Source organism: Streptomyces sp. NPDC031554 (assembly GCF_055580685.1).
Genome location: NZ_JBVIKX010000010.1, coordinates 212,782 through 270,452, shown reverse-complemented (window position 1 = coordinate 270,452; position 57,671 = coordinate 212,782). Strand labels below are relative to the sequence as shown.

The 57,671-nt window shown below is 74.8% G+C and carries 42 protein-coding genes (1 of these 42 running past the window's edge); 20 read left to right on the top strand and 22 right to left on the bottom strand.

The genetic code is table 11. The features are described from left to right. The 10 genes from ACZ5FU_RS25470 to ACZ5FU_RS25425 form a co-directional block, all read right to left on the bottom strand. Positions 1-5,787, bottom strand: the 5' portion of a protein-coding gene (locus ACZ5FU_RS25470; protein ID WP_469046695.1) for an amino acid adenylation domain-containing protein. It extends 3,561 nt beyond the left edge of the window; the window shows 5,787 of its 9,348 coding nt (coding positions 1-5,787); the start codon lies at positions 5,785-5,787; its stop codon lies off the left edge, out of view. Further along, positions 5,787-9,692 carry a non-ribosomal peptide synthetase gene (locus tag ACZ5FU_RS25465; RefSeq protein WP_469046724.1) on the bottom strand — a complete coding sequence of 1,302 codons (3,906 nt, stop codon included), beginning with the start codon at positions 9,690-9,692 and terminating at the stop codon, positions 5,787-5,789. Before ACZ5FU_RS25465 ends, ACZ5FU_RS25470 begins: the two co-directional genes overlap by 1 nt. Positions 9,693-10,523: 831 nt before the next feature. Beyond that, positions 10,524-11,129 (bottom strand): Clp protease N-terminal domain-containing protein, encoded by a 606-nt coding sequence (locus ACZ5FU_RS25460; protein ID WP_468839035.1) that lies wholly within the window; start codon positions 11,127-11,129, stop codon positions 10,524-10,526. 394 nt (positions 11,130-11,523) lie between these two features. Next, positions 11,524-12,450 (bottom strand): SGNH/GDSL hydrolase family protein, encoded by a 927-nt coding sequence (locus tag ACZ5FU_RS25455; RefSeq protein ID WP_468646708.1) that lies wholly within the window; start codon positions 12,448-12,450, stop codon positions 11,524-11,526. A gap of 506 nt (positions 12,451-12,956) precedes the next feature. After that, positions 12,957-13,928, bottom strand: coding sequence for a fumarylacetoacetate hydrolase family protein (locus ACZ5FU_RS25450; RefSeq protein WP_451781834.1), 972 nt, complete (start codon positions 13,926-13,928; stop codon positions 12,957-12,959). Positions 13,929-13,958: 30 nt separating this feature from the next. Then, positions 13,959-14,891, bottom strand: a complete 933-nt coding sequence (locus ACZ5FU_RS25445; RefSeq protein ID WP_469046694.1) for a VOC family protein — start codon at positions 14,889-14,891, stop codon at positions 13,959-13,961. A gap of 4 nt (positions 14,892-14,895) precedes the next feature. Further along, positions 14,896-15,927 (bottom strand): amidohydrolase family protein, encoded by a 1,032-nt coding sequence (locus ACZ5FU_RS25440; protein WP_469046722.1) that lies wholly within the window; start codon positions 15,925-15,927, stop codon positions 14,896-14,898. Between the two features lie 23 nt (positions 15,928-15,950). Beyond that, on the bottom strand, positions 15,951-17,081 hold the full coding sequence (locus tag ACZ5FU_RS25435; RefSeq protein ID WP_469046692.1) for an FAD-dependent oxidoreductase: 1,131 nt from the start codon (positions 17,079-17,081) through the stop codon (positions 15,951-15,953). Between the two features lie 23 nt (positions 17,082-17,104). Next, positions 17,105-18,061 (bottom strand): cyclase family protein, encoded by a 957-nt coding sequence (locus ACZ5FU_RS25430; protein ID WP_451530623.1) that lies wholly within the window; start codon positions 18,059-18,061, stop codon positions 17,105-17,107. Beyond that, entirely contained in the window at positions 18,058-19,059 is a 1,002-nt protein-coding gene (locus ACZ5FU_RS25425; protein WP_469046690.1) for a fumarylacetoacetate hydrolase family protein, read from the bottom strand. Before ACZ5FU_RS25425 ends, ACZ5FU_RS25430 begins: the two co-directional genes overlap by 4 nt. 138 nt (positions 19,060-19,197) lie before the next feature. On the opposite strand from ACZ5FU_RS25425, the gene ACZ5FU_RS25420 reads away from it, so the two are divergent. Both ACZ5FU_RS25420 and ACZ5FU_RS25415 read left to right on the top strand, forming a co-directional pair. Continuing rightward, the gene (locus ACZ5FU_RS25420; protein ID WP_451530625.1) at positions 19,198-20,127 is read left to right on the top strand and encodes a LysR family transcriptional regulator; all 930 of its coding nucleotides are present in this window, start codon (positions 19,198-19,200) and stop codon (positions 20,125-20,127) included. Between the two features lie 488 nt (positions 20,128-20,615). Next, a complete protein-coding gene (locus ACZ5FU_RS25415) occupies positions 20,616-20,852 on the top strand; it encodes a hypothetical protein (protein ID WP_469046688.1) in 237 nt (78 codons plus the stop codon). An 87-nt stretch (positions 20,853-20,939) separates the two neighbouring features. Here ACZ5FU_RS25415 and ACZ5FU_RS25410 read toward each other — a convergent pair whose 3' ends face one another. Beyond that, positions 20,940-21,986 (bottom strand): LacI family DNA-binding transcriptional regulator, encoded by a 1,047-nt coding sequence (locus ACZ5FU_RS25410; RefSeq protein ID WP_469046687.1) that lies wholly within the window; start codon positions 21,984-21,986, stop codon positions 20,940-20,942. Positions 21,987-22,244: 258 nt separating this feature from the next. Here ACZ5FU_RS25410 and ACZ5FU_RS25405 point away from each other — a divergent pair, with 258 nt between their 5' ends. The 7 genes from ACZ5FU_RS25405 (at position 22,245) to ACZ5FU_RS25375 (ending at position 31,151) form a co-directional block, all read left to right on the top strand. Beyond that, a complete protein-coding gene (locus ACZ5FU_RS25405; RefSeq protein ID WP_469046686.1) occupies positions 22,245-23,576 on the top strand; it encodes an ABC transporter substrate-binding protein in 1,332 nt (443 codons plus the stop codon). Positions 23,577-23,677: 101 nt separating this feature from the next. Further along, positions 23,678-24,562 (top strand): carbohydrate ABC transporter permease, encoded by an 885-nt coding sequence (locus ACZ5FU_RS25400; RefSeq protein WP_469046685.1) that lies wholly within the window; start codon positions 23,678-23,680, stop codon positions 24,560-24,562. Positions 24,563-24,567: 5 nt separating this feature from the next. Beyond that, positions 24,568-25,464, top strand: a complete 897-nt coding sequence (locus ACZ5FU_RS25395) for a carbohydrate ABC transporter permease (protein WP_451530629.1) — start codon at positions 24,568-24,570, stop codon at positions 25,462-25,464. Between the two features lie 71 nt (positions 25,465-25,535). Beyond that, positions 25,536-28,100 (top strand): family 78 glycoside hydrolase catalytic domain, encoded by a 2,565-nt coding sequence (locus tag ACZ5FU_RS25390; RefSeq protein WP_451781840.1) that lies wholly within the window; start codon positions 25,536-25,538, stop codon positions 28,098-28,100. A 947-nt stretch (positions 28,101-29,047) separates the two neighbouring features. Next, positions 29,048-29,611, top strand: coding sequence for a hemerythrin domain-containing protein (locus ACZ5FU_RS25385; RefSeq protein ID WP_451530631.1), 564 nt, complete (start codon positions 29,048-29,050; stop codon positions 29,609-29,611). 454 nt (positions 29,612-30,065) lie between these two features. After that, on the top strand, positions 30,066-30,269 hold the full coding sequence (locus tag ACZ5FU_RS25380; RefSeq protein WP_073491490.1) for a cold-shock protein: 204 nt from the start codon (positions 30,066-30,068) through the stop codon (positions 30,267-30,269). A 138-nt stretch (positions 30,270-30,407) separates the two neighbouring features. After that, the gene (locus ACZ5FU_RS25375; RefSeq protein WP_451530632.1) at positions 30,408-31,151 is read left to right on the top strand and encodes an SOS response-associated peptidase; all 744 of its coding nucleotides are present in this window, start codon (positions 30,408-30,410) and stop codon (positions 31,149-31,151) included. Positions 31,152-31,208: 57 nt separating this feature from the next. On the opposite strand, the gene ACZ5FU_RS25370 is transcribed toward ACZ5FU_RS25375, so the two are convergent. Continuing rightward, the gene (locus ACZ5FU_RS25370; protein ID WP_451530633.1) at positions 31,209-31,613 is read right to left on the bottom strand and encodes a PPOX class F420-dependent oxidoreductase; all 405 of its coding nucleotides are present in this window, start codon (positions 31,611-31,613) and stop codon (positions 31,209-31,211) included. Positions 31,614-32,297: 684 nt separating this feature from the next. Here ACZ5FU_RS25370 and ACZ5FU_RS25365 point away from each other — a divergent pair. Beyond that, a complete protein-coding gene (locus tag ACZ5FU_RS25365; protein ID WP_468646719.1) occupies positions 32,298-32,648 on the top strand; it encodes a hypothetical protein in 351 nt (116 codons plus the stop codon). Positions 32,649-32,922: 274 nt separating this feature from the next. On the opposite strand, the gene ACZ5FU_RS25360 is transcribed toward ACZ5FU_RS25365, so the two are convergent. Together ACZ5FU_RS25360 and ACZ5FU_RS25355 are read right to left on the bottom strand one after the other, a co-directional pair. Continuing rightward, entirely contained in the window at positions 32,923-33,945 is a 1,023-nt protein-coding gene (locus ACZ5FU_RS25360) for a zinc-dependent alcohol dehydrogenase (RefSeq protein ID WP_451531372.1), read from the bottom strand. An 89-nt stretch (positions 33,946-34,034) separates the two neighbouring features. Further along, positions 34,035-34,940: a universal stress protein gene (locus ACZ5FU_RS25355; RefSeq protein WP_468839018.1), complete on the bottom strand. Its 906-nt coding sequence runs from the start codon at positions 34,938-34,940 to the stop codon at positions 34,035-34,037. A gap of 271 nt (positions 34,941-35,211) precedes the next feature. Between ACZ5FU_RS25355 and gap the strand changes: the two genes are divergently transcribed. Together gap and ACZ5FU_RS25345 are read left to right on the top strand one after the other, a co-directional pair. Beyond that, positions 35,212-36,240, top strand: a complete 1,029-nt coding sequence (gap, locus tag ACZ5FU_RS25350; protein ID WP_451531370.1) for a type I glyceraldehyde-3-phosphate dehydrogenase — start codon at positions 35,212-35,214, stop codon at positions 36,238-36,240. A 159-nt stretch (positions 36,241-36,399) separates the two neighbouring features. Continuing rightward, complete coding sequence (locus tag ACZ5FU_RS25345; RefSeq protein WP_451531373.1) at positions 36,400-38,109, top strand: sensor histidine kinase; 1,710 nt, start codon at positions 36,400-36,402, stop codon at positions 38,107-38,109. Between the two features lie 240 nt (positions 38,110-38,349). Here ACZ5FU_RS25345 and ACZ5FU_RS25340 read toward each other — a convergent pair whose 3' ends face one another. Further along, positions 38,350-39,342 carry an Acg family FMN-binding oxidoreductase gene (locus ACZ5FU_RS25340; RefSeq protein WP_468839015.1) on the bottom strand — a complete coding sequence of 331 codons (993 nt, stop codon included), beginning with the start codon at positions 39,340-39,342 and terminating at the stop codon, positions 38,350-38,352. A gap of 317 nt (positions 39,343-39,659) precedes the next feature. On the opposite strand from ACZ5FU_RS25340, the gene ACZ5FU_RS25335 reads away from it, so the two are divergent. The 4 genes from ACZ5FU_RS25335 (at position 39,660) to ACZ5FU_RS25320 (ending at position 44,820) form a co-directional block, all read left to right on the top strand. Beyond that, a complete protein-coding gene (locus tag ACZ5FU_RS25335; RefSeq protein WP_468647013.1) occupies positions 39,660-40,583 on the top strand; it encodes a universal stress protein in 924 nt (307 codons plus the stop codon). A 227-nt stretch (positions 40,584-40,810) separates the two neighbouring features. Further along, positions 40,811-43,501, top strand: a complete 2,691-nt coding sequence (locus ACZ5FU_RS25330; RefSeq protein WP_469046683.1) for a bifunctional acetate--CoA ligase family protein/GNAT family N-acetyltransferase — start codon at positions 40,811-40,813, stop codon at positions 43,499-43,501. A 12-nt stretch (positions 43,502-43,513) separates the two neighbouring features. Next, complete coding sequence (locus ACZ5FU_RS25325; RefSeq protein WP_468839008.1) at positions 43,514-44,245, top strand: CBS domain-containing protein; 732 nt, start codon at positions 43,514-43,516, stop codon at positions 44,243-44,245. A 68-nt stretch (positions 44,246-44,313) separates the two neighbouring features. Then, the gene (locus ACZ5FU_RS25320) at positions 44,314-44,820 is read left to right on the top strand and encodes a flavodoxin domain-containing protein (protein ID WP_468839005.1); all 507 of its coding nucleotides are present in this window, start codon (positions 44,314-44,316) and stop codon (positions 44,818-44,820) included. 120 nt (positions 44,821-44,940) lie between these two features. Here the strand turns inward: ACZ5FU_RS25320 and ACZ5FU_RS25315 are convergent, their stop codons facing one another. Both ACZ5FU_RS25315 and ACZ5FU_RS25310 read right to left on the bottom strand, forming a co-directional pair. Further along, entirely contained in the window at positions 44,941-45,666 is a 726-nt protein-coding gene (locus tag ACZ5FU_RS25315; protein ID WP_451531112.1) for a dienelactone hydrolase family protein, read from the bottom strand. A 158-nt stretch (positions 45,667-45,824) separates the two neighbouring features. After that, positions 45,825-46,430, bottom strand: coding sequence for an Rv1733c family protein (locus ACZ5FU_RS25310; RefSeq protein ID WP_469046681.1), 606 nt, complete (start codon positions 46,428-46,430; stop codon positions 45,825-45,827). A gap of 317 nt (positions 46,431-46,747) precedes the next feature. Between ACZ5FU_RS25310 and ACZ5FU_RS25305 the strand changes: the two genes are divergently transcribed. Continuing rightward, positions 46,748-47,815 (top strand): zinc-dependent alcohol dehydrogenase family protein, encoded by a 1,068-nt coding sequence (locus ACZ5FU_RS25305; RefSeq protein ID WP_469046679.1) that lies wholly within the window; start codon positions 46,748-46,750, stop codon positions 47,813-47,815. 412 nt (positions 47,816-48,227) lie between these two features. Here the strand turns inward: ACZ5FU_RS25305 and ACZ5FU_RS25300 are convergent, their stop codons facing one another. The 5 genes from ACZ5FU_RS25300 to ACZ5FU_RS25280 all read right to left on the bottom strand — a co-directional run bounded on the left by ACZ5FU_RS25300 (position 48,228) and on the right by ACZ5FU_RS25280 (position 52,325). Next, on the bottom strand, positions 48,228-48,893 hold the full coding sequence (locus ACZ5FU_RS25300) for a CBS domain-containing protein (protein WP_451531109.1): 666 nt from the start codon (positions 48,891-48,893) through the stop codon (positions 48,228-48,230). Between the two features lie 144 nt (positions 48,894-49,037). After that, positions 49,038-49,493, bottom strand: coding sequence for a cyclic nucleotide-binding domain-containing protein (locus ACZ5FU_RS25295; protein ID WP_468647002.1), 456 nt, complete (start codon positions 49,491-49,493; stop codon positions 49,038-49,040). A gap of 772 nt (positions 49,494-50,265) precedes the next feature. Continuing rightward, entirely contained in the window at positions 50,266-50,796 is a 531-nt protein-coding gene (locus ACZ5FU_RS25290; protein WP_451531107.1) for a flavodoxin domain-containing protein, read from the bottom strand. Between the two features lie 5 nt (positions 50,797-50,801). Beyond that, positions 50,802-51,338, bottom strand: coding sequence for a universal stress protein (locus ACZ5FU_RS25285; RefSeq protein ID WP_451531106.1), 537 nt, complete (start codon positions 51,336-51,338; stop codon positions 50,802-50,804). Positions 51,339-51,587: 249 nt separating this feature from the next. Next, a complete protein-coding gene (locus ACZ5FU_RS25280; RefSeq protein WP_469046677.1) occupies positions 51,588-52,325 on the bottom strand; it encodes a CBS domain-containing protein in 738 nt (245 codons plus the stop codon). Between the two features lie 425 nt (positions 52,326-52,750). Here ACZ5FU_RS25280 and ACZ5FU_RS25275 point away from each other — a divergent pair, with 425 nt between their 5' ends. The 3 genes from ACZ5FU_RS25275 (at position 52,751) to ACZ5FU_RS25265 (ending at position 57,418) form a co-directional block, all read left to right on the top strand. Next, complete coding sequence (locus ACZ5FU_RS25275) at positions 52,751-53,629, top strand: universal stress protein (RefSeq protein ID WP_451531104.1); 879 nt, start codon at positions 52,751-52,753, stop codon at positions 53,627-53,629. 169 nt (positions 53,630-53,798) lie between these two features. Continuing rightward, a complete protein-coding gene (locus tag ACZ5FU_RS25270) occupies positions 53,799-56,189 on the top strand; it encodes a glycoside hydrolase family 65 protein (protein ID WP_469046720.1) in 2,391 nt (796 codons plus the stop codon). A 248-nt stretch (positions 56,190-56,437) separates the two neighbouring features. Then, positions 56,438-57,418, top strand: a complete 981-nt coding sequence (locus tag ACZ5FU_RS25265) for an Acg family FMN-binding oxidoreductase (protein ID WP_451531103.1) — start codon at positions 56,438-56,440, stop codon at positions 57,416-57,418. Positions 57,419-57,671: the final 253 nt, after the last annotated feature.

Below are 57,671 nucleotides of genomic sequence, written 5' to 3'. Positions count from 1 at the left end.
GGCGTAACTCATCTTCGCCGCACCGTCGTTGTTGATCGCGGAGCCGGTGACGACGGCGTAGACGGTGTCACCGTCGCGGCGTGCGTGACGCAGTGGTTTGAGGACCACCACGCCGACGCCGCTCGCGCCGACCGTGCCGGTCGCGTCGTCGCTGAAGGGCCGGCAGTCGCCGTCCGCGGAGAAGATGTGCTGCGGCCGGTAGCGGTAACCGCCGGTCAGGCCGGGGTCGACGAGCACCCCGCCGGCGAGCATCACCTCCGCGTCCCCCTGCCGCAGCAGGCCGGCCGCGAGGTGCACGGCGACCAGGGAGCTGGAGCACGCCGTCTGCGCGCTGAGGACGGGTCCGGTCAGCCCGAGGTGGTAGGCGACCTTGGTGGCCAGGAAGTCCTTCTCGTGGTGCAGGGCGAGCTGGAAGTCGTCGGGCAGGCGGGCGGGGTCCGCCTCGCGCAGCAGGGACCGGAGGTAGGTGTTCTCGCCGGCACCGGCCACCAGGCCCACGCGTGCGGCGGACGTGTCCGCGACGCCCGCGTGGGCCAGGGCCTGGACGCAGGCCATCAGCAGGTGACGCTGCTGGGGGTCCATCAGGCGGGCCTCTTGAGGACTGATGCCGAAGTGGCCCGGATCGAAGGCGAGCATGCCGTCGAGCACGCTGCGCGCGCCGATGACGCCCTCGGGGGCGTCGAAGCGGCGGATGCCGGTGCCGCCGGAGACCACCAGGTCCCAGAAGGAGGCCAGGTCCGAGGCGCCGGGCACGCGCACCGCCATGCCGACGACCGCGATCGGCTCGCCGGGATCCGGTGCCCCGCCTTCTTCCGCGAGGACCACGGCCGATGTCGTGCCGGCGGGCCGCTCCGCGTCCAGATGCCGGGCCAGGGCGCGGACGGTGACGTGTTCGAACAGTTCCGCGACGCTGAAGCGCAGGCCCAGTTCCGTGGTGCAGCGCAGGTGGAAGCGCATGAGGGTGAGGCTGGTGGCACCCGCCTCGAAGAAGGTCCGGTCCGGTGCGATGCCCGTCCCGGTGACCGCCTCGAACGCGGCGGTGAGCCGTGCCTCCTGGGCCGACAGACCGGCGCGGGAGGCGGCCGGGCGCCGTATCTCCTCGCCCGGCGCCCGCAGGGCCGCGTTGCGGTCGAGCTTTCCGCTGGGGGTGCGCGGCAGCGCCTCCAGCCGGCGGAAGCGGTCCACGCGGACGTGGGACGGCAGCAGCGCGGACAGGTGGGCGGTCAGTTCGCCGGCGTCCGGGGCCTCGTCGCGGAACTCCAGGCAGGCCGTCAGCCGGCCGCCGTCCAGGGCGACCACGGCGTTGACGACCGCGGGATGGCGCAGCAGAGCGGCTTCCACGGAGCCGAGTTCCAGCCGGTGACCGCTCAGCTTGACCTGCTGGTCGTCGCGGCCCGCACAGTGCAGCAGCCCGTCGTGGTCGAACCAGGCCCGGTCACCGCTGCGGTAGAAGAGACCCCGGCCGGGCAGCTCGACGAAGCGGGTGCTGTCGAGCTCGGCGTCGTCGAGGTAGCAGCGACTGGTCATGGTGCCGCCGAGCAGCAACTCGCCCGTGCAGCCGGGCGGCACCGGGTCGCCCAGGGCGTCCACGATCCGCAGGTCGGCGCCGGCCACCGGCCGTCCGACGGCGGGCCGCTCGGGCCACCGCCGCGGGTCGCCCTCCAGGCACAGCGCGCTGACCACATGCGTCTCGGTCGGCCCGTAATGGTTGAACAGGCGGGCGCCGGACAGTCCGGCGAACCAGCGGCGGATGGCGTCGGTGCACACCAACTGCTCGCCCGCGGTGACCACTTCGCGCAGCCGAGAGGGATACCGGCCGGTGCGGGCGCCGTACTCGGCGAGCAGCTGCAGCGCCACGTACGGCATGAAGATCCGCTCGGTGCCCGCGGACTCCAGCCGTTCCAGGAGGGCGGTGGCGTCCTGACGCCAGCCGGGCCGTACGAGCTGCAGGCTGCCGCCCGTGCACAGCGTCCCGAAGATCTCCTGGAAGGAGACGTCGAACGACAGCATCGAGAACTGCTGGGTGGCCGCCGGCGCGGTGAGGCCGCCCGGCCCGGACTGCCACCGGATCAGGTCGCACAGGGTGCGGTCGGAGATCTGCACGCCCTTGGGGACACCGGTGGATCCGGAGGTGAACAGCGTGTACAGGGGCCGGGCGCCGTCGTGTCGGGGACCGTCGTGCGGGAGCGTCGCGTCGCCGCCCGGTGGCGGTGCGGGATCCGCGAGGACGACGTGATGGCGTACGGCGTCGTCCGGGAGCAGGGCGTCGAGTGCCGGTTCCGCTCCGGGCGCCGTCAGGACGCACAGCGGGTCGACCCGTTCCAGGACGTGGCGCAGCGCCTCGGCCGGATAGGAGGGGTCGAGGGGGACGGCGGTGACGTTCAGCCGTGCCAGCGCCAACAGCGCCACCACGTGCTCGACCGACGGCTCCAGGTACAGGGCAGCCCGGCAGGGGGCGCCGTCCTCGGGGATCGGGTGACGGCCGGCCAGATCCGCGGCGAGGGACGCGGCATGGGCGTCGAGCCGTGCGTAGCTCAGGGCGTGCCCGTCCGCGGTGACGAGGGCGGTCGCGTGCGGGGTGCGGGCGACCTGCCGTGCGAAGCCCTCGGCGACGGTGGTGAAGCCGGGCTCGTGGGCGGGCCCGCGCCCGTGCTCGGGCAGGGAGTGCCGGTAGGGGGCGACCAGTTCCCGCAGGGTGCGGCGGTCGCCCGCGGCGAGCGTGTCGACGCCCCGCCGCAGCAGGTCGGCCATCGCCCGGACGGCCTCGGCGGTGAAACGGTCCTCCGCGTACTCCCACACCAGGTCCAGGCCGTCGGCGTGCTCCAGGACGGACACCGTCATGGGGCACTTGGCCTCCGGCGCGGCCCACCACAGGGGGCGCTGGGCGCAGCCGGGCAGGCGCAGCGCGTCGAAGTCGGTGTTCTCCAGCACGAACAGCACGTCGAACGGAGTGCCGTCGCCGACGGCCTCCCAGCCGGTCAGTACGTCCCCGAGGGCCACGTCCTGGCGCTGCAGCACCTGGCCGGTGACGGTCCCGACGCGGGCGAGCTGGGTGCGCAGGTCCTCACCGGGGGCGGCCGTCACCGGCAGCAGCACGGTGTTGGCCATCATGCCGACGCTGTCCTGGAACTCGCGCAGCGGGCGGTTGGCGACCGGGGCCGCGATGCGCGGCCGCAGCAGGCCGCTCACACCGTACAGACTCCAGGAGAACACCCCCAGCAGGACCTGGAAGCGGGTCAGGCCGAGCTCGGCGCACAGCCGGTCCACCTCGGCGCGGCGCACGACGTCGAGGGAGGTGTGCAGCAGCCGCGCCCGCGGTGCCGGGCCGGCGCCCCGGTCGGGCAGTGGTTCCTGGGGCTGCTCCAGGCCCCGGTAGTGGGCCAGGAGTTCGTCGCGCTGCTCCTGGTAGGCGGCGGTCGCGAACCAGTCGGACTGCCAGGCGGCGAAGTCCAGCGGAGTGGGTGCCGTCGCGGGGCCGGTGCCGTCGTCCGCGTAGGCGGCGGACAGGTCCCGCAGCAGCACGCTCAGCGACCAGCCGTCGACGGCGATGTGGTGCAGGTGCAGCAGCAGCGTTCCACCGCCGTCCCGCGGCAGCCAGCAGCCGCGCAGCATGCGCGGGACGCCGAGGTCGAAGGGCTCGCCGAAGAAGGAGTCGGCGAAGGCGTGCGCCTCCTCCTCGGTCCACGACCGCTGCGTGCCGGGGTCGTGCCAGGGGTCGTAGGCCTCGCCGACCGTCTGCCGCAGTCCCCGCGGCCCCAGGTCGAACGCCGTGCGCAGGGCCGCGTGACGGGCCACCAGCGTCCTCAGCGCCCGCCGCAGCGCGGCGGCGTCGACGGGACCGTCCACCCGGAAGGCCTGGTGGACGGAGTAGGCCCGGGAACCCGGTGCGCGGCGCTGCAGCAGCCACAGCCGCTCCTGCTCGCTCGTGGCGGGCGCCGAGGACAGGGGGGTGAGGACCGGCGGGGGATAGACGCGGGCCCGGTCCGGGCGAGCCGCGGCCACCGTCCCGGCGATCGAGGCCAGATCCGCGTGCAGGACGTCCGACTGCGCCACGTCGCAGCCCCAGCGCTGCCGGACGGCGAAGCAGAACCGCAGCGCCTTCAGCGAGTCGCCGCCGACGGCGATCCACCGGTCACCGAGTCCGAGGCCGGTCGTGGCCAGGATCTCCTCGGCCAGGTCCAGGACCTCGCGCTCCGTCGCCGTCACGGCCGACGGACCGGAGCCGGCGGGCCGCCACGGTGTGCCGGCCCGCCGCAGCAGGCCGGCCTGGTCGATCTTGCCGTTGGCGTTGAGCGGCAGGTCGTCGACGAGGTGGACGTGGTGCGGGCGCATGTAGACGGGCAGGTGGGCCGTCAGGTGACGGTCGAAGTCCTCGTAGGACGTCTCCCGGCGCAGGACGACGAACGCCAGCAGCTCGTTCGGGCCGTCCTGGCCGGCGCGGCGGGTGCACACGTGGGCACGGCGGACCGCCGGGTGGCTGAGGACGTGCCGCTCCACTTCGCCGGGCTCGATGCGGAAGCCGCGGACCTTCACCTGGCGGTCGGTGCGGCCGACGAACTCGATCCGTCCCTCGGCGTCGGCCCGTACCAGGTCACCGGTGCGGTAGTACCGCTCGGTGCCGTCGCCGAGCCAGGCCGGCCGCACAAAGCGGCGTTCGGTCTCCTCGGGAAGATTGCGGTAGCCGACGGCGAGGCCCTCGCCGCTGAGCAGCAGTTCGGCCACCTCGCCGGGCGCGGCGGGGTGCTGCCGGCCCGGTACGACCAGGACGGCGCCGGTCTGCGGCAGGGGAAGGCCGATGGGCACCACGTCGCCCGTGAAGTCCCGCGGGATCGGGTGGCACAGGGCGAAGGTGGCCGACTCCGTCGGGCCGTAGACGTTGAACAGGCGGGTGGCGCTGCCGGCGTTGTCCTCGTACCAGCGGCGCATCACCCGGGGATCGAGCTGTTCGCCGCCCACCAGCACCTCACCGGCTCCGGCGAAGCAGTCCGGCACGGCCGTCACCACGGCGTTGAACAGGGCGGTGGTGACGAAGACGGTGTCCACCCGCTCACGGAGCAGTGCCGCGGCCAGGCGCTCGGGCGTCCGGGCGTCGTGGTCGCGCAGGACCACGCAGCAGCCGCCGGTCAGCAGGGGGACCCAGACCTCGAAGCTCAGGGCGTCGAACGCCGGGTTCGCCAGGCACGAGTAGCGCAGGCCGGGCGCGATGCGGACGTAACCGGGCCGGGCCAGGCGCATGATGCCGGCGTCGCGGACCTCGACGCCCTTGGGCCGTCCGGTCGTTCCGGAGGTGTAGAAGAGGAAGGACACCGCGGGCGCGGCGGCCGGCGCGGGTGCCGCGGCCGCCGGTCGCGGCTCTCCGGGCAGCAGCGCGTCGAGGGGGAGGGCCTTGAGGCCGGGCGCGAGGTCCGTCGCCGCCGGTGCGGTGGGGTGCACCAGGGCGGCCGCCGCGGAGTCCTCCAGGACGAAGCGGAGGCGTTCGGCGGGGCTCTGCGTGTCCAGGGGGACCACCTGGGCGCCCAGCCGGAGGACGCCCAGCATCACGCAGATCAGCTGCCACGAGCGCGGCAGTGCCACGGCGACCGCCTGGCCGGCGCGCACGCCCTCGCGGCGCAGGCTCTCGGCCACGGCGGCGGCCGTGGCGTCGAGGGTCGCGTAGTCCAGTCGTACGTCGCCGTCGGCGACGGCCTCGGCCCGCGGGGTGCGCAGGGCCTGGCGGTGCACCTCCAGGGCGAGCCCGGTGGGTGCGCCGGGGGTGCCGGCCGGGTGGGCGGTGGCGCGCGGTTCCATCACGCCTCCCGGGTGCCGAGGTGGTGCGGACGTCCGGCCCCGGCCGTGGCGGGGCCGGACGCCAGCCGGTCCAGTTCGGCGGTGAGGACGGCGGCGACGCGCGGGAGTTCGTCGCTCTCCAGCATGTCCCAGTGCCCACAGGCCACCGGCTCGACGACGAAGTCGCCGCTGACGCGGTGCCGCCAGAAGGCGCGCAGGCGGTCCGCGGCCTCCCGCGGGTCCTCGTCGTCCACGGCTGTCGCCTGCATCAGCACCACGCGCGCCGGCGAGTCGGGCACGACGTAGTCGCGGGCCGTCCGACGGTGGTGGTTGTAGACGTTCAGGTAGCGGACCACCTGGTCGTCGTCGATGCCGGGGTACATGCCGTTGAAACGGACCAGTTTCTCGCGGAACTCCTCCATGCCCACGGGGGCGAGCGCGGCCCGCCGCTGCGCGTCGTCGGCGCCGTGGGTGTCGAGCAGGACCACGCTGACCTTCTCGTGTCCGGCCGCCGTCAGCCGGCGGCCCATCTCGTAGGCGACGAGGCCGCCGTAGGACAGTCCGCTCAGGACGAGTTCCTCGTCCGGGCGGGCGTCGACGAGCCGCAGGTACTCCCGGGCCATCGCCTCGACGTCGGGCAGGACGGACTCACCGGGGTCGATGCCCGGCGCCTGCAGGCCGACCACGCCGACGTGGTCGGGAAGGGCGGCGGACAGCGGCAGGTAGCAGAACGCGGTGCCGCCGGCCGGGTGCACGCACACCACGCGCTGCCGGCCCGTGCCGGCCCGGAACTCCACGAGGCTGCCGGACCGGACGGATCCCGGGGTCCCCGGGCCGCCGCCGCGCACCCGTTCGGCGAGCGCCTCGATGGTGGGGTGCACCAGGACGTCCCGCACGGGCAGGGCGACGCCGAGTTCCTCCTGGACGGCGGACGCCATCTTGATCGCGGAGATCGACGTGCCGCCGAGCTCGAAGAAGTTGTCGGCGACGCCGACGTCGGGGTGGACCAGTACCCGCCGCCAGATCCGGTGGAGCGCCATCTCGACGTGGTCGCGGGGCGCGGCGGTGTTGACCCGTCCGGCGCGGGCCTCCGCGACCGCGCGCAGGACGGCGGCGCGGTCCACCTTGCCGCTGCGGTTCAGGGGCAGGGCGGGGAACTCGGCGACCACGACGGGGATCATGTAGTCCGGCAGCCGGTCCTTCAGGGCGGTGCGCCACTCGTACGGCGTCCGTGTCGTCCCGCCGTCGCACCCCACCCCGGCGACCAGGTGCGGGCCGCCCGGGGTGTCGCGGTCGGCGAGGACCACGGCCTGCCGCACGCCGGGCACCGCCAGCAGGGCCGCTTCGACCTCGCCGGGTTCGATACGGAAGCCGCGCAGCTTCAGCTGGTCGTCCAGGCGGCCGACGTACTCGGCGTTGCCGTCCGGCAGCCAGCGGGCCACGTCACCGGTGCGGTAGACGCGTTCGCCGGGCACGAACGGGTCCGGTACGAAGCGCTCGTCGGTGAGGTCGGGCCGGTTCAGGTAGCCGCGGGCCAGGCTCGCCCCGCCGAGCCAGACCTCGCCGGGCACCCCGACGGGCACCGGGCGCATGCGGTCGTCGAGCAGGTACAGGCGGGTGCCGCGCAGCGGCCGGCCGATGGGGCAGGAGCGCTGGTACGGCTGGGGATCGGTGTAGGCGGTGGAGTAGAGAGTGGCTTCGGCCGGGCCGTAGCCGAAGCAGACGCGCAGGCCGGGCAGCAGCTCGCTCATGCGGTGCAGCGCGGCCTCCGGCAGCGACTCCACTCCGGTGAGGAGCCGGCGCAGGCCGAGTCCGGCGAGGCGGGCGGCCGGGTCCTCGTCGATCCACAGGACGTAGGACGGGGGCAGGAAGGCCTGGGTGACCTCGTGCTCGCGCAGCCAGTCCATGAGGGCCGCGGGGTCGCCGCGGAGCTCGTCGGGGACGACGTGGAGCACGGCCCCGGTGGTCAGCGGCATCAACAGCTCGTGCACGGAGGCGTCGAAGCCGATGCTCGACCAGGCCGACGCGGCCTCCCCGGGGGCGTCGCCCATGAGCTCGCGCCAATGGTCGAGGAGGTTGACGACGCTGCCGTGGGTGACCGCGACCCCCTTGGGCCGCCCGGTCGACCCCGAGGTGTGGATGACGTACGCGAGTCGGCCCGGGTCCTCCCCGACCTCCGGCGCGTCGTCACGGCTCCCCTCGGCCTCGACGTCCGTCAGGGCCCGCCACGGGTCCCGTTCGCCGAGGGCGCCCGCCCGGTCGGTGAGGACCAGTGCCGACCCGGCGTCGGCCGCCATGGCGGTCAGCCGTTCGGCGGGCTGCCCGGGATCCAGCGGCAGGTAGGCGGCACCGGCCTTCAGGACGCCGAGCACGCCGACGACGAGCTCGGCCGTCCGTCCGGTGTGCACGCCCACGACGTCGTCGGGCCGGACCCCGCGGGCGATCAGCGCGTGGGCGAGCCGGTTGGCCCGGCGGTCCAGGGCGGCGTAGTCGAGCCGCGCGTCCCCCGCCACCACGGCGGTCTGGTGGGGCCGCTCGCGCACCTGTGCCGCGAACCGCTCCAGCAGGCCCTTCGGCGCGGCCGCATCCGGCGGGTCCGCGACGGGGCCGGTGCTGAAGGCGGCGAGGAGTTCCCGCTGCTCGTCCTCGTCCAGCAGCGTCAGGTCGCGGACCGGGGCGTCGGGGTTCTCGGTCATCTGGCGCAGCACGCGCAGGAACTGGTGCACGAAGCGTTCGACGGTGGCGCGGTCGAAGAGGGCCACCGCGTAGTCGATCTCGCCGGTGAGGCGGTGCTCCTCGTCGGCCAGGGCCAGGACCATGTCGAACTTGGCCGGGACGTGCGCCGCGTCCTCCCGCAGCGCGACCTCCAGGCCGGGCAGTTCGAGCTCGTTCCGCATGGAGGGGACCCAGGCGAACATGGTCTGGAAGAGGGCCGTGCAGGCGGGGCTGCGCGGCGGGTTGACCAGTTCCACGACCCGTTCGAAGGGGAGGTCGACGTGCTCGAGGGCGCCGCGGACGCGCTGGTTGACCTGCTCCAGGGCCTCGGTGACGCTGGGACGGCCCGAGAGGTCGGCGCGCAGGGCCAGGGTGTTGACGAAGAAGCCGATGAGGCCCTCGACGTCCCCGCGCCGGCGGTTCGACGTCGGGGCGCCGACGACGACGTCGTCCTGTCCGGAGAGCAGCGACAGCAGCACCGACCAGCCGGTCAGCACCGTCGCGTACAGGGAGACCCCGGTGCGCGCGGCGAGGTCGCGCAGGGCCCGGGTGAGTTCCTCGCCGACGGTCACGGGCACCCGGTCGCCGCGGAAGTCCTGCTGGGGCGGGCGGGGCCGGTCGGTGGGCAGCGTGATGACGGCCGGGACCCCGGCCAGCGTGTCGGACCAGTACGCGGCGTGCGCGGCGGGTTCCTCCCCCGACATCCACTCCCACTGCCAGCGGGTGTAATCGCTGTACTGCCAGGTCAGTTCGGGCAGTTCCGGCTCCTCGCCCTGCCGGAGCGCGGAGTACACCAGGCCCAGCTCGCGCAGCAGCGTCGAGCGGGACCAGCCGTCGAAGACGATGTGGTGGGCCGTCAGCAACAGGACGTGGTGGTCCGGTGCGAGTGCCACGAGGCGGCCTCGGACCATGGGTTCCTCACCGAGCCGGAACGGGGTGCTCTCCACGGCCCGCCGCGCCTGCTCCGACCGCCGTCCGGCGTCCGGCAGCCCGGTCAGGTCCTCGACGACCACCGGGAAGCCGGTCTCCGGGGGATCGACGACCTGCAGTGCGGTGCCGCCGGAGGGGACCAGACGCGTGCGCAGGGCCTCGTGCCGCGCGGCGAGCCGGTGCAGTGCGCGGACGAGCAGGTCCCGGTCCAAGGGGCCCCGGATGTCGAAGGGCATCGGCTCGTTGTAGGCGGCGCTGGCGTCTCCGTCCATGCGCGCCATGACCCACAGCCGCTCCTGTCCCAGGGACAAGGGCGCGGGGGACGATCCTTTGTCGGAGTTCCGGGTGACTGCGATGTGGGGGGAAGGCACGGAAAACCCTTCACGAGAAAGAGGCGGTGTCACGAGAAAAGGGACGCGGTGTCACGAGAAAAGAGACAGGGGGGCGTATCCGGCGGACCGGGGCGCGGTGATTCGGCGCTCGATGTGCGGGCGCGCCGGGTTCGGGATGGGGGCGGTTTTCGGGAGACGCCGGACGTGTGAGTCGGAATTGTTCGTGTCGTGCGGACTCACTCTGCGGGCCGCAACTGTGGCGAGATCGGCGTTCTGGTGCGACGAGGGTCCTCGTCGGCCGGGGCCTGAGGTGTGTTCACAGGTCGATGCCGGCTTATGGGTGTGGAGTCGGGCGGGGCGGATCCGTCCGGTGCGGGTTTCCGGGTGCGGCCATCGCTCGCCGAAACTCCAAAAGATTGCGTCAGGACGGGGCGGACGGGGGAGTGAGGGGGATTTCCGTGCCGGGCGCCGTTTCGGTGTCCGGTCTCGCCGATATTAATTCTCTCCTCGTTTAAGGGTCAACGGTGACCCACGCCACACCGTTTTGTGTCGCACTGTCGCACTGTCGCGCTATTGCGCATGTGCGGCGGCTGATTTTGGCCAGGTGGCGAAAAATGGTTGCTGAAATTACCCGTTCATGACCGTTCGGTCGGCATGAATGCCCGGAGGGGTGCCGGTGTCCGATGCCGATCGGCCCGGCCGTGAGGGTGTCCCGTACATGCTTCGGGACATGACGGGCGGCCTGTCCGTCCACCTGCCGACCGGTGGTCGCGGCGTCCTTCAGACGAAGTCGCCGAGTACGCCCAGGCACCGCCTCCAGAGGGGCTTCCGACGGTGGTGGCCGTGGCAGGGGAGACCGCCGTGGCCATCGTGCGGCCGGGACGCGGCGCCGTCCTCCCGGTCCGCGGCGCCGGCGACGAGGCGGACCAGCACGGCCTGCGGCGAGGTACCGCACACGCCCAGCAGCTCCGCGGCACGGTCGTCGCTCTCCAGCAGTCCCAGCAGCAGATGCTCGGCGCCGAACCTCGACGCGTCCTCCCGCCGGGCGTACCGCATGGCGGCGGCCAGCGCTTCGGCCGCGGCTCCCGTGAAGCGCGTGCGCGCCGGGCCGTCGTCGCCCAGGACGTCCTTGGCGGCCACGCTCGCCCCCACGTCGTCGTCGGCGTCCCACACGCCGCTCCGGCCCGTCCGGTCCCGCAGCACCGCCAGCGACGCGGCCCTGGTCGCTCCTTCGGCCGCGAGCGCCCGGCCCACGGAGCCCCTGGTGCCGGCGAGGCCGGCCAGCAGGTGCTCGGTGCCGACGGCTCCCCCGGGGTCGCCCTGCGCACCCCGGGCGGCCCCCAGGACTCCCACGACGTTCCAGTCGGGCGGCACGGTCGCTTCCACGCGGTCTCTCCTCTTCCGGCGGTCTTCCCGGTCGTTCCGCACGACAGCGTCCCTGACCCGTGCGGGAGACCGCGTCGCTCCTCGGAAGGATCGTCGACTGCACCCTGCGGTATAGCCGGAGTGCCGCCGCGCCGCCACGTCGACGGACGCACGGGCCGCGGCGGCGACGGGAACCGGTTCGCCGGGCGCGGGGCGATGCCCGGACCGGCGGTGGACGCGCCGGTCCGTCCCGTCGTGCCCACCGGAGGCCGCGCGACGGCCCGGCCCCTCGCACCGTGCGCACGTCCTGGCCGGGTCCTGCGGGACGAGGGGGACATCCCGCACGGGGCCGGCCGCGCCCCGCGTTCCCCGCCCGCCGGGGCCCTTGCCGGGGCGGGGCGGGGAACCCGGCCGGTCAGCGGTGGCCGGCCCTCTTGCCCAGGCGTTCCAGGACGGCGCTCGCCATGATCTCCATGCCCTTGGCGTTGGGGTGCGCGGGGGCGGCGGGCGCGGCGGGCCGGAGCGGTTCGATCCAGCGGTCGGCCGGCGCCTTGCACATGTCGTGCCCGACGGACGGACCGTAGGTGTCGACGAACTCGGCCCGGTTCAGCCACGTCACCAGGCGCAGCATCCGGTTCAGGCGCTTGCCCGTGTCCCGGAGGTAGGGGAAGTCCTTCGCGGCGAAGGGGACCGAGGGGTGGCAGCCGCTGCCGTCGTCGGGCAGGAGCGCGGGATAGCCGACGACCACCACGCGTGCGTGCGGCGCCCGCTCGTGCACCGCGCGCAGCACGCGGGCGACCTTCGGCGCGGTCTCGAGGATGTTCAGCGTGAGCCGGTCGACCCCGGAGGACGCGTAGTGCTGCCGGCACGGGTCGCCGGACGGGTCCGTGGAACCGAGCGCGGCACAGGTGCCGATGATGGAGCCGAACCCCATGTCGTTGCCGCCGATCTGCAGCGTCACCAGGTCGGTGCCCCGGTTCAGGGCGTCCAGCTGGGGCCCGTTGGTGCCCTGGGCCTTCCACATCTCGTCGGTCTTGGCCCCGCCGCAGCTGACGTCCGTGAACGAGGCGACCTCGTACCGGGCCGCCACCAGCGAGGGGTAATTGTGGTCCGAGCGCGCGCAGGCGGCATCGACCTGGCGCGGAATCAGCGGACCCGACGTGTACGAGTCGCCGAGCGCCACGTAGTCCACGGGGCGGGGGGAGTGCCGTTCCCCGGCCGAAGCGGAAGCCGAGGTGCCGACACCGGCGACGAGCGCGCAGCTGCTCAGCGCCGCGCCCAGCGCCGTGGTGCGGCGGCGCCGTCGTGCGAGGGCGTCGCCCGGACGCGTGTGATGGTTCATCGTGCCCCTTCCTCGAGGCCCGGTCGGCCCGCCGTACCGGACCGGCCGTCGGAGCACACGGAGGATCGCGACACCGCGGCAACCGGACACGTTCCTGTCCCACAGGTCCAACATCGCTTGTATACCGGCCGGTAGGCGCGCGGAACAGGGTCTGGTCGACGTCGGCTCGCCCGACTTTCGCCCACCGGGCCGAACCGCCGGGCTGCCGCGCCCGCCGTCGGCCCGGTCCCGCCGTCCCGCCCGTTCCCGTCGTCCCGCCCGCTTCCGCCGTCCCGGACGACGGGACGTCGGCCGCCCGCGAGGTGCTGCCCCGGCGGACCGCGCTGTTCGCGGACCCCGATCGGCGGGCCGGGGAACACCTGAGCGGCCGCGCCGGGAGCGCACGCTCATCGCCGCCGTGCCGGCGGGCTCCGGGGCCCGTCCGGCGCGCCCCGGAGCCCGGTGGCGCCCTGCGCGTACAGGGCGCGGATCAGGATCTCCGGCACACCGCCCGGCGCGCGCAGCGCTCACGGCCGCTCCCGGCCACGACGCCTGCCGCGCGGCAGCGGCACGGGCTCGGCCCCCGCGACGACGGTGTTGGTGAGCGTGCCGACGCCCTCGACGGTGAGGGTGACGGTGTCGCCGGGCTTCAGCGGCGGCGGTGTCCGCTCGCCCCGCCGGCCCCACAGTTCGGCGAGGCAGCCGCCGTTGCCGCACGTCCCGGAACCGAGGACGTCACCGGGGACGACCCGGGTGCCGCGGGAGGCGTAGGCGGTCATCTCCTCGAAGGTCCAGCTCATGTGGGAGAGCAGGTCCTCGCCGACCACCTCGCCGTTGACCTCGGCGGTCAGCGCCAGGCGCAGGAACCCCTCGGGGTCCCGGTACGGCTCCAGTTCGTCGGCGGTGACGAGGTACGGGCCGAGGGTGGTGGCGGTGTCCTTGCCCTTGCAGGGGCCGAGTCCGACCCGCATCTCCGCCGCCTGGAGGTCGCGCGCGGACCAGTCGTTGAGGACCGTGTAGCCGACGATGTGCTCGCGGGCCCGCTCGGGCGTGAGGTCGCGGCCCTCGCGGCCGACGACGGCGGCCACCTCCAGCTCGTAGTCCAGCACGGACGACCCGGGGGGCACGGGGACGCCGTCGCCGGGCCCGTACACCGCGTGCGGGTTGGTGAAGTAGAAGGTCGGTGCCGCGTACCACTGCTCCGGTACGCCGTCGGCGCCGTCCACGGACCGCCGGACGCCCTCGACGTGTTCCTCGAAGGTGACGAAGTCCCGTACCGACGCGGGCCGCAGGGGAGGCAGCAGCCGTACGTCGGAGACATGGGGGCCGGGCGGCACGTCGAGGGCGGCGGCACCGGCGGCGAGCAGGGCGGGCAGGCCGCCGGTCCCGGCGAGCAGATCGGTGAGCGAGGTGACGCCGGGCAGCGGGAGGAGGGTGCCGTCGTCCTCCACGACGGCCACCCGGTGGCGGTGCTGGTGTTCGTATGCGGCGAAACGCATGGGACGACTCCTGGGGGAGCGGGATCGGGGTCAGACCGGCGGGGCGACGAACACACCGCGGTCGGGGTCGTTGAAGGACTCCTTGGCGATCAGTTCGTTCATCGGGTTGGCGGTGCCCCACTGGTCGGTGACCTCGGGCCGGGAGAAGTCGTAGACGTGCGGGTGCCAGGTGTCCTCGTCGAGGCACTCCAGCTCGGTGGTGTACTCGACGGTGTTGCCGTGCGGGTCGAGGAAGTAGGTGAAGGTGTTGTCGCCCGCCATGTGCCGGCCCGGGCCCCAGATCTTCCGGAACCCGGCGCGCATCACCCGGCCGGAACCGCGCATGTACTCGTCGATGCCGCGCATCTCGAAGGAGACGTGGTGCAGGGAGGTGTGCGGTCCCTTGGCGATCGCCATCGAGTGGTGCTGGTCGCTGATCCGCATGAAGTGCATGACCTCGCCCATGTGCGGCGAGCTGAGCGTGTCCGAGAGCGCGAAGCCGAGGTGGCGCTCGTACCACCGACGGGTCCGGTCCAGGTCGGGGGAGTTGAGGACGACGTGGCTCAGCTTGACCGGGATCGACTCCTTCTCCTCGATCTTGCGGTGCCGCCGTACCCGGACGTCGGCGGAGACCTCGACGGTGCGGCCGTCGACGTCGAAGAAGCGGAAGCCGTAACCGCCGCCGGGGGTGTCCACCGTGCCCGGCCGGGAGATCAGCTGCACGCCGCCCGCGAGCAGTCGCTCGGCGAGGGTGTCGACGTCGGCGGCGGACGCGGCGCCGTAGGAGACGAGGTCCAGGCGCTTCTCGGCGGCCTTGCGCAGCCGGACGACGTACTGCTCGGGCGAGCCCTCGGCGGCCAGGAAGGAGATGCCGGAGTCCTCGGCGACCTTGGTCAGGCCCCAGACGCCGGCGTAGAAGTCGAGCTGCTTGTCGTAGTCGGGCACGGCGAGGTCGACGTGCCGCAGGTGGGTGAGCAGGCGCATGGTGTCAGTCCTTGCGGAGGAGGGCGGCGGCGTTGCCGCCCCGTACGGCGTGGAAGTCGGCATCGGGGAGACCGGCGGCGCGCAGGGCGCCGACCGGGTCCTCGGTGCCCATGTCGAAGGGGAAGTCGGAGCCGAGCAGCACCCGGTCGGCCCCGGCGACGCGGACCAGCTCCCGCAGCACGTGCGGGTCGTGGACGAGGGAGTCGAAGTACAGCCGCCGGAGGTAACTGCTGGGCGGGTGCGCGCAGCCGGCGCCCGCGTCGGAGCGGGCCGACCAGGCGTGGTCGGCGCGCCCGATGTGGGTGGGCAGGTAACCCCCGCCGTGCGCGGCGAGCAGCTTCAGCGCGGGGTGCCGGTCCAGCACCCCGGAGAAGATCAGGTGCGAGAGCGCGACGGCGTTCTCGGCGGGCTGTCCGACGGTGTTGGACAGGTACCAGCGGTCCAGCCGCTCGTCGAGCGTGCAGCCGAAGGGGTGCAGGAAGACGATCGCGCCGGTCTCCCCGGCCCGGGCCCAGAAGGGTTCGTAGGCGGGGTCGGACAGTTCGCGCCCGGGGGCGTGGCTGGAGATCTCCACGCCGGCCAGACCCCGTTCCAGGGCGTGGTCCAGGGCGCGCACCGCCAGGTCCGGGTGCTGGAGGGGGACGAGTCCGAGTCCGCGCAGCCGGTCCGGGGCGGCCGAACAGTGCGCGGCCGTCGCCTCGCCGGCGACCCGGTACACCTTCTCGGCCGTCTCCTCGTCCGCCCAGTAGTGGTAGTGCGAGGGGGAGGGGCTCACCAGTTGCACGTCCACGCCCTGGGCGTCCATCGCGGCCAGGCGTACGGAGACGTCGGTCATCCGCGGGACGCGCTCGCGGACCATGGGCCCGTTGACGGCGAGGGCGGCGGGGCCGTTGCGCCGGGCGTCGAGCTCCCGGGCCGCGGCGTGGCCGGGCAGCCCGGCCACGAGCGCGTCGACCTCGGGCAGCAGGACGTGGGCGTGCACGTCCACGGTCGGGACGGGGGCGGGCCCGTCGGCCGGGGCGGGGGCGGGCGTCACGTCCCCGCGAGGCGTGGGGCCGGTCACGGAAGCTCCCTGAGCATGGTCATGGTCCGGCCCATCAGGCCGGGCACGTCGGCGTCGCGCACCCCGTCGAGCTGCCACCGCCCGATCTGCACGGACGCCTCGACGACCGGACGCACCCGGGTGATCCGCCGTTCGTGGTACGCCCGGAACAGCGCGTCGTCCCAGGTGTCGGACCCGGTCAGCAGCTGCGCGAGGACCCAGGCGTCCTCCAGGGACAGCGCCGCGCCCTGGGCGAGCGTGGGCGGGCAGCAGTGCGCGGCGTCGCCCACCAGGACGACCCGGCCGCGGTGCCAGGAGCCCTCGACCAGCAGCCGGTCGAACCAGGTGTAGTTGACCTTCGCCGGGTCGGTGACGTGCCGGGTGATCTCCGGCCAGAAGCCGCCGTACGCCGAGGCCAGGCGCCGCATCTCGTCGGCGTACGACCCGGCCGGTATCGAGGCGCGGTCGCGGTGGGCCTCGACGACGTAGGCGTACAGGGTGTCCTCGCCGGTGGGGCAGTAGCCGGCGATGTAGGCCGGGCCGCCGTAGGCGAGGTCGGTGCGGACCACGCCGGCGGGGCGGGGGGCGGCGACGCGCCAGATGGCCATGCCGGTGGGCTCGGGCTTGTCGGTGATGCCGAGCGCGGCGCGGGTGGCGGAGCCGAGGCCGTCGGCGGCGATCACCAGGTCGTAGCGGGTCTCGGTGCCGTCGCCGAGGCGGACCAGGACGCCGTCGGCGTCCTGGTCGAGGATCTCGGCGGTGGTGCCGAGCCGGACCGACGCACCGCTCGCGCGCACGGCGTCGATGAGGATCTGCTGGAGTCGGGGGCGCTGCATGCCGACGGTGGCGGGCAGGTCGTCGCCGCCGGTGCGGATGTCGTGGGCGACGTGCAGGACGGTGCCGTCGGGGGCGGTGATGCCGACGGAGCCGAATCCGAAGCCGGACGCCTCGACCCGCTCCCACACGCCGAGTTCGCGCAGCACCCGCAGGGCGTTGCCCTGGAGGGTGATGCCGGAGCCGGCGGTGGCGTTCCAGTCGTCCCTGGCCTCGACCAGGTCCACGGCGAGGCCGGCCCGGCGCAGCAGGATCGTCACGGCGTTGCCGGCCGCGCCGCCGCCGACGACGAGGACCGTACGGGCTTGGTTCATGGGGAACTCCCTTGTTCCTCTGCTTACTTGACGGCGATCGGATTGACGGGGGAGCCGACGGCGCCGGTGATGGGCAGCGGCGCCGCGGTGAGCCAGAACTCGTGGACACCGTCGTCGGCGCAGTCCGCGGCGAGGGCGTCGAGGTCCCACATCTCGCCGATCAGCAGGCCCGTGTGGGGGATGACGACCTGGTGCAGGGGCTGGAAGGCGTGCGTGAACTCGTTGGGCCGGACCTCGAAGCCCCAGGTGTCGGTGGCGATCGCGGCGATCTCGCTGCCGTGCAGCCAGCCGGCCGTGGTGAACGACAGACCGGGCGCGGGACCGCCGGCGTAGTCGCCCCACCCGTCGCGGCGGACCCGCGCCAGCTGCCCGGTGCGCACCAGCACGATGTCACCGCGCCCGACGGCCACCCCGTGGGCCTCGGCGGTCGCGCGCAGGTGCTCCTCGGTGATCGCGAAGCCGTCGGGCAGCTCCCCGTCCGCGCCCACGACCCGGCCCACGTCGAGCAGCACACCGCGTCCGGCGACGTGCGGCGCCATGTGCTCGATGCCGGTGACGAGGTCGCCGTCGGAGGTGACGACCTTCTCGGCCGCCCGTCCGTTCCACGCCCTGCCGTGGTCGAAGATGTGCCCCAGGCCGTCCCACTGGGTGGAGCACTGCAGCGGCATCGCGATCACGTCGTCGGCGCCGCCGATGCCGTGCGGGAAGCCCTGGTTGCCGAGCGCCGCGTCGGTGCCGGTGTCCAGCATGGTGTGCACCGGGTTGGTGCGCCGCCGCCAGCCCTTCTGCGGGCCGTTCATGTCGAAGCGCTGGGAGAGGGAGAAGCTCACGCCCCGCCGCACGAGCGCGGCGCCCTCGCGGCGCTTGGCCTCGTCGAGGAAGTTCAGCGTGCCGAGCACGTCGTCCGCGCCCCAACGGCCCCAGTTCGAGCACGCCTTCGCGGCCCCGGCGATCGCGCCCTCGGGGTCGTCGCGGTTCACGCGGCGCCCTCCGCGACACAGCGGGTGCGCTGCGTGCCGAGCCCGGTGACCGTCCCCTCCATCACGTCGCCGTCGCGCAGCAGCCGGCCCCGGTGCATGCCGTTCCCGGCCGGGGACCCGGTCAGCACCAGGTCGCCGGGGAGCAGCCGGGCGCTCCGGGAGGCGTACGACACCATCCGGGCCACGTCGAAGATCATGTCCTCGGTGGACTCGTCCTGCATCGTCTCGCCGTTCAGCTTCAGCGTCAGCCGCAGGTCGCCGGGGTCCGCGACCGACCCGGAGGGCACGATCCAGGGGCCGAGCGGGGTGAAGCCGGGGGCGTTCTTGCTGCGCAGCCAGTCGGTGCCGATCTGCGGCATGTCGCGGCGGAAGACCGTGGCGCGGTCGGTGAGGTCGTTGGCGATCGTGTACCCGGCGACGTGCTCCAGGGCCTCCGCCACGGACACCCGGTGGGCGGGCCGGCCGATCACGGCCGCCAGCTCCAGCTCCCAGTCGGGCTGTTCGGCCCACGCGGGAAGGACGACGTCGTCGTAGGGGCCGGTGATCGCGCTCGGCAGGCCGAGGAACACGTACGGCAGGTCCTCGGCGGCCCGCCGGTCCATGATCTCCGCGGCCTCGGCGCGGCGCTCCTCCTCGGGCCGGTCGTCACCCGGTGCCCGGTGGGCGACGTGCAGATCGATGACGTGCTGCCGGTAGTTGGCTCCCGACTGGAACACCTGGCGCGGCTCGACGGGGGCGTGCACGCGGAAGTCCGCCAGCGGCTCGCGGGCGATGCCGTCCCGCGCGGCCAGCGCGTGCAGCCGCGGCAGGACGGCGTCCCAGTCCTCCAGCAGAGCGCGCACGTCCGGCGGACCCCCGCCGAGGGCGGAGCGCAGGTCGACCACCCGGGCCTCCGGGGTGACGAGGGCGGGGAAGGCCGGGCCGTCCGGGGCCGACAGCGTGGCGAGGGCGAACGGTCCGGCGAAGAGCGCGGAGACGGGTTCGGGTTTCACGGACATGTCCTCCTGATTGCGGTGCGACTAATCTGGACCCGCCCCTCACGATCAGGGAAATAGATTCTGTGGATGACCGGCATCCACGTGATGAATTCACGCTGGTCGGGGCCGTACAGCACACCGTGAGCAAGGGAAAGCCCCGTGAACCTGGCCCGCCTGGACCTCAACCTCGTCGTCGCCCTGCGCGCACTGCTGGAGGAACGCAACGTCACCCGGGCCGGGCAGCGCATCGGCCTCAGCCAGCCCGCCATGAGCGCCGCCCTGGCCCGGCTGCGCCGCCACTTCGACGACGACCTGCTCGCCCGGGTCGGCGGCCACTACGAACTCACCGCCCTCGCCCAGGTCCTGCTCGACCGCACCTCCACCGCCTACGACGTGCTGGAACGCCTCTTCGCCAGCCAGGCCGACTTCGACCCGTCCAAGGAGAGCCGCGAGTTCACACTGGTCGCCTCCGACTACGCAGTCGCCGTCTTCGGCACCGAACTCGCCCGCGTGGTGCACGAGGAGGCCCCCGGCATCCGCCTGCGCTTCGCGCAGACCCCGCCCACCGTCGTCGACGACACCGCGACCCTGCTGAGCGCCACCGACGGCCTGTTCATGCCGCACGGCGTGATCAGCGACTTCCCCGCCACCGACCTCTACCAGGACCGCTGGGTCTTCCTCGTCGCGGACGACCACCCGAGCGTCGACGACCGCCTCACCCGCCGGGACCTGGCGCGACTGCCCTGGGTCACCTACCAGCGCACCTACGACGCCCCGGCCGTCCGCCAGCTCGGCATGCTCGGCATCGAGCCACGGGTGGAGGTCTCCGTCGACAGCTTCCAGCTCCTGCCGCTCCTGGTGGCCGGCACCCGGCGCATCGCCCTCGTCCAGGCACGCCTCGCCGGCCTGCTCGCACCGATCGCCGCCGTCCGCGTGCTGGAACCGCCCTACGAGGCCGTGCCCCTGCAGGAGGCCCTGTGGTGGCACCCGGTGCACACGCACGACGCGGCCCACATCTGGCTCCGGGAGACGGCCGCGCGGGTCGGCAGGCGTCTCGCGGACGTCCCGGAGGAACCGGTCCCGTCCTGACGGGTGGGGCGGCTCGTCCCGTCCTGACGGGTGGGGCGCGTCGCCGGCGGGGGCGGACGGCGGTGCGGGGCGGGACACCGGCGAGGGGCGAGTGGTGCGGTCCGCGGGATGGGCGGACGGCGCGGCGCGCGAGGAGGTTCGCGAGGCGCTCCCGGACGGAGCGTCCGGCCGCCCGGTCCGCCGGGTATCCACGTGATGGATCGAGGGCATCCGAAAACCGGATCACACCGGGACTTGGCAGAGCGTCCCCCGGAACGCATGGTCGTGGCACATCACGCGCCCGTGCGCCGGCGTCCTCCGCGGAAGGACCCGACCGCCACGGGACGTCCCCCTCTCCCGCCTCGCGCCCTGGAGTGCCGCCATGCCCGCTCCCGCCGTCCCGACCGCCCTCGACCGGGAGGACTCCCCGCAGGCCGGGGGGAAGCTGCCGGCCACGCCGCTGATGGCCGGCAGCTGTCTGCCTGCTGCCGTCCCTGCTGACGCCGGCCATGTCCCGGCTCGACTTCGCCGGCCGCGGCCGCGGCACCGGTCTGTGGACGTCGGCGTTCTTCCTCGGCGGGTTCGCCTGCCCCCTCGTCCTCCTCGGCGGCGAGGGAGCCCTCGGCGGGCCGGCGCCGGCCGTGGGGCTCCTCGGCCTGGCCACCCTGCTGCCGGCGGGGGTCCTGCTGCCCCTCACCCGCCGCGGCGGGGCACCCCTGCCCCACGGCGCCCCGGAGCGGCCCTGACCCTCCGGACCGTCCCGGCGCCACGACCGCATCCGCCCGCGGCGCCGGGGCTCTGCCGCACGACACCGGACGGCACCGGTCCCCGGCTCAGCGGGCCCACGGCGCCGAGGTGCTGCCGCGTACCACCAGGCGGGGCGTCATCGTCGTCCGCACGGCTCTGTCGCGCTTGCTCTCCACCCGTTCGACGAGCATGCGGGCGGCGGTGGAGCCCATGGTGTGTCCGGCCTGGTCGACGCTGGTCAGCTGGACGGGGGCCAGGGCCGCGAGGGCGGTGTTGTTGTAGCCGACGAGCGAGAGGTCGTCCGGGATGCGCAGGCCGAGTTCGTGGGCGGCGCGGTAGATGCCCAGGGCGGCCACGTCGGCGCCGGTCATGACGGCGGTCGGCGGACGGTCGGCCGTCAGCAGGGTCATGCCCGCCTTGAAGCCGCCCTCGTCGGAGTACGCGGCGTGGTGGACGCGCACGCGGTCCGCCACGCCGTGCCGCTCCATGGCCGCCAGGTAGCCGTCCCGCAGCACGATCTCGGGAGTGCGCCGCCAGCGGTTGGCCCTGGTGCCGGGGGCCGACACCAGGGCGATGTCGCGGTGGCCCAGCGAGACCAGGTGGTCGACGACCAGGCCGGCTCCGACGTCGTCGGCGTCCACGACCGAGTCATGGGTGTCGGCGCCGTCGTGGTGGCCGATGACGACGGTCGGGACCGACGCCGCCGTGGTCAGCACCTCGTCCCGCGGGGTCCCCGGCGCGATGAGGATCAGCCCGTCCATCTGGCGGTCCTCCATGGCGCGGACGGTCTTCGACTGTTCCGCCGGGTCGAATCCGGCCGCGCCGATCAGCACGGTGTACTCGGTCCGGCGGAGTTCGTCCCGGATGCCGTCGAGGATGTCCGCGAAGAACGCGTTGCGGACGTTGTCCAGCAGCACGCCGATCGTGTACGTCCGGCCGCGCATGCCGCGGGCCGCCGCGTGCGGGCGGTAGCCGAGTTCGGCGATGGCGGCCCTGACCTTCTCCTGCATGGCGGGGCTCACGCCGTAGGCGTTGCGCAGCACCTTGGACACGGCGGCGGTGGACACACCGGCGTGCCGGGCGACGTCGGTGATGGTCGTGCGTCGGTTCCTGGGGGTCGCGGCCCGGTCCATCGACGGTGCTCCGGTTCTCTCGTGTGTAGGTGTAACGGTCTACACGGTAAGCCCCGGTGCTCGTCAAGTGTTTCACAGATGTCCGAGGTGTTACCGGGCCGTGTCTTGACGGAACGGGGGGAGCGGTGCAGGGTGTTGCCCACTCGCTGTGGAGAACGTTTTACACATTCTCTTCTCGTAGCGCGCCGGGCCTCGTTCCTCGCCCGTGGCGCCGCTTCCCCACTCCGCGCTTTTCCCAGAGACCTCCGGGAGTCCTCCGTGCCCCCTCGCATGCCCCGTGCCGGCCGTGCCGGCCGTGCCCGCCGTGCGCGCCTGCCCTTGTTCGCCGGCACCGCCTCACTGGCGCTGCTCGTCACCGCCTGCGGCGGCAGCGGCGCTGGTTCCTCGGCCGCGCCCCAGGACTTCGGCTACCTGAGCGTCACCGAGAACACCACCGTCAGGACGGCACTGGAGACCCTGTCCGAGGGAGCCTGCAAGACGGCGAACGCCGCACTGCCGCTGAAGGTGGAGACCGTTCCCCAGGCGAGCCTGGACCAGAAGCTGCAGCTGCTGGCCGGCCAGAACGCGCTGCCGGTGCAGTTCGCGGCGGGCAACGCCCCGGCGCTCACCCAGCAGTTGGCCGAGTCCGGCAAGATCGCCGACCTGGAGCAGGAGCTCAAGGGCCGCGGCGTGTACCTCCAGCTGGAACCGGCCGCGGTCTCCACGGTCAAGGCCCTGTACGGCGGCAAGCTGCGGGTCCTGCCGTACGAGTACAACATCGAGGGGATCTTCTACAACAAGAAGCTCTTCGCCGACAACGGGTTGAAGGCCCCCGGCACCTGGGCCGAACTGGTCTCGGCCGCGGCGAAGCTGGAGGCGAAGGGCATCCAGCCGTTCTCCGCCTCCGGTCAGCAGGGCTGGCCGCTCACCCGCCTGATCAGCGGCTACCTCTACCGCAGCCTGGGGCCGTACGCCCTGCAGGACGTCGCCGACGGCAAGGCGAAGCTGACCGACCCGCAGTATGTGAAGGCCGCCGAGGAGATCGCCGCCCTCGGCAGGAAGGGCTACTTCGGCAAGGGCGTCGGCTCCATCGACTACGACACCGCGATGAACCAGTTCCTCACCGGCAAGGCCGCCATGTTCTACATGGGCAGCTGGGCGCTGGCGAACATCGCCGACGGCGAACAGGACAAGGTCGGCGCCGAGAACGTCGGCTTCATGCCCTTCCCGGCCGTCTCCGGCGGCAAGGGCGCGATCGACCAGTACCCCTCCAACGTCGGCCTCGGCATCACCCTCGCCGCCAGGTCCTTCGACGACAAGACCGGCGACTGGGTCTCCTGCATCGCCAAGAACTACGGCAGCACCGCGCTGAAGGACCACGGCTCCATCTCCGGCTTCAAGGTCAACGCCGAGGTGAAGGACGCCAACGCGGTCACCACCCAGGTCCGCGACACCATCAGCACCTCGAAACAGAACGTCCTGTGGTTCGAGGCCCTGTTCAGCACCAAGGCCACCACCGTCAGCCAGACCAACGCGGCCGGCCTGGTCAACGGCAGCATGAGTCCGCAGCAGTTCATGCGGACCGTCCAGGACGCGCTGAGCACCCGCTGACCGCCCGGGGGCGGCCCACCGGCCTCCTCGCGCACCCCGCGTGAGCCGCCCCCGGCCCCGTCCGGCAGGCCTCTTCAACGGAAACGAAGTGGACACCACCCATGCACCGCGTACTCGGTGACCGCAGGGCGATCGCGATCCTCCTCGGTCCCGCCCTCCTCGTCTACTCCCTGATCATGCTGGTCCCGATGGTGTGGTCGCTCGGGTACTCCTTCACCCGGGGCAGCTCCATCGACGGCTTCACCGGCAACGGCGTCGCCAACTTCTCCCGCCTCCTCGACGATCCCGCCGTCCGCGACTCCCTCCGGTTCACCCTGAAGTACGCCGTCGTCGTCACCCTCGGCCAGGTCGTCGCCGGCTATCTGCTGGCCCTGCTCTACGTCTTCTTCCTCAGGCGCGCCTCCGCGCTGATCCGCACCCTGGTGTTCTTCCCCGTGGTCCTGCCGACCGTCGCCGTGGGCCTGCTGTTCCAGAAGCTCTTCCAGGTGGCCCCGCAGACCGGACCGGTCAACTCGCTGCTGGGCGCGGTCGGCATCGACCCGATCGACTTCTTCGGCAGCGCGGGCAGCGCCTTCTGGGTCCTGGCCGGCATGGACGTCTGGCGCTCCATGGGCTTCTACGCCGTCCTGCTCTTCGCCGGCCTGGTCGACATCCCCGACGAGGTCCTCGAATCGGCCCGCCTCGACGGGGCCACGGGCCCGCGCCTGATCCGCCACATCGTCCTGCCCCTGTCCCTGCCCGTGCTGATGTCGTCCCTCGTCTTCAGCATCAACGGCACCCTCAAGGTCTTCGACTCCGTCGTCGCCCTGACGGGCGGCGGCCCCGGCAACGGCACCACCCCGCTGACCCTGTACATGTTCCAGACGTCGTTCACCTACGGCGACTACGGCTACGGCAGCGCCATCGCCCTGCTGCTGACCGTCGTGTGCCTGCTGGTGAGCCTGGTCGTCCACCGCGTCTCGCGGCGCGACCTCACGGAGGGCTGATCACCATGGCCACCATCGACACCGCCGTGAAGACCACCGCGAGGGACACGAGCACCCCGCCGGCGAGGGCCCCGCGTACCCGTGGCAACCGGCTCCGGGTGAAGCTCGTCGTCGCGCTGCTGCTGGTCGTCGAGATCTACCCGCTGGTCTGGATGTTCCTGACCTCGCTCAAGTCCAACGACGACTACCTGAACAACTCCACCTGGAGCCTGCCCACCACCTGGCAGTGGGCCAACTACACCGAGGCGTGGACCACCGGACACATCGGCCTGTACGTCCGGAACAGCCTGCTCGCCGTCGTCCCGGCCCTCGCCCTGATGCTGCTGCTGGGCACCGCCGCCGGGTTCGCCCTGCAGATCATGGTGTGGAAGGGCCGCGGCCTCACCCTGCTGGTCTTCCTCACCGGGATGATGGTCCCGCCGCAGATGATCCTGCTGCCGCTGTTCACCGTCTACTTCCAGACCGGCCTGTCCGGCACCCTGTGGCCGCTGATCCTCACCTACACCGGCACCGGCCTGCCGCTGACCGTCTTCATGATGGCCACCTACTACCGCGGTGTCCCCCGGGAGCTGTTCGAGGCCGCCACCGTCGACGGCGCCGGCATCCTGCGCGCCTTCTGGACCATCAGCGTCCCTCTGGTCCGCAACGCCCTGCTCACCGTCGGCCTCGTGCAGTTCTTCTTCATCTGGAACGACCTGCTCATCGCGCTGACCTTCACCAACGGCCAGGACCTGCGCACCGTCCAGGTCGGCCTGCTCAACTTCACCGGTGACTTCGGCGCCACCCGGTACGGCCCGCTGTTCGCCGCCGTCTGCATCAACGTCTTCGGCACCCTCCTGATCTACCTCTTCCTCAACCAGAAGGTCATGAAGGGCCTCACCTCCGGAGCGGTCAAGGGCTGACCCCCACCCGTGTTCCGCCCGCTCCCGCATGTGACGAAAGGTTTCCCTTGCTCCCCCCTCAGCCCTCCCCGGTGTCCTTCGAACACCTCCCGGACGGCCTCGGCATCGGCGTCCCCGCCCCCCGCCTGTCCTGGACCCTGCCACCCGGTACCGGTCCCCAGCAGGCGTACGAACTGGAGGTCGCCCGCGCCGGGCACGTCGACCGCACCGGCCGGATCGCCGGCCCCGGCCAGGTGCTCGTGACCTGGCCCGGCAGGCCGCTGTCCGCACGGGAACGCGCGACGGTCCGGGTCCGCGTCTGGACCCCGGCCGCCGGTGGGCCGACGGCGTGGAGCGAGCCGAGCGCCGTCGAGGCGGGACTCCTGGAACCCGGCGACTGGCAGGCGGTACCGGTGGGCGCCGGCTGGGACGAGGACCCGGAGGCGATGCGCCGTCCGGCCCGCGTCCGCAGGGACTTCCGTCTCGACCGGCCCGTCGTGCGCGCCCGCCTGTACGTCACGGCGCACGGCCTGTACGAGGTGGAGATCAACGGACGCCGGGTCGGCGACGAGATCCTCGCCCCCGGCTGGACGGTCTACCCGCACCGCCTCCGCTACCGCACCCACGACGTCACCGCCCACCTCACCGAGGGCGCGAACACCGTCGGCGCCTGGCTCGGCGACGGCTGGTACCGCGGCAAGTACGGCTTCGACGGCGGCACCCGCAACATCTACGGCACCGATCAGTCGCTCATCGCCCAGCTCGAGGTGACCCACGACGACGGCACGACCACGGTCATCGCCACCGACGGGACCTGGAGCGCCGCCCCCGGACCGATCCTCACCAGCGGCCTCTACGAGGGCGAGACCTTCGACGCCCGCCTCCACGACCCCCACTGGGCCACCCCGCAGAGCGGATGGAACGGCACCCCGGTCGCCGTGGGGAACCGCGACCCCCGCACCCTCGTCGCCCCCCTGGGACCACCGGTGCGCTGCACCGGGGAGATCACCCCGGTCACCGTCACCCGCACCGCCGACGGCCGTCACCTGCTCGACTTCGGCCAGAACCTGGTCGGCCGCCTCCACCTCACCGTCGACGGCCCGGCCGGCACCGTCATCACCCTCCGCCACGCCGAGATCCTCCAGGACGGCGAACTCGCCACCCGGCCGCTGCGCGAGGCGACCTCCGTCGACACCCTGACTCTTTCCGGCCGGGGCCCACTCACCTGGGAACCCCGTTTCACCCTGCACGGCTTCCGCCACGCCGAGGTCACCGGCTGGCCGGGGGAGCTGACCGCCGACGCGGTGACCGCCCGGGTGTACCACACCGACATGCGCCGCACCGGCTGGTTCGAGTGCAGCGACCCCCTGGTCGACCGCCTGCACGAGAACGTCGTGTGGAGCATGCGCGGCAACTTCGTCGACCTGCCCACCGACTGCCCCCAGCGCGACGAACGCCTCGGCTGGACCGGCGACATCCAGGTCTTCGCCCCCACCGCGAGCTACCTCTACGACTGCGTCGGCCTGCTCGACTCCTGGCTCACCGACGTCGGCCTGGAACAGCTTCCCGACGGCACCGTCCCCTGGTACGTCCCCGTCATCCCCGGCGAGCCGATGTGGACGCCGATCCACCCGGGAGCGGCGTGGGGGGACGTCGCCACCCTCACCCCCTGGACGCTGTTCCGGCGCTTCGGCGACGTGGAACTCCTGCGCCGCCACTACCCCATGGCCAAGGCGTGGGTCGGTCTCGTGGAACGCCTCGCCGGCCCGACCCGCCTGTGGGACACCGGCGTTCAGCTGGGCGACTGGCTCGACCCGGCCGCGCCGCCCGACGACCCGGCGGCGGGACGCACCGACCGCTACCTCGTGGCCACCGCCTACTTCGCCCATTCCGCCCGGCATCTCGCCCTGGCCGCATCCGAGTTGGGGAACACGGCGGACGCCGCGCGGTACACGGCGCTCGCCGACGAGGTCGCCGGAGCGTTCCGGCGCCGCTACGTCCTGCCCTCCGGCCGCATGACGAGCGACAGCGCCACCGCCTACGCCCTCGCCCTCGCTTTCGGCCTGCTGACCCCGCGCCGCCGGCAGCAGGCCGCCGATCGCCTGGCCCAGCTCGTGGCCGAGGACGACGCCCGCATCGCGACCGGCTTCGTGGGGACGCCACTGATCTGCGACGCCCTCGCCGAGAACGGCCACCTCGACGTCGCCTACCGGCTGCTCACCCAGACCGAGTGCCCGTCGTGGCTCTACCCGGTCACCCGGGGGGCGACGACCGTCTGGGAACGCTGGGACGGCCTCCGCCCCGACGGCACCCTCAACCCCGGCGGCATGACGTCCTTCAACCACTACGCCCTGGGCGCCGTCGCCGACTGGCTGCACCGCGTCGTCGGCGGCATCACCGCCACCGCTCCCGGCTACCGGACCATCGCCTTCCGCCCCCGTCCGGGCGGCGGCATCACCTGGGCCCGCACCCGCCACGAATCGCCGTACGGAACGGTGTCGCTGTCCTGGGAACTGACAGCCACCGGGATGACGGCCCGCATCACGGTCCCGGAAGGCTGCACGGCCACCGCCGAACTGCCCGGCCGCCTCCCGGTGGCCCTCGGACCGGGAGAGCACGTCCTGGACACGGCGGCGATGGCCGCCGAGGCCGCCTGAGCCGGGGTCCGCCCTCCGTGGAGCCGGGGCCGGCCGTGCCCCCGGCACTCGGCCGGCCCCCTCCCCCCGTCACCCGGCGGTCGTGCGCCGGCCACCCCTCCCCGCCCGGAGGGACGCTGTGGACGGACGAACCTTCCTCTCTGCCGCCACCGTCACCGTCCTGGCCGTGACCGCACCCCCTGACCCCGCCGCCGTGCGGGCCTCGCGCCGGGGACGCGGGCACCGTGTTCGTCAACCGGGTGGCCGGCGAGGACACGGACCACGAAGGACTCGACCTACGACGCGGGGAAGGCCCCGGTCGTGTGCCGCGGGACGGGGCGGGCACCCGGTCGCCGGCGGACCACAGGGCTCCTGCCCGCGCTCCTCGAAGGGTTCCCGGCCGTTCTGGCGGCGGCCGGCCTCGTCCTGGTGCCGCGGAACCGTCGGGGCCGGGGCACGGGGCACGAGGCACCGCCAGGGATCCCGCTCCGCACACCACGGGTGAAGAGGGCTGGCGGGCCGCCCCGGCCGCCGGACGACGTCGGCCCGACCGGAACCCTCCTGCCGCCGTGGTCGGTGCGGTGGCCGTGGCGACGTCGGCGCGGACGTGGATGATCAGGCGTACCCCGCTGTTGTCGGCACCGGCCCCGTCGAGCGGACGCCGGGCGGAGGCGCCTCGGGCCGCCACGGACCTCAGCGGCCCGAGGCGGCTGCACGGACGGCGGACCCGCACCCCGGCCCAGCCGCCGCGGGCACCGGCCGCGAACGAGCCTGTCGGCCGCCGGAGTGAAGGGGCGGGGCATCGCGAGGCAGGGGGAGCGCGCGGGGGAGGCATAGGTCCTGGGTGCCGCGCGGGCGGGACGCAGCGGCCGTTCCCGCACCGACCGCAGGACGCCGACGGCGCGGACGCACGTGCCGGGGAGCGCCGACCGGCACCCGGACGCAGCACGACCAGGAGTGGAGAACCCATGGGACACGGCGGAGACGTCATCCAGGAACTGACCGCTGACCATCGCGAGGTGGACACCCTCTTCGCGCGGATCGAAGCGCTGCCGCCGGCCGACCCGGAGCGGCGCGAACTCGCGGACCGGATCACCGTGGAACTCGTCCGCCACTCGGTGACCGAGGAGCAGTACCTGTACCCGACGGTGCGCCGGTACGTCGACGACGGGGACGACCTCGCCGACGAGGAGATCGCCGAGCACGGCGAGGTCGAGCGCATGCTGAGGGAACTGGAGGACCGCCGGCCCGGCGACGGACGCTTCGACGAGCTGATCGCGGCACTCAGGAACTCCGCCAGGGCGCACGCCGACGACGAGGAGAGCCGGCTGTTCCCCCTGCTGGCCGAGGTCTGCTCCACCGCCGCGCTGGAGGACCTCGGCGAGAGGGTCCGCTCGGCCAAGAAGCGCGCCCCCGCCCGTCCGCACCCGTCCGCGCCGGACGCCCCGCCCGCGAACGGCACCCTCACGCCCGGCACGGGCATGGTCGACCGCCTGCGCGACATGCTCGCCGGGCGCGGAAAGCAGGACTGAGCCGAACGGAGGCCGCCGGGCGGCGTCCCCTCCACCGCCGGGGCGGACCGGGGCGGGGCGCCGGCCCACCGGAATGCGCTTAGCCCGGCGCCGCCCCGACGACCCGGCACGGTTCCCGACGTGCGTCGGCCCGCGGCCGGCCGGCCGGTGTCCCGTCGCCGCGTTCACCCGGTGAGGAGAGCGACGGGGACCACCCGAACGGATCCGGTCCCGGGCCCGCCCGAAAACCACTCCAGTGGGTCTGTGCACGCGAGCCGGAATGATTCCGGCGGTAGCCTGGTTCCAGAAGCCGGTCGCAGTTTTACTCGTGTGTTTGTGCCAGTCGCATGCTCGCAGAGAACGATGTCGCGGGCGCGAAGCTCGTTCTCCAGGTTGTGCTGGAGCAGCCGCGTCATTACCGGCCGGGTATTCGCACGGTGCGAATGACCCCACCCAGCCCCTGTAAGGAGCAGCAATGACTCAGGGAACCGTCAAGTGGTTCAACGCCGAAAAGGGATTCGGCTTCATCGCCCAGGCCGACGGCGGCCCGGACGTCTTCGTGCACTACTCGGAGATCGACAGCTCCGGCTTCCGCAGCCTGGAGGAGAACCAGCAGGTGGAATTCGACATCGTGCAGGGCCCCAAGGGCCCGCAGGCTTCGCGCGTACGCCCGCTGTGACCACGTCCGCGACCCGCGGCTGCCGCCGCTGACGTGACGGAAAAGGGCCGGCGCCTTCTCGGGGCCGGCCCTTTTCGCGCGCCCGCACCGCCGGACGGAACCCCTGCGTTCCCGGGAAACGGTGGGACAGTGGAGTGCATGTGCGGTCGCTACGTCTCCACCCGCGGTCCCGAGGACCTCGCCGAGCACTTCCACGTCGCCGGCCCGCCCGTCACCGAGTCGCTCGAGCCGAGCTGGAACGTCGCTCCGACCGACGACGTCTGGGCCGTCCTCGAACGCACACCCCGCGGCGAGGACGACGCGGGACCGGCGAGACGCGAGCTGCGCCCGCTGCGCTGGGGCCTGGTGCCGTCATGGGCGAAGGACGTCGGGATCGGCGCGCGGATGATCAACGCCAGGGTGGAGACCCTGCACGAGAAGCCCGCCTACCGCCGCGCCTTCGCCCGGCGCCGCTGCCTGCTGCCCGCGGACGGCTTCTACGAGTGGCGGCAGGTCACGGCCGAGGACACCGGCCGGACCCGCAAGCAGCCGTACTTCATCCACCCCGAGGACGGCCGGCTCATGGCCTTCGCCGGCCTGTACGAGTACTGGCGCGACCCGCAGGTACGGCAGGACGACGATCCCGCCGCCTGGTTGCTGACCTGCACCGTCATCACCACCGAGGCCACGGACGAGGCCGGCCGTGTGCACCCTCGCATGCCGCTCGCCCTCACCGAGGACCGCTACGACGCCTGGCTCGACCCCGCCCACCGGGACTCCGGCGAACTGCGCGCCCTGCTCGGGCGCCCCGCGGACGGGCGCCTGGAGGTGCGGCCCGTGTCACCGGCCGTCAACAACGCCCGCAACGACGGACCGCACCTCCTCGACCCGATCACGCCGTAGACCGCGGCGCGCCCGCCGGGAGACACCCCGGGCCCGCGGCGCGCGGCCCCGGGAGCCTCAGAGGCCCCCCACCACCTTGCGCGCCCTGATCCTCACGACGACGCGGTCGGCGTCGTCGGCCGAGGCCGGGTTGAAGTCCGCGTACTGCTTGCCGGTGTACTTGACCGACAGCTCGTCGATCAGTTCGCGGGCGCCTTCGGTGGTCGTCTCGGCGGTGCCGCGGACCTCGGCGTACGTGTACGGCGACTCGGCGGGCTGCACGACGAAGGTGACCCGGGGGTCGCGCACGAGGTTCTTGTACTTCCGGCGGTCGACGGTGGTGGAGAACAGCACGTCGTCACCGTCCCGCTTCACCCACACCGGCGACACCTGCGGGCTGCCGTCGGGCTGGATCGTGGCGACGGTGATGAAGACGGGCGAGTCGAGGAGGGCCCTGAGGCTGTCGGACAGTTCGGCGGGCATGGTGGCCTCTCTGCTGATGGCTGATGGTGAGGCGGCCCCTGGACGACGGGGCCGCACGCGTACCCGATAGATACTGCGCCGACGCGCCGGCCGGCCCGGGTATTCGTGCCCGCGCGAGTCGCCCGGACCGCGCCCGCTCCCCGCGGGGTCGTCGACGCGGTCGACGGGCGGGTGCCCGCCGAGGACGGCGCGGCAGGGGGGGCCGGGCCCGTACGCGGTCAGGGGCTCGTCCGGCGGCAGCCGGGGCACGTGGGCCGGGGCGCGTCCGTGGGCTCGTGGCCGACGGCCGGAACCACGGGGTGGCCCCGCATCCGGCGCGCGGTGGTGACCTCCCGCCGGCAGCGGCGGCGGAGCCCCGGGTCCCGCGCGAACCCCCGGCGGACCACCCCGAGGCCGCGGGCCGGCCGCCACGGGTGTGCGAGAGGCTGACGGCGCCCGTGGCCCGTCCGCCGATCCCGGCGGACGGCCGGTGGCCCCGACGTCTCGCGGGTCCCCGGGACGCGGCGGCGCACGGGCAGCGGTCACGCGCGGAGCGTGCCCCGCCCGACGATCGCATGCCGGGCGACCGGGGCGATCGCCGTACGTGCCGGGCGACTTGGCCCAGCGGCCGGGCCGAGAGGCCGGTCCGCGGCCGGGCGCGCGGATCGATCGCACCACCGGGTCCGTCGGCCGTAGGCTCCCCGCATGCAGCAATCCGAGATCATGCAGCGTGTCATCGGCATCCTCACCGAGGCCATCGAGATGAAGCGGCAGGTCCGCGAGAACCCCGACGCCGACGTCGCCCTCACCGGGGCCGTCTCCGCGCTCCTGGCGGAGACGCTGCCGCAGGTCAGCCTCCCGAGGGACGCGACCGCGCAGGAGACCATGGAGATCGTCACGGCGGCGCTCGGGCCCGCCATCCTGACGCTGGCCAACTGCTTCTCCTACGCCTTCGTGCACCTCGGCGAGGTGCACGACGAGGGCCGTCCCGACACCTCGACCGCCGACGTGCTGCGCTCCCTCTCGCTCCGGTTCGCCCGGCACGACGAGGCCTGACGCGGCCTGACGCGGCCTGACGCGGCCGCGGGGGGCGGGGGGGGGGGGGGGCGGCGCCCCCCCCCCCGGGGGGGGGGGGGCCCCCCCCCCCGGGGCGCCCCCCCCGGGGCGGGGCGGGGGGGGGGGGCCCGCCCCCGCGCCCCCCGCGCTGCACCCCCCCCGCGGGCCGCCGGCCCCCCCCACCGCGGCCGCCGGCCCCCCCCCGCCCCCCCGGCGCCGCCCCCCCCCCCCCCCCCGCCGCGGGGGCCCCGCGGCCGCGGGCTCGGTGCCGTCGTCACCCACCCGCGCCGAGGTCGAAGACGATGCGGGCCTTGACCTGGCCGCGCAGCACCTCGGCGATGGAGTCGTTGACGGAGGCGAGGGGGCGGGTCTCGTAGATGACCTCGGTGCGTCCGGCGGCGTGCAGCCGGAAGACCTCGGCGAGGTCCTGGCGGGTGCCGACGATGGAGCCGATCACCGAGGTGCCGTTGAGGACGGTGTCGAAGATCGGCACGCGGACCGTGCCGTGGGCCGGCAGGGCCACCATGACCAGCTTGCCGCCGCGCCGCAGCCCGGCGTTGACGGCTTCGAAGGCCGCGTCGTTCACCGCGAGCGCGATGGCCGCGTGGGCGCCGCCGTGCCGCTTGAGCACCTCGCCGACGTTCTCCGTCCGGGCGTCGATGACGATGTCCGCGCCGAGGTCCCTGGCCAGCTGGAGCTTGTCGTCGGTGACGTCGATCGCGGCGACGGTGGCACCGGCGATCTTGGCGTACTGCACGGCGAGGTGGCCGAGCCCGCCGACGCCGGAGACGGCGACGAGCTGGGCGGGCCTGACGTCGGCGACCTTGAGCGCCTTGTAGGTGGTCACGCCCGCGCAGGTCAGCGGCGCGGCCTCCAGGGCGGTGATGCCCTCGGGCACCGGCTGGGCGAAGTCGGCCCAGGCCAGCATCTTCTCGGCGTACCCGCCGTCGCAGCCGTAGCCGGTGTTGACCTGCTGCTCGCACAGGGTCTCCCAGCCGGACAGGCAGTGCTCGCACCGTCCGCAGGCCTTGCCCAGCCAGGGCACGGCGACCCGCTGCCCGACGGAGAGATGGGTGACGCCCTCGCCGAGCTTCTCGACCAGGCCGACGCCCTCGTGACCGGGCACGAACGGCGGCTCGGGCTTGACCGGCCAGTCGCCGTGCGCGGCGTGGATGTCGGTGTGGCACAGCCCGGACGCCTCCACCCGGACCCGGACCTGGCCCGGACCGGGCTCGGGGTCCGGACGCTCCTCGATGACCAGGGGCTCACCGAACGCTCGGACGACCGCTGCCTTCATGGCTTCTTCTCCTCTGTGCTGTCTGTGCTGTCTGTGCTGTCCGCCGGGTGCCGGCGTGGGCCGTCGGCGCCGGCGTGGGCCGTGTGGCGTCAGGAGTGCGCGACGACGGCGACGGGGGCCGTGGAGTGGTGCAGGACGGCGTGGGTGACCGGGCCGATGTGGGCGCCCAGCGGGTTGCGGCGGATCCGGCGGCCCACGACGACGAGGGAGGCCTCGCGGGCGGCGTCCAGCACGCGGTCGGCCGCGCTGCCCGGCCGGGAGATCTCGACGACCTCGACGTCGGGGTGCTTCGTGCGCCAGGGGCGCAGCACCTCGGCCAGCGCGGCGGCCTCCTGCCGGCCGAGCTCGGCACCCATCTCGGGCGCGGCGGGCAGGCTGTAGACGTAGTACGGCGCCAGCGTCCACGCGTGCACCACGTGCAGGGCGGTGCCGCGGCGGCCGGCCTCCTCGAAGGCGAAGTCGAGGACGGCGTCGTCGGGCTCGGCCACGTCCAGGCCGAGCACCACCGGCCGGTGCGGGGCCGCCGCGGACGGAGCGCCGTCCGGGCCGACGGCGTGCTCGTCGGCGGCCCGCTCCCCGGCCCGGACGAGCACCACCGGGACGTCGGTGCGCGCGACGGCCGCCAGGCCCACCGAGCCGACCAGGAAGCCGCCGAGCCCGCCGAGGGCACGGGAGCCGAGGACGAGCAGCTCGGCGTCCTTCGCGGCGTCCGCCAGCACGTCGGCCGGCGTGCCGGTCGTCTGCCGCTGCGTGATCTCGACTCCGGGGTGGCGCACCCGCAGCCCCTCGGCCGTCTCCCGCGGGATGCGCTCGCTCCAGTGGGTCTGCGTCTCGGCGCCGAGCAGCGGCGCCTGGGCCATCGGCTCGGGAACCGGCTGCCACACGTGGACGAGCGTCAGCGGCAGGCCGCGCAACCCGGCCTCCCGTGCCGCCCATTCGGCGGCGGCGCGGCTCTCGGCCGATCCGTCGATACCCGCGACAACAGTGCGGACCATGGTGTTCTGCCTCCTGGACTGGGCTCCTGTCCCCAGCATGCGCGGCGGCGGCCGACGGGAGCAGGGGCCGCAGGTCCCCGGCACGGGCCGACCGGCCCCATCGTCCCGGCACCGGACGGCCCGGCCGGGCGTCCGGCCCGCCCGCGGCAGGGCCGAACGGCCCGCCGCCGCTCCCCCTACGGCCCAAGACCCGCCCCGCCCGCCGACGGGAGGCTGGCACGGCGTCCGGGGAGCACCGGACGGGGACGACCCATCGGGGAGGACGACGGACATGACCGTACGCGTGGGGATCAACGGTTTCGGCCGCATCGGACGCAACTACCTGCGGTGCGTGCTGGAACGCGCCGAGGCGGGCAGCGGCACGCCCGTGGAGGTGGTGGCCGTCAACGACGTGACCTCGCCGGCGGCGCTCGCCCACCTGCTGACGTACGACTCGACGTACGGCCGCCTGGGCCGGCCCGTCGAGCACGACGACGCCTCGCTGACCGTCGACGGCCACCGCGTGGCCGTGAGCGCCGAGCGCGACCCGGCCGCCCTCGCCTGGGGCGACCTCGGTGTCGACGTCGTCATCGAGTCGACCGGCCGCTTCCGCACCCGCGAGCAGGCGGGCCGGCACCTGGCGGCCGGCGCGCGCAAGGTGCTGCTGTCCGTGCCGGGCAAGGACGTCGACGCCACCGTCGTCATGGGCGTCAACGAGGGCACGTACGACGCTGCACGCCACCACGTGGTCTCCAACGCCTCGTGCACCACCAACTGCGTGGCCCCGATGGCGAAGGTGCTCGACGAGCACTTCGGCGTCGTCAAGGGGCTGATGACCACCATCCACGGCTACACCAACGACCAGGTGGTCCTCGACGGCCCGCACAAGGACCTGCGCCGCGGCCGCAGCGCCGCCGTGAACATCATCCCCACCAGCACCGGGGCCGCCCGCGCCGTCGGCCTGGTCCTGCCCGAGCTGGCCGGCACCCTCGACGGCAGCGCCGTGCGCGTCCCGGTCGAGGACGGCTCCCTCACCGACCTGACCATGGTCCTCGAACGTCCCGTGACCGCGGAGGAGGTCAACGCCGCCTACCGGGAGGCCGCCGACGGACCGCTCAAGGGCGTCCTGAGGGTCTCCGACGCCCCGATCGTCTCCCGCGACGTCGTCGGCGACCCGGCCTCCTGCGTCCTGGACGCCCCGCTGACCCAGGCCCACGGCGACCTGGTGAAGGTCTTCGGCTGGTACGACAACGAGTGGGGCTACACCAACCGTCTGCTCGACCTCACCGAGTACGTCGCCGCCCGTCTGCCCCGCGGTTGAGGACCGCCTCGGCAGGCCTCCCACCACGACGAAACGATCCCGTATCCTCCTCTGGCGCCGACCACTACCGTGGTGGGCGAGGCGAAGCGGTGACACCGCCGCCACCGGCGGAGGACGGGAGGAGCACGGGTGGGAAGCCCCGAGGGGGAGCAGGCCCGGATGAGGCTGCCCCAGCTGCGGCTGGACGAGCTCCTGGAGGAGTTGCAGGCCCGTCTGGACGCGGCCCGCGGAACCCGGGACCGCGTCCACAGCCTGCTGGAGGCGGTGCTCTCGGTGGGCCGGGAACTGGACCTCGAGCAGGCGCTGCACAGCATCGTCGAGGCCGCCGCGGCCCTCGTCGACGCCGAGTACGCCGCACTGGGCGTGATCGGCCCGGACGGGCGCCGGTTGTCGGCGTTCCACACGGTCGGGGTCGACGAGGAACAGATCGCGCGCATCGGCCACTACCCGGAGGGCCACGGCATCCTCGGGGAGCTGATCCGCCACCCCGAGCCCCTGCGCCTCGCGAAACTCTCCGAACATTCCGCGTCGTACGGCTTTCCGGCGAACCACCCGCCGATGAACTCCTTCCTCGGCGTCCCCATCCGGGTGCGCGAACAGGTCTTCGGCAACCTGTACCTGACCGAGAAACGCGGCGGGCTGCAGTTCGACGAGGAGGACGAGGCGGTGCTGTCGACGCTGGCCGTCGCGGCGGGCGTCGCCATCGACAACGCCCGGCTGTACGAGGAGTCCCGGCTGCGCGAGCGCTGGCTCCAGGCCAACGCCGAGATCACCCACCGGCTGATGTCGGGCGGCGAGCAGGGCGACGTCCTCGGGCTCATCGCCGAACAGGCGCGGGAGATCACCGGTGCGGCGCTCGCCGTGCTGGCGATCCCGATGCAGGGCACCGACTCCCTCGCCGTGGAACTGGCCATCGGCCTGGAGGCGGAGGTGCACCGGGGCCTGGTGCTGCCCCGGCAGGGCAGCCTCATCGGCGAGGCCTTCGCCCAGGACGCACCGGTGACCAGCGCGGACATCGCCCGCGACGACCGCACGCCGGCGGAGCCCCCGCGGTTCACGGGGCTGGGGCCGGCCGTGGCCGTCCCCATCGGCTCCGGCGAGAGCGCCCGCGGTGTGGTGCTGCTGGTCCGGGAGACGGGCGGCAACGAGTTCAGCGAGAAGGAGATGGCGCCGCTGCGGGTCTTCGCCGCCCAGGCCGCCGTCGCCATGGAGCTGGCCGAGCGCCGTCAGGACGCCGAGCAGATCGTGCTGCTCGAGGACCGCGACCGGATCGCCCGGGACCTTCACGACCTGGCCATCCAGCGGCTGTTCGCCACCGGTATGACGCTGCAGAGCGCGGGCCGCTTCATCGAGCACCCGGGCGCCTCCGAGCGGGTGCTGAGGGCGGTGGACGACCTCGACGAGACCATCAAGATCATCCGGTCGACGATCTTCGGTCTGCGCACCCGCGGCGACGAGGCGGCACCCGGCCTGCGGGCCCGGGCGGTCCGCGTGGTCGGGGAGGCCGCGCCCGTCCTCGGTTTCGCCCCCGGCGTCCGCATGGAGGGACTGCTCGACACCCACGTGCCCAAGGACACCGCCGACCACATCGTGGCCGTCCTGTCCGAGTCCCTGACCAACATCGCCCGGCACTCCGGCGCCGACCGCGCCGAGGTCGTGCTGGAGACCGACGGCAACGAGGTCCGCCTCACGGTCACCGACAACGGTGCGGGCATACCGGCGGAAGGCCGCCGCAGCGGTCTGACCAACATGGCGGAACGGGCCAGGAAGCTCGGCGGGGACATGGAGCACGCCGACCGGGAGGGCGGCGGCACCGAGATCGTGTGGCACGCCCCGGTGCGGGAGCCGCGGAAGCCGGCGGCCGGCTGACCACGACCCGACGGCGGGCCGGCCCGGACGGACGTTCCGGGCCGGCCCGCCGCGTCGTCGGCGCGGGGGACGGGAGCCCCCGCCGCCCCTCCCCGCCGTGAGGGCGGTTCCGCCGGCCTCCTCCTCCGAGTGCCGCCGAGTGTCGGCCTCCCGCTCCGCGCGCCGGCCCCGCGCACCGCCCCGGCGTTCTCCCGGCCTCCCTTCACGGCCCCGGCGGCCCGTCCCCGCCGACCCGGCGGATCACGACGGCGTCCCGTGCGCGTCGTCCATGACCTCCCCCGCCGTACGGCGCGGCGACGCCGGTCCGTCGGGACCGTATCCGAGCCGGATCACCATCTGCGCGTGGCCGCGCCGCTCGTCGCCGAGCGACCCCAACCGCGCGCGCAGGTCCGGCCATTCCAGGGCCTGGTGCAGCAACGAGGCCCGGGCGCCGTGGGCGGTGGCCGACAGCAGGACGTGCTCCAGGGCCTGGCCGGCGCGCAGCCAGTCCGCACGCCGGTCGTGCGCCGTGGACAGCAGGGCGATCCGCGGGTGCGTCTCGTACGGGCGGGCCGCGAGGACGGCCGGGTGCCGGTGGGCGCCGAAGTCCCGCATCGGCACCTGGTCGAGGAAGTCCTGGAAGCCCAGGACCCCCTCCCGCATGCCCACCGCCGAGGGTTCCGCGCCGCGGACCCAGTGCCGGCTCTCGGCCGCCCGGTCGGCGTCCGCCGTGTTGCGGCGCTCCGCCTCCCGCGTGAGCCGCAGGACGTGGCCGGTCTCCTGCGACCCGGGGAAGCGCAGGAAGGCCCCCTCCGTCCGGGCCGCCTCGGCGAGCCCGGCGAGGAGGTACCCCGGCAGGGGCCGGTCGGAGAACGGGAACCGGCTGCTGTGCCGGCGCCACACGGCGTCGTACAGGCCGGGTGTCCGGGTACCGCGGGCCGACCGGGCGAGGCGTACGGTGGCGAGGAGGTCCGGCCGATCGGGCCGGGGCAGCAGGCGCGTGACGGGTTCGTGGCCGTGACGGGCGGCCGCCACCCGCAGGTTGAGGACGGCGCAGCCCACCGAGAGGTGCAGGGCGCGGCCCGTGGGGTCGAGATGGCGCAGTCCCCGTTCCGTGGCGGCCAGGATCTCCACCGTCCCGGTCTCCGGGACGTACCGGAAGCGCCAGGGCTGGGTGTTGTGGACGGAGGGCGCCGCCGCGGCGGCGGTGACCAGCCTCTCCAGGACGGGAACATCGAGAGTCGTCGTGCTCATCGGAACTCCTTTCCGGCCCGCACGCGCCGGAGGCGGTGCCGGTCGTCGTCCTGGCTCAGCGTGACGGCGGAGGAACGCGTCGGCCAGGGGCCGGGTGGCCCCGCCCGGTTCCGGACGGCCCTTTCCGCCGGCCGGCCGCGGCGCACCGGACCGCGCCCGCCCCCGCCGTACGCCCGCCGCCGAACGGGCCCTTGACCGGGGGACGTTCAGCCCTTCGGCCGCGGCCCTTCGGCACTCGGTGGGGGACGGCCCGGCACAGCAGAGTGAGCGGTGTCCACAACCGGCCGGACCGGCCCCTCATCCAGGAGACGCACACCATGTCCCGTACCGTCACCGTAGGTCTCGACGGCTCCCGCGAGAGCCGGGCCGCCGCCGAGTGGGCGGCAGGGGAGGCGCGGCTGCGCGCCCTGCCGCTCCGGCTCGTCCAGGTCTGGGAGCCCCTTCCGGAGCCCATGGCGCGGGCCGTCCTGCCCGCCACCGAGACCGGACCGCACTGGGCCGGGAGGATCCTGCGCGAGGCCGCAGGGGAGCTCCGGCTGCGGCACCCCGGTCTCGAGGTCCGCACCGAGCAGCTCTCCGGCGGGCCGGCCGAGGCGCTGCGCCAGGTGGCCGCCGACGCGGAACCGCTGGTCCTCGGCTCGCGCGGGATGAGCGGGCTCGGCGGCTTCCTGGTCGGGTCGGTCGGCCTCTCCGTCGTGGCCCACGCCGAACAGCCGGTGGTCCTGGTCCGCGCCGACGCGGCCGCCCCCTCACCCGCCACCGCGCCCACCCCCGGACCCGCTGCCGAACACGCCGACGAGCGCGGCGCGGGCGACGCGCACGGGCCCGTCGTGCTGGGCCTGGACACCGGCCGGCCGAGCGAGGAGCTGATCGGGTTCGCCCTGACCGAGGCGGCCCGCCGCGGTGCCCCCGTACGCGTCGTCCACGGCTGGAGCCCGCGGCCCGCCTACGCCTACGCGCTGTCGGTGGACCCCGGCTTCCACGAGATGCTCGACCGGTACGAGTCCACCGCGCTGACCGAGATGCTCCACCCCTGGCGGGAGAAGTTCCCCGAGCTGGAGATCGTGGCCGAGTCCCGGTACGGCAGCCCGGCCGCACAGCTGGTCGAGGCGTCCCGCGACGCCCGGCTGGTCGTGGTGGGCCGCCGGATCCGCCGCGGACCCGGCACGCACATCGGCCACGTCACCCACGCGGTGCTGCACCACTGCACCGCTCCCGTCGCGGTCGTCCCGCACGACTGAGGAACCCGGCCGCCTCCGGGGAGCCGGCCCCCTTGGGACGCCCGTCGCCCGGAGCGGCCCGGCTCCCGGCCCGTCGGCCGCCCGCCTCCCCGGCCCACCGGTTCCCCGGGCGGCGGCGAAGGCGAAGGGGACCGACCGGCCCCCCGACCGGCCCCCGACAGCCCCTGGGCCTCCCCCGTGCGCCGCCCGACGATCGACGTAGCGACGAAGCCCCCGAAGGAGCCCCGATGACGGACGACCTGCTCAGCCGGCCAGGAGTCCACGCCCTGCTCGCGGACGGCACCACCGTGCGCGTCCGTCCCGTGCTGCCGGGCGACCACGACCAGCTGGAGGGGCTCCACCAGGAGGTGTTCCCGCGGAACCCGCGCCGCGGGGCCCGCGGGGACGACGACCGGTACGCCGCGACGGCCGCCGACCGGGCCTGCGCCCCCGCACGGCCCGGCCACCGCGCCCTGCTGGCCGAGGCGCGGGGCAACGTCCTCGGCCTCGCGCGGTACGCGGCCGACGGCGCGGCCGGCGCCGCGGACCTCTTCGTCGCCGTCGCCGCGGGCCTCCACCACCGGGGCGTGGGCACCCTCCTCGTCGAGCACCTCGTGTCGGCGGCCCGCTCGGACGGCATCACCGCCTTCACGGCGGACGCGCTCGGCGAGGACCGGGAGGTCCTGCGCCTCTTCGCCGACCTCGGCCTGCGCGTCGACCGCCGTCAGCAAGGACCGGACGTCCGCTGCACCGTCGCCCTGGACGAGGACGACGCCCACCTGTCGGCCGTCGAGGCGCGGGACCGGGTCGCCGGCGTCGCCGGCCTGGAGCCGCTGCTGCGGCCCAACGCCGTCGCCGTCGTCGGCGCCGGAAGCGTCCCCGGCTCCGTGGGGCGGGCCCTGCTGCACCACCTCCACGTGGGCGGTTTCACGGGGCGCCTGTTCGCGGTCGACCCCGGCGCCACCTCACTGCTCGGCGTGCCCTCGTACCCTTCCGTCGACTCCTTGCCCACGACACCCGACCTCGTGGTGATCGCCGGGCCCGCCGCCTCGGTGCCCACCGTGGCGGAACAGTGCGGCAGGGCCGGCGTACGGGCCCTGGTCGTCGTCACGCCGGGGCTGGACGAGGACCGGGCCCGCGCCCTGCCGGCGGTCTGCCGCACCCACGGCATGAGGGTGGTGGGCCCCGACTCCCTCGGCGTCTCCAACACCGAGCCGCGCCTGTGCCTGGACGCCACCTTCGCCGCCGGCCGTCCGCTGCCGGGGACCGCCGGTCTCGCCGTGCAGTCGGGAGGCGTCGGCATCGCGCTGCTGGAAGGCCTGTCGCGGCTGGGCATCGGCGTCTCCACCTTCGCCTCGCTCGGCGACAAGTACGACGTCAGCGGCAACGACATGCTCCAGTGGTGGGAGAGCGACGGCCGCACCGACCTCGCCGTGCTGCACCTGGAGTCCTTCGGCAACCCGCGCGCCTTCTCCCGTACCGCGCGGCGCGTCACGCGCCGCATGCCGGTGCTGACCGTCGACGCCGGCCGTACCGAGGCCGGCCGCAGGGCCGCCGCCCCGCACACCGCCGCCGCGGCCGGCCGCACCCTGACCCGCCGGGCCCTCTTCACCCGGGCGGGCGTCACCGCCACGCACTCGATCGGCGAACTCCTCGAGACCGCCGCCCTGTTCCACACCCAGCCGCTGCCCGCCGGCACCCGCGTCGCCGTCCTCACCAACGCCGGCGGAGTGGGCGTCCTGACCGCCGACGCCTGCGCCGAGGCAGGACTCGTCCTGGCCCGGTTCGGTCCGCGACTCGTCGACGACCTGCACGCCGTCCTGCCCGCCGGAGCCACCGCCGGCAACCCGGTGGACACCACCGCGGCCGTCACCGAGGCCGAACTGCGCGCCTGCCTGGAACGGCTCGTGCGGGACCCGGCGATCGACGCCCTGCTGGTGGCCCTCGTCCCCACCGCGGCCACCGAGACCACCGGCGACGAACTGCTGCGCGCCGTCACCCGGGGACCGGGCCGGCGGACGCGGCCGGTCGCCGTCGTGCGCCTGGACCAGGCGGTGCCCGTCACCCTGCTGCCCGCCGGCGACGCCGGCGTCCCCTCGTACGCGGAACCCCGGGCGGCGGCGCGCGCGCTGGCCCACGCCGCCCGGCGCGCGGCCTGGCTGCGCCGGCCGGAGGGCACCCTCGTGGACCCCGACGGGATCGACACCGAACGCGCCCACGAGATCGCCGCGGCCCACCTCGCCGTCCACCCGGACGGCGGCCTGCTCGACCCCCGCACCCGTGCCGACCTCCTGTCCTGCTACGGCATCCCCCTGACGTCCTGGGCCTGGGCCGAGACGGAGGACGACGCCGTGCTCGCCGCCGGCCGGCTGCGCGGCCGCGACGGCCGGGTCGTCATGAAGGCCCACTGGCCCGGAACGGCCCGCAGGAGCGGACGACGGACGGTCCACCTCGACCCACGGGGCGAGGACCAGGTGCGGGCCGCCTTCCGCGACCTGGAGGCGCGCTTCGCCGGACCGATGACCGGCGTCGTCGTGCAACCCCTCGCCGAGCGCGGCACCGAACTGTACGCCGGCGTCGTCCAGGACGACGTCTTCGGGCCGCTCGTCCTGTTCGGACCGGGCGGCACCGCCGCCGAGGTGCCGCCCGACCGGGCCGCCCGGCTCGCCCCGCTCACCGACCACGACGTGCACGACCTGATCACGTCCCCGCGCTGCGCCCCGCTCCTGCTCGGCGCGCACGGCGACGGCCCCGTCGACCTCGGGGGACTGCGGCAGCTGCTGGCGCGGCTCTCCCGGCTGGCGGGCGACCTGCCGCAACTCGCCGAGGCCCACCTCGACCCGGTCCTCGCGGGACCCGGCCCGGTCTCCGTGCTCGACGCGCGGGTCCGGCTGCTGCCGCGCCGGACCCACGACCCCTTTCTGCGCAGGCTCCGCTGAGGAGGCAGGACCATGCGAAACGCCCAGGTCGCTTCGGTGATGACCACCGACGTCGTCCGAGCCGAGTACGGCACCCCCTTCAAGGCCGTCGCGCGGCTGCTCGCCGAGCACCGCATCGACGGGCTGCCGGTGGTCGACGAGCACGACCACGTCATCGGTGTCGTCTCCGCGTCGGACCTGATGACGCGCCAGGGGCGGACACCCGTCCTCCGCCGGGCCGCCCGGCGCGCCGGACTCCCCGCGCTCACGCCCGGTGCCAGGCGGCGGGCGGTGCGGGCGAGGGCCCGGACCGCCGGACAGCTCATGACCGCGCCGGCCGTCACCGCGCACGCCGACGACACCGTCGTCCAGGCCGCCCGCACCATGGCCCGGCGGCGCGTGGAGCGGCTGCCGGTGCTCGACGCCGAGGGCCGGCTGGCCGGCATCGTCACCCGGCACGACCTGATGAGGGTCTTCCTGCGGTCGGACGCCGATATCCGTCGGGAGGTGATCGAGGAGATACTGGTGAAGGCGCTGCGGTCGGCGCCCAGGAGCGTCGACGTCTTCGTCACGGAGGGCGTGGTCACCCTGGACGGCCGCATGGAGCGCAGGAGCGAGACGGAGATCGCCGTGGCCATGGCCCGGCGGACGGACGGCGTGGTCGGTGTGGTCGACAGACTCACCCACCGCAGGGACGACACACGGCCCCGGTCCGACGCCCGGGGTCCGCACGGCGTGGCCGACGCACGGCCGCGACGCGGCTGAGGGACGTACCCGGGGGGTGTGCCCGAAGGACGCGTCGCGGGGACGCACCGGAGAGGAGGCGGATCACCATGCCGGACAACGTGCTGGTCGCCTACGCGACGAAGAACGGCTCGACGGCGCAGATCGCTCAGGCGGTCGCGGAGACCCTTCGCAAGGACGGACTCGCGGCCGAGGCCCTGCCCGCCGGGTCCGTGACGGACGTGGCGCCCTACGACGCCGTGGTGGTCGGCGGCGGACTGTACGCCGGCCGCTGGCACAAGGACGCCCGTCGCTTCGTACGACGCCACCGCCGGGCACTGACCGGGCGCCCGGTGTGGTTCTTCAGCAGCGGACCGCTGGACCCCTCGGCCTCCGAGCGGGACATCCCGCCCGTGCGCGGCGTCCGGCGCGCCATGGACAGGCTCGACGTCGACGGGCACGTCACCTTCGGCGGACGGCTGGAGGAGGGGGCCGAGGGACGCGTCGCCCGCATGATCGTCCGGTCCGGGAAGGGCGGCGACTTCCGTGACTTCGCCGCGATCGAGGCATGGGCGGAGGGTGTCGCGGCGGCCCTGCGCGACCGCGGTGACCCGTAGGGAGCGGGCCGGTGCGCCCGCGGTGCCCGTCACGGTGACGGGCACCGCGGGCGCACCGGTACGCGCGCGTGCGGGCGGACGGGCGTGCGCGTCGGACCGGCCGGCGGGCCCGGCGGCCCCTCACGCCGCGCCGGGGCGCGGGGCGCGGGGGTCCGGCCGGAGCAGACGGCCGGTGAACCAGTCCAGGCCGAGCGCCGTCGTGGTGTTCAGGGCTCCCGGTTCGGTGAAGGCGTGCGTGGCACCGGGGACCACGGCGACGCGGTGCTCGCAGCGCATCCAGTCCGCCGCCACCCGGTTGCGGCCGAGCACCCGCGTGTCGAGACCGCCCACGACCAGGAGCGTCGGGGCCGCGAGCGCGGCGAGCGCGGCCGGCCCGGCCAGGTCCGGACGGCCGCCGCGGGAGACGACCGCGCGGACGTCGTCGCCCGCGGCGGCCGTCAGAGCGGCGGCCGCACCCGTGCCCGTGCCGAAGTAGGCCACCGGCAGGGGGATCTCGCGGCGCAGCCACCGGGAGGCGGCGCGCAGCCGCCGGGCCAGCAGGACGACGTCGTGGACGTTGTGCGGGGTGCGTTCCTCCTCGGCGAGCAGGTCCAGCAGGAGGGTGCCCAGGTGCCGTCCGCGCAGGGCGTCGGCGAAGCGCTGTTCCCGCGGGCCGTGCCGGCCGGCGCCGCGCACCAGGACCACCGTCGCCCGGGGGGCGGCGGGAAGCCGGAGCCGTCCGTTCAGCCGTACCGGTCCGGCGGGCACCTCGACCCGCTCCCCCGGCGTCACGACGCCGGTGCCGTACGGGTCCCGCGGGGTGCGGGCCGGCCGCGACGCGGGGTCTCCGCGGTCGTCGTGGCGCATACGCCACCTCCTGGGGTGCGGCGGCGGTCGGCCGCCTCGGTCTTCGTCGCTGCACGCGGGCGAGAGCGCCACGCGGAGGCGGGCACCCCGGCCCGGGGACCGGTCGGTCCCTTCCGGGGGAAGAGGCCCGCGCGGAGCCGCGCGGTGCCCGCCCCCGGTCATCCGGTCCGCTGGGTCCACCGCGGGCCGATCAGCTCCCACTCCGCGGCCCACCGGGCCATCCGGTCCCGGTCGAGCCGCCACCGTGCGAGAGCGCCGGCGCCGAGGGCGGCACCGGCGACGGCCGTCATGGCGCCGGCACCGAAGAAGGCCGCCTCGACGACGCCTTCGGTGACGCCCGTCGGCCGCGGGGTGAGCGTGCCGCGGTCGTTCTGCCAGACCGTGATCCTCCCGCCGGCCCCGGTGCCCCTGTCCACCAGCGTCCGCCCGGTCCGCGAGGTGCCGTCGGGAGCCGTCCAGCGCACCTCGGTCCTCATCCGGTGGACGTTCCCGGTGTCCGTCGTGGCACGCGGTACGTCGGCGAGCACGACGGCCGTGACGGGGTGCCGTTCGGCACGCTCCCGGGCGGAGGCCTGGACGGCGGTGTGGGCCGTCACCGACCCGGCGAGGGTGCCCCCGACGAGCACGACCGCCCACAGCACCAGCATGATCCAGGACTCGACGACGTCCTCGCGGCGCCGCAGCGGATCGTCCCGCCCGCGCCACGGCATCCCCACGCGCCTGTTGCCGCGCATCGCCGACACCTCCTCGCCCGTTCTCGTCACTCTTCGACGGTGGCAGCGGAGGCGGGCGCGGGGCAGGGGCCGAGAGGGTGGTTCCCCCGGGCCGAACGGACCTGCCGCGGCCACGCCGGGGAGGCCGTCGGTCCCGGTGCCGCACGGTGCCCGCGGGCGGCGCCCCCGTCCGACGTTCCGGCCGGCTCCGCGCGCGGGGCCGTCCGGCCCAAGCGGATTCCGCGGCCATGGGACACGCTGGAGGGGTCGGGGGAGACAGACGCAGTGCGCGGGAGCCACGCTCCGCCCGCCGCCGGCAGCGCGGCGTTCCGGCTCCCGCCCCGGAGCGAGAACCCGAGAGGTGCGGCATGAAAGGCTACGTATTCCACGGTCCCGGACAGGCCGCCTGGGAGGAGAGGCCGGACCCCGGCATCAGGGAGGCCACCGACGCCATCGTCCGGGTCGACGCCGTCACCATCTGCGGCACGGACCTGCACATCCTCAAGGGCGACGTGCCCGAGGTGCGCCCCGGCACGGTACTGGGGCACGAGGCCGTGGGCGAGGTCGTCGAGGTCGGCGGCGACGTGCGGACGGTACGGCCGGGGGACCGGGTCCTGGTCTCCTGCATCACCGCCTGCGGGCGGTGCCGTTACTGCCGCGAGGCCATGTACGGCCAGTGCCGCGGCGGCGGGGGCTGGATCCTCGGCCACCTCATCGACGGAACCCAGGCCGAGTACGTCCGCGTCCCGTACGCCGACCTCTCCGTCCACCCGTTGCCGGGCGCGGTGACCAGCGAGGACGCCGTGCTGCTGGCCGACATCTTCCCGACCTCCTACGAGGTGGGCGTGCTCAACGGCCGCGTCCGTCCCGGGGACACCGTCGTCGTCGTGGGGGCCGGCCCCGTCGGACTGGCGGCCGTCGCCACCGCCCGGCTGTTCTCGCCCGAGCGGATCGTCGCCGTGGACGTGGCGGCGTCCCGCCTGGAGGCCGCCCGCAAACTCGGGGCCGAGACCGTCGCGGACGCCCGGGAGGCCCCCGAGCAGCTGGTCGCCGACCTCACCGACGGGCTGGGCGCCGACGTCGTCATCGAGGCGGTCGGCGTGCCGGAGACCTTCGAGATGTGCGCCCGCATGGTGCGGCCCGGCGGCCGGGTCGCCAACGTCGGCGTCCACGGCAGGCCGGCGACGCTGCACCTGGAAGAGCTGTGGATCAAGAACGTGACCATCACCACCGGCCTGGTCGACACCCGCTCCACGCCCACCCTGCTGCGGATGGCGGCCGCCGGCCGGCTGCCCACCTCCCAGCTGGTCACGCACACCTTCCCGCTCGACAGCATGCAGGAGGCGTACGACGTCTTCGGCAACGCCGCCGAGACCGGTGCGCTCAAGGTCGTGCTCGGCGAACAGCGGCACGACTCCGTGGCCGTGCGGATGTGACCGGGGTGAGGTTACCGGGGCGAGCCGGACCCGCGGGCGAGGCGGGTCCGGCTCGCCGGTGGTCGCGCGGATTCCGCGTGTCACCCGCCGGCTCCCGGCCCGCCCCCGCCGTCCGTCCCGACGCGCCCGCCCCGGCTCCCGAAGCGTTTGGCGCCCCCGCGGCCGTGCGGGGGACCGGACGGCCACGGGGGAAGGGGCCGTACGGCGTGGCGCCGGGTTTCCCCGGCCCCCGCCCCCGCCCCCCGCTCCGGTCCGGTCCGGTCCGGGGACGAGCATCGGCCGTGAACCGCCGCGCGGTCGCCGGCCGGAACCGAAGGCGCGGTCGCCTGGGGGAACCGACGGGGAGGACGTCATGACCCACCACCGTCATCACCGGGAACGCGTGGTCGTCGGAGCGGACGGCTCGGTCGTCTCAGTTCGGGACGCCGCGCGGGAATCCGCTCGAGAAGTCGCACTCGACGTCGACGACGCCCTCGACGGCGCGCACCAGACGGGCGGCGACGGGGACCAGGGAGGTGTCGCGGAGGTGACCGGTCAGAGTCACCACGCCGTCCTGGACCTCCACGCCCAGGGGTTCGGCCGGGGCGGGGAAGAGGACGGAGACGACCTCCCGCCGGACCTCCCCGGCGATGTCCTCGTCCGTCCGCAGGAAGACCTTCAGCAGGTCCGCCCGGCTGACCAGGCCGTCGAGGAGACCCTCGGCGCTGACCACGGGCAGCCGCTTGACCTTGCGCTGGGCCATGATGCGGGCGGCCTGGGCGAGGGTGGCGTCGGCGTGGACGGTCACCGCCGGGGTGCTCATCAGTTCCCCGGCGGTCAGTGCGCCGGCCTTGGCGAGGTCGGCCAGCCGGCTCCGCTGGGTGTACCGGTCGGGGTCGTCGTCGCGGAACTCCTCCTTCGGCAGCAGGTCGGCCTCGGACACCACCCCGACGACCCGGCCCTCGCCCTCCAGCACCGGCAGGGCGCTGACCTTCCACTCCTCCATGAGCTGGACGATGTCCTTGAAGCGCGCGTCGCGGCCCACGGCCACGACCGTGTGCGTCATGACGTCGCTGACGATGTGCGGACTGCTGGGCATGGTGTGCTCCTCGGAGTGTCGTGAGCGGGGTGTCGAAGGCACGGGGGGTGGGGGAGGGGCGCCGGCGGACCGGCGTGCGGGGCGGTGGCGGCGACCGGGTGGGCACGGCCGGGCGGCTCCGCCGGCCGACGGGGCGCCCCGGCCTCAGCGGCTCCCGCTGCCGTAGGGGGCGTACAGGTCGAGCAGGCGGACGCGGGCCGACTGCAGCCGGCGGGCGACGACCCGTCCGACCCACTGCGCGACCGCGCGGCCGAACTCCGGGTCGTCGGCGCACATCGCCCGCACGGCCTCCGCGTCGAACTCCCACGCGCGCACCGGACTGGTCGCCTCGGCGCCCAGCTGCCACACGTACGGCGGGAAGTGCCAGGACCAGCCGACCAGTTCGCCGTGACCGATCGACTCGATGACGGCGGGGCGACGGCCGGGCACCCGCAGGTCGAGGGCGACGGTCCCGGTCCTGACGATCCAGAAGCGGTCGGCGTGCCGTCCCTCCTCGAAGAGGCGGTCCCCCAGGCCGAAGGAGACCTCGCGGGCGTGGCCCATCAGTTGTTCACGGTGCTGGATCGGAAGTCCCGCGGCCAGAGTGGTGGAGGTCGTCATTCCGGTTCCCTTCTTGCCTCCGGCCGCAGGCGGCCGACGTGTGGGGCGTACGGAACGTGCTCGTGGCGCCGGCGGCGGGGCCGGACCGCGTCGTGCCGGACGCGCGGGCCCGGCGCCGACTCGCCACGGCAGTTCCGCTGATTCCAGACTGTCCCCGTCGGCCCGCGCGGGCCACGGGCCGCTCGACCCCGATGAGGGCCCTTCGGCCCAAGGGACGGACACCCCGGCATGACACCCGGGCACGACACCCCGGCGGGCGGGCGGGCGGGACGGCGAGGGCCGTTTCCCGGTGGCATCCGGGCCGGCCGGCCCAGGCGGCGAGGGACCGGGGGGAGTCGGCCGGAGACGGAGGAACGGCGACGGACGGGGAGGGGCGAGGAGGAATGGACACGGTTCTCGCACCGCGGCCCCGGAAGCGGCTCGCGCTGTTGGCGGCCGCCTCGGCGGGGGTGGTGTTCACGATCGCCGCGGCGGCCGAGGCGTCGGCCGCACGCCGGGCACGCCGTCGGGCGGCCGTGCCGCCGGCACCGCCGGATCGGCACCGGGAACGGGCGACCGGCGAACGGACGGCCCGCGAAGGGGCGACCAGTGAGCGGGCGTCCGGTGAGCGGGCGGCCCGCCGCGCACGGGTCACCTGCTGACCGCGTGTCGTCGACCGCGCGGCCGACGGCCCTCCTGCCCGCACCGTCTCCGTACGGGCAGGAGGGCCGGTCTCCGCAAGGAGAGGCGCTCCGGGGCCCCTCCCGGCCCCGGAGCACCCCGGCGGCGCCGGTCAGGCGGCCGGCGGACCGTGCGGCACGGCGCGCAGCGCGGCGGCGATCCGCGCCGTCCACGCGTCGACGGCGTCCCAGTCGCGGTGGTCGCCGTACCGGCCGCCCAGCAGGCGGAAGACGATCCGGCCCGTACGCGGCAGCCGGTCCGCGGTGACGACACCGGAGAACAGCCGGTGCTCCCGGTACCCGAGACCGGCCGGCAGCCCCTTCTCGATCACCGGCACTTCCCTGGGCCCCATGCGCCGCAGCGGTCCGCGCAGCGCGTCCGGCATGCCGACGCTGAAGATCCACACCGGCCGCGCCCGCAGCACGTCGAGGTTGTCCCGGAGGAAGTCCACGGCCGGGGGGAGCCAGTTCTGCCCGTGCACGGCGCTGCCCAGCACGAACGCCTGGTGGGCGCCGGCGTCGGTGACCTCGGCCAGGGACCCGGCCTCCGCCGGGATTCCCGCCCGCCGCAGGCCGGACGCGATCCGTTCGGCGATCTCCCGGGTGGAGCCGCCCGCGGTCACGTGGCCGACGAGGACGGTCACGGCGCTCACCCCGACGCGGCGTGGACGGGAGCGCGGGGGGTTCGCGCGCGCGGGCCCGCCCCGACCACCCTCAGCGGCGCCGACGACCGGGCGGGCACCACGGGCACCGCGACGACCGGAACGGGTGCGTGCCGCAGGCACTCACGGCCGACCGCGCCCATCACCGGGGCCTCGCCCTCCTCGTGCGGCGTGCGCCCCAGCGCCAGCAGGACGGCGCCGCGGGCCCGGTCCAGGAGCACCCGCGCGGCGGGCCCCTCGACCAGTTCGGCGTGCACGGTCACGTCGGACCGCCGGCCGAGCACCTCGCGCAGCGCGTCCGCCAGCCGTCGCGCGGCCGCGTCCCGCTCGGCGGCGGCGGTGGGACGCGCCGCGACCGGGGCGTACGGCGCGAACCCGGGCGCCGACGGCTCCCAGGCGTGCACGGCGACCACCTCGGCCCCCAGGACCCGGGCCTGCCCCGCGGCCCAGCGCAGAGCCGACGACGAGGCCTCGGACCCGTCGACGCCCACCACGATCCTTCCTGCGGTGACGATGTCGGTCATGACAGCCTCCCGGAGAGTTCTCGTACCACCACGGTGGCCCCGGCGGCCGCCGCACGGCGTGGGCCGGGTGGTTCCCGCCGGGCCGCCGATGGTCCCTCCCGCACCGGGCCGGGCCGACGGGCCGTTCGGCACAGGGCGCCGATCAGGAGCGGGGGAACCACGACCGCCCGCGCCCCGTCCCCGAGGACCGCCGCGGGGGCCCGTCGGCCGGGCGGCCGACACCCCCGCGGCGGCGGCCGGGGCGCGGGCTCAGAGCCGGCGCACCCAGTCGTCCGTGATGCCACGCAGCGCCGCCTGGTCGGCGGGCCGCAGACGGGAGTCGTCGAACCGGTACGAGAGGCGGTCGACGACCGCGACCACACCGTCGAGGCGGCTCGTCGTGTCCACCGCGACACGGATGTCGCTGCGCCGTTCCAGCTGGCCGGTGAGCGTGACCACACCGCTGCTGACGGAGGCCTCGACGGTGTGCGGCGCCAGCCACAGCGTGTCGCCGAAGACCCGCTGCTCCACCGCCCGGCGGATCTCGTCGTCGGGACGCAGGAACACCCGCAGCAGCTCGCGCCGGGTGACGATGCCGACCAGCCGGTCCTCCTCGTCCACCACCGGCAGCCGCTCGACGCCGTGTCCGGCCATGAGCCGGGCCGCCTCGGTGACGGTGGCGTCGGCGCGCACCGTGATCGCGGGAGCCGACATGACCTCGCCGGCCGTGCCGGCGCGGGCCCTGGCCGTGTCGCGCCGCACCCGCCGGCTCAGCCCGCGCAGCCGCTCCGTCCAGGAACCCCGGCCGCCGACCGGCGCGGCGGTCGCCTGCCGGAGCAGGAGATCCGTCTCGGAGACCACACCGACGACCTTCCCTTCCGGGTCGGTCACCGGCAGCCCACTGATGCGGTGCCGGTCGAGCCTGCGCACCACTTCCTTGAACGGCGTGCCGCGCTCGGCGGTGACGACGTCGTGGACCATGAGGGTGTCGACCCTGGTGGCCTTCATGGCTGCCTCTCCTCGAACGGTCGGGACGTCTCCGCGAGGAGGAACCGTGGGCCCCCCTCCGGAGCCTGTGCCCCCAGCGTCCCGCGGCGGAGGCACGGCCTCCAGGGTCCGAGCGGCCCCGACGCGGGGCCGAGCGGCCCCGACGCCGCCGGCGGCGGGCACACGGCTGCCCTCGGCGGACCCCGGGCGCCGTCGACGGGCCGGCCCCGTGGCCGGCGTCCCTCCGGCCGCCCCGCCGGCCGGAGGCCGTCCACGCCGGCCACGCCGACCGGGGCGGGGGCGACCGGGGCAGGGGCGACCGGGTGGGCCGACCGGCCCTTCGGACCACCCCTTCGCCCCTGCCCAGGCGGCGCACCGCGTGCGACGGTGGTAGAGAGGATTCCTGCCGCATGCGCGGCGCATCCCGACGGAAGGCGGTGAACACGATGACGGAACTGCCCCTGATCGTGGGCGTCGACGGATCGGATCCCGGGTTGGCTGCGGTCGACTGGGCCGTGGACGAGGCGGCCCGCCTGGGTCTGCCGCTGCGACTGGTCCACGCCTCCCGGTGGGAACGCTACGAGGGAGCCATGGCGTTCCACGGGAAGGAACGCCCCTCGGCGCAGGTCCTCGCGGAGCACATCGTGGCCTCCGCGGCGGAACGCGCCCGGCTGCGCGACCCGGACGTCAAGGTGTCGACCGCGGTCCTCACCACCGAACCCGTGGACGCCCTCCTGGACGAGGGCGACGACGCCGCCCTCCTGGTGACCGGCTCGCGCGGCCGGGGTGAGCTGAAGGGGCTGCTCCTCGGCTCGGTCGGCCTGGCCGTCGCCGCCCGCGCGCGCTGCCCGGTGACCGTGGTCCGCGGGGACGCCGCCGCCCTGGCCGGCACCCACGAGCGGATCCTCCTCGGGGCCGGCGACCCGGACACCGCCGGTGACGCGGTGCGCCTCGCCTTCCGCGAGGCCGAGGCACGGGCCTGCACCCTGGACGTCGTACGCGCCTGGCGCTGCCCGGCGCACGAGAGCGCCGACCGCCCGGCGCCGGACGACGACCGGGCCCGCGGGCACGAGGAGCGCGCCTCGGCCCTGCTCGACGAGATCCTCCGCGAGGCGACGGCCGCGCACCCGGCGGTCCGGGTGCGCCGCACGACGGTGGAGGGGCCGGCCGCCAAGGTGCTCGTCGACCGCTCGGCCGCCGCCGACCTCGTCGTCGTGGGCGCGCGGCGCAGGACCGGCCACGTCGGCCTGCAGCTCGGCCGGGTGAGCCACACACTGCTGCACCACGCCCGGTGCCCGGTGACGGTCGTACCGCGGCGGGTGTGAGGGCTCCCGTCCCGCCCAGGGGAAGGAGGCGGAGGAGACCGTGGCGCCGTCACCGGAACGGACGGGCCCGTCCCGCCGGCCCGGCACCGCGAGCGGACCGGCGGGCGGCGCACCCGGCACCGACGACACCGACGACCCCGTCCGTCCCGCCGGGGGACCCGGTGCCGCCGTGCCGGACGGGGTGTGGGAGTACCAGGGGTACGACCCCGGGCAGGAGCCGCTCAGGGAGTCGCTGTGCACGCTGGGCAACGGCTACTTCGCCACGCGCGGCGCGTTCCCGGAGTGCGCCGCGGACGGCGTGCACTATCCGGGCACCTACGCGGCGGGCTGCTACGACCGGCTGACGTCCGAGGTCGCGGGCCGCCGCGTCGAGAACGAGGACATGGTCAACCTCCCCAACTGGCTCCCGCTGCGGTTCCGGCTCGCCGGGGGAGACGGGGGAGACGGGGGAGAGTGGCTCACCCCGGACACGGCCCCGGTGCTCGGCCACCGTCTCCTGCTCCACCTCGCCTCGGGCCTGCTGGAGCGGCGCACCCGGTACGCCCTCGGCGACGGACGCGCGCTGACGGTGCGCCAGCAGCGGATCGTGCACATGGCGGACCCGCATCTCGCCGTCCTGCGCACAGAGTTCACCCTGGAGGAAGGCTCCGCCGACCTGGAGGTCGAGGCCGCGCTCGACGGCGGCGTCACCAACGCCGGGGTGCGGCGCTACCGCGATCTGGACGGCCGCCACCTCACCCACGTGCACACCGGAGGCCGTGCCGCGGACACGGTGTGGCTGCGCTGCCGTACCCGGACCTCCGACGTCCGCATCGGCATGGCGGCCCGCCTCACGTCGGCCGGCGCCCCGGTCGCCGCGCGGCACGAGCCGCGGCGGGCGGTCCAGGGGACCGTGCTGCGCCTGACCGCCGGGAGGACCGCCACCGTCGACAAGACCGTCGCCCTGCACACCTCCCACGACCGCGCGATCAGCGACCCCCTGGAGGCGGCGGTCGCGCGCGTGGGCCGGGCCCCCGGTTTCGACGAGCTGCTCGAGGCCCACCTGACGGCCTGGGACCTGCTGTGGCGCCGGGCCGACGTCGACGTCCCCGGCGAGCCGGGGGCCGTCCTGCGGCTGCACCTGTTCCACGTGCTGCAGACCCTGTCCCCGCACACCGCGGACCTCGACGTCGGGGTTCCGGCCCGGGGTCTGCACGGCGAGGCGTACCGCGGGCACGTGTTCTGGGACGAACTGTTCGTCCTGCCGTACCTCGACCTCCACTTCCCCGAGGTCTCCCGCGCCCTGCTCCGCTACCGCCACCGCCGTCTGGAGCAGGCCTGCTCGGCCGCGCGGGCGATCGGCCGGCGCGGCGCCCGCTACCCCTGGCAGAGCGGCAGCGACGGGCGCGAGGAGACCCAGCGCCTGCACCTCAACCCCCGTTCCGGGCGCTGGCTGCCCGACCACTCCCACCTGCAGCACCACGTCGGCTCGGCGATCGCCTACAACGTGTGGCAGTACTGCGAGGCCAGCGGGGACACCGAGTTCCTGCACACCAAGGGAGCCGAGATGCTCCTGCAGATCGCCCGCTTCTGGGCGGACTCGGCCACCTGGGACGAGCGCCTCGGACGGCACCGCATCCTGGGCGTCATGGGGCCCGACGAGTACCACGAGGCGTACCCCGGCGCGCCGGAACCCGGCCTCGACGACAACGCCTACACCAACGTCACGGCCGCCTGGGTGCTCACCCGCACCCTGGAGGTGCTCGAGGCCCTGCCCGAGCCGCGCCGGCGCGAACTGGCCGAGCGCACCGGCCTCGACGGCGGCGAGACGGAGCAGTGGGAGGACGTCTCCCGCACCCTGTACGTGCCCTTCCACGACGGCGTCGTCAGCCAGTTCGAGGGCTACGGCGACCTCGCCGAACTCGACTGGGAGGACTACCGGCGGCGGTACGACGACATCCGGCGCCTGGACCGGATCCTGGAGGCGGAGGGCGACACCGTCGACCGCTACAAGGCGTCCAAGCAGGCCGACGTGCTGATGCTCGGCTACCTGTTCTCCCCGGCGGAACTCCGGGCGCTCTTCCGGCGTCTGGGACACCGCCTGGACGACGACACCTGGCTGCGCACCGTCGACTACTACCTGGAACGCACCAGCCACGGCTCCACGCTCAGCGGACTGGTCCACGGCTGGGTCCTGGCCAGGGCCCGGCGCGCCGAGGCGTGGACCTTCTGCCAGGAGGCCCTGCGCGGCGACATCGCGGACGTCCAGGGCGGCACCACCGGTGAGGGCATCCACCTGGGCGCCATGGCCGGCACCCTCGACCTGGTGCAGCGCGGGCTGACCGGACTGGAGACCCGCGAGGGGGCCCTGTGGCTCGACCCGGTGCCGCTGCCGGAGCTCTCCTCGTACGGGTTCGCGCTGCGCTACCAGGGCCACTGGGGCGTACGGCTGCGGCTGTCGCGCGGACAGCTGGAGATCGAGGTGCCGCCGTCGGACCGCTCGCCCATCGACATCCAGCTCGCCGACCGGGCCGTGAGCGTCCAGCCGGGGGAGACGAGCCGCCTGATCCTCCCCGGCTGACCGCGTCCGCCTGATCCTCCCCGGCTGACCGCGTCCGGCGGAGCCCGCACCGGGACCGCCGGAGGGGCCCGGTGGGCCCACGGCGCGGGGGCGCCGCCGTCCCGGCACGGAGGGCCGGCCGGGACGCGCCCCGGACCGGCCGCGGCCAGGGTCGCCCGGCTGCCGCGGGGGACCTGCGGCCCCTGCCGGGAGACCGCCGACCGGAGCGATCCTGGGACCAGGAAGCTCAAGAAAGGGTGGCACCGCTCATGTCCGTCGTCAGCACGCGCCCCGGTCACGCCTCCGCCTATCTGGCCCGCGCGGCCGTCACCGCCCCCTCGCTCCACAACACCCAGCCCTGGCGCTTCGTCGCGCACGGGGACCGGGGCATCGAACTGCACGCGGTCGCGGAGCGGGGACTGCCCCTGGCCGACCCCCTGGGACGGGAACTGGTCCTCGGCTGCGGGGCGGCCCTGCTCAACATCCGGCTCGCCATGCTGCACCTGGGGTTCCGGCCCCTCGTCGACACCTTCCCGGACCCGCAGGACCTCGCCCACCTCGCCACGGTCACCTGGGGTGCCCACACCCGCCCGACCCCCGAGGAACAGAGCCTGTACGCCGCCCTGGGCAGACGGCACACCGCGCGCGGCCCCTTCCTGCCGCAGGCACCGCCCCCGGGCCTCCTGGAGGAACTGTGCGAGGAGGTCCGTCGCGAGGGCGCCGAGCTGCACGCCGTCGACGACAGCGCGGACCGCCGGCTGCTGGCGGAACTGGTGCGGGCCGGCGAGGACGCCCACCGCGCCGACGCCACGCTCGCGGCCGAGCAGGCCGGATGGACCTGGCGGCTCGCACAGCCCCGCGACGACGGCGTCCCGGCCGACGTCGGCGTCCTCCACCCGGACTGCACCACGCTCGCCGGACGGGACTACGCGGGCCTGACCGGCATGTTCCCCACGCCGCCCCGGCGGTGGCCGGCCCGGACCGGACGGGTGGTGCTCCTCGGCACCGGCCGCGACGACCCGGCCGCCTGGCTGCGGGCCGGCCAGGCACTGGAGCGGATGCTGCTGCGGGCGGCCGCCCACGGCGTCATGGCGGCCTTCCACACCCAGCCCCTCGAGGTGCCGAGCCTGCGCGGGCGGATCCGGCGGACGCTCACCGCCGGGCAGTACCCGCAGATGGTCCTCCGCCTCGGCCACCCGCCCTGCGTGCGGCCGCTGCCCCGGCGCCCCCTGGCCGACGTGCTCGGCTGACCGCGCCGTACCGGCCGGCGACGAAGGGCCGGGCGAGACCCCCGACAGGTCCCGCCCGGCCCTTCGTCGCGTCGCCGCCCCCTCCGGCCTCCCCGCCGTCCGTCCGCGCGGGAGCCGCGGCACGCCGGAGCCGGCCGGGGCGGGGGGGGGGGGCCCCCCCCCGGCCCGGGGGCGGGGGGCGGGGGGGGGGGGGCGGGGGGGGCCGGTGGAGGGCCCGCGCCGGGTGAACCTGCAGGGGGGCAGGCACAGCGGG

Coding starts and splice junctions, on each gene's coding strand:
- ACZ5FU_RS25465 (WP_469046724.1), bottom strand. CDS start 9,692: ATGGCGCGCATGGACGGAGACGCCAGCGCCGCCTACAACGAGCCGATG.
- ACZ5FU_RS25455 (WP_468646708.1), bottom strand. CDS start 12,450: ATGAACCATCACACGCGTCCGGGCGACGCCCTCGCACGACGGCGCCGC.
- ACZ5FU_RS25450 (WP_451781834.1), bottom strand. CDS start 13,928: ATGCGTTTCGCCGCATACGAACACCAGCACCGCCACCGGGTGGCCGTC.
- ACZ5FU_RS25445 (WP_469046694.1), bottom strand. CDS start 14,891: ATGCGCCTGCTCACCCACCTGCGGCACGTCGACCTCGCCGTGCCCGAC.
- ACZ5FU_RS25435 (WP_469046692.1), bottom strand. CDS start 17,081: ATGAACCAAGCCCGTACGGTCCTCGTCGTCGGCGGCGGCGCGGCCGGC.
- ACZ5FU_RS25425 (WP_469046690.1), bottom strand. CDS start 19,059: ATGTCCGTGAAACCCGAACCCGTCTCCGCGCTCTTCGCCGGACCGTTC.
- ACZ5FU_RS25415 (WP_469046688.1), top strand. CDS start 20,616: ATGTCCCGGCTCGACTTCGCCGGCCGCGGCCGCGGCACCGGTCTGTGG.
- ACZ5FU_RS25410 (WP_469046687.1), bottom strand. CDS start 21,986: ATGGACCGGGCCGCGACCCCCAGGAACCGACGCACGACCATCACCGAC.
- ACZ5FU_RS25400 (WP_469046685.1), top strand. CDS start 23,678: ATGCACCGCGTACTCGGTGACCGCAGGGCGATCGCGATCCTCCTCGGT.
- ACZ5FU_RS25395 (WP_451530629.1), top strand. CDS start 24,568: ATGGCCACCATCGACACCGCCGTGAAGACCACCGCGAGGGACACGAGC.
- ACZ5FU_RS25385 (WP_451530631.1), top strand. CDS start 29,048: ATGGGACACGGCGGAGACGTCATCCAGGAACTGACCGCTGACCATCGC.
- ACZ5FU_RS25380 (WP_073491490.1), top strand. CDS start 30,066: ATGACTCAGGGAACCGTCAAGTGGTTCAACGCCGAAAAGGGATTCGGC.
- ACZ5FU_RS25375 (WP_451530632.1), top strand. CDS start 30,408: ATGTGCGGTCGCTACGTCTCCACCCGCGGTCCCGAGGACCTCGCCGAG.
- ACZ5FU_RS25370 (WP_451530633.1), bottom strand. CDS start 31,613: ATGCCCGCCGAACTGTCCGACAGCCTCAGGGCCCTCCTCGACTCGCCC.
- ACZ5FU_RS25365 (WP_468646719.1), top strand. CDS start 32,298: ATGCAGCAATCCGAGATCATGCAGCGTGTCATCGGCATCCTCACCGAG.
- ACZ5FU_RS25360 (WP_451531372.1), bottom strand. CDS start 33,945: ATGAAGGCAGCGGTCGTCCGAGCGTTCGGTGAGCCCCTGGTCATCGAG.
- ACZ5FU_RS25355 (WP_468839018.1), bottom strand. CDS start 34,940: ATGGTCCGCACTGTTGTCGCGGGTATCGACGGATCGGCCGAGAGCCGC.
- gap (WP_451531370.1), top strand. CDS start 35,212: ATGACCGTACGCGTGGGGATCAACGGTTTCGGCCGCATCGGACGCAAC.
- ACZ5FU_RS25345 (WP_451531373.1), top strand. CDS start 36,400: ATGAGGCTGCCCCAGCTGCGGCTGGACGAGCTCCTGGAGGAGTTGCAG.
- ACZ5FU_RS25340 (WP_468839015.1), bottom strand. CDS start 39,342: ATGAGCACGACGACTCTCGATGTTCCCGTCCTGGAGAGGCTGGTCACC.
- ACZ5FU_RS25335 (WP_468647013.1), top strand. CDS start 39,660: ATGTCCCGTACCGTCACCGTAGGTCTCGACGGCTCCCGCGAGAGCCGG.
- ACZ5FU_RS25330 (WP_469046683.1), top strand. CDS start 40,811: ATGACGGACGACCTGCTCAGCCGGCCAGGAGTCCACGCCCTGCTCGCG.
- ACZ5FU_RS25325 (WP_468839008.1), top strand. CDS start 43,514: ATGCGAAACGCCCAGGTCGCTTCGGTGATGACCACCGACGTCGTCCGA.
- ACZ5FU_RS25320 (WP_468839005.1), top strand. CDS start 44,314: ATGCCGGACAACGTGCTGGTCGCCTACGCGACGAAGAACGGCTCGACG.
- ACZ5FU_RS25315 (WP_451531112.1), bottom strand. CDS start 45,666: ATGCGCCACGACGACCGCGGAGACCCCGCGTCGCGGCCGGCCCGCACC.
- ACZ5FU_RS25305 (WP_469046679.1), top strand. CDS start 46,748: ATGAAAGGCTACGTATTCCACGGTCCCGGACAGGCCGCCTGGGAGGAG.
- ACZ5FU_RS25300 (WP_451531109.1), bottom strand. CDS start 48,893: ATGCCCAGCAGTCCGCACATCGTCAGCGACGTCATGACGCACACGGTC.
- ACZ5FU_RS25295 (WP_468647002.1), bottom strand. CDS start 49,493: ATGACGACCTCCACCACTCTGGCCGCGGGACTTCCGATCCAGCACCGT.
- ACZ5FU_RS25285 (WP_451531106.1), bottom strand. CDS start 51,338: ATGACCGACATCGTCACCGCAGGAAGGATCGTGGTGGGCGTCGACGGG.
- ACZ5FU_RS25280 (WP_469046677.1), bottom strand. CDS start 52,325: ATGAAGGCCACCAGGGTCGACACCCTCATGGTCCACGACGTCGTCACC.
- ACZ5FU_RS25275 (WP_451531104.1), top strand. CDS start 52,751: ATGACGGAACTGCCCCTGATCGTGGGCGTCGACGGATCGGATCCCGGG.
- ACZ5FU_RS25265 (WP_451531103.1), top strand. CDS start 56,438: ATGTCCGTCGTCAGCACGCGCCCCGGTCACGCCTCCGCCTATCTGGCC.